Below are 57,671 nucleotides of genomic sequence, written 5' to 3'. Positions count from 1 at the left end.
CCGTATTTCTCACTATGATTTTTTGAGACGTCTCACATCATTCAGGGAAGGCCGGTTTATTGTGCAGGATGAAAGTTCCATGCTGGCGGGAAAGGCTGCAGATCCAAAAGAGGGACAGAAGATCCTCGATATGTGCAGCGCGCCGGGAGGCAAAGCTCTGTATGCGGCAGACAAACTCCACGGAACGGGGCAGGTCTTGGCGCGGGATCTGACGGAATACAAAGAGGAACTGTTAAAGGAAAACATTGAGCGTGTGGGATTTGAAAATATCCGTACTCAGATCTGGGATGCCAGAATTCCGGATGAACGCCTGGCAGAGTCTATGGATGTTGTACTGTGCGATGTTCCCTGTTCCGGACTTGGAATTATGGGAAAAAAGCAGGACATTAAGTACAATCTGGAAGAATCCGCTTTGGAAGACCTGGTGAAACTGCAGAGAGAAATACTAAAAACTGCCCTGACCTATGTGAAGCCGGGAGGAAGCCTGCTTTTTTCTACATGTACGATCAATCCGAAAGAAAATGAGGAAAATTTCAGGTGGCTTGCGGGACAGACCGGATTTGAGCCGGAAGACCTGACTCCGTTTCTTCCCGAAACTCTTGACATTAAAACGGTGAAAGAGGGATATATCCAGCTGCTGCCGGGAATACATCCGTGCGACGGATTTTTTATCGGAAAACTTAGGAGAACAAAATGAGAGATCTGAAATCAATGACACTGGAAGAACTGGAACTTGCGGTGGAAGAACTGGGAGAAAAGAAGTTCCGTGCAAAACAAATATTTGAGTGGTTCCATAAGAGGCTGGCATCCTCTCTTGATGAGATGAACAATCTTCCGAAAAACCTGAAAGAAAAACTTCAGGAAAAATATGAAGCTGCGGAACTGAAAGAAGTGGAAACCTATGTATCCAGGATTGACGGCACAAGAAAGTATTTATTTCAGCTGAATGATGGGAATACGATAGAAAGTGTCCTGATGAAATACAAGCACGGCAATTCGGTGTGCATTTCGTCACAGGCCGGGTGCAGGATGGGATGCAGATTCTGTGCATCTACCCTCGGAGGGCTGGACCGCAATCTTTTACCGTCAGAAATGCTTGGACAGATTTATTATATCCAGAAAGATACCGGGGAACGGGTGTCCAATGTGGTCGTTATGGGAACTGGGGAACCGTTGGATAATTATGAAAATCTTTTGAGATTTATCAGACTCTTGACCGATGAAAAGGGGCTGAATTTAAGTCAAAGAAACCTGACAGTGTCTACCTGCGGACTGGTGCCGAAAATACGGGAACTGGCAGATGAAAAGCTTCAGATGACTCTTGCGATCTCTCTTCACGCCTCCAACGACGAGATGAGGAAATCCCTGATGCCGGTGGCAAATCAGTATTCTATGGAAGATCTGCTTGCTGCCTGTAAATATTATTTTGACCGGACGGGCCGGAGGATCACATTTGAATACAGCCTTGTAGCAGAAGTGAATGACAGTCCCCAAAATGCAAAGGAACTTTGCCGCTTTTTAGGCGGGTTTCCATGCCATGTCAATCTGATTCCGGTCAATCCTATTAAGGAGAGAGACTTCCGCCAGTCTATGCCGGAGTTTGTAAACGACTTCAAAAACATACTTGAAAAAAATCGTGTAAATGTTACCATAAGAAGAGAAATGGGCAGAGATATCAACGCTGCCTGTGGACAATTAAGAAGAAAGAAGCTGAATTCTGTGGAAAAACAGGAAATCCGCACAAAAAAGGAGAACTAAGATGCAATCCGTTGGAACTTCTCACAGAGGAAAGGTACGGTCTGAAAATCAGGACACCATCTTTCACTCTGATGAACCCGTAGGACAATTAGATAATTTATATATCGTTGCGGACGGCATGGGAGGCCACAAGGCAGGAGGTTTTGCGTCCTCTTTTGCGGTCAGTCGGTTTGTGGAATTAATACGAGAGATAGAGAATTCAGATCCTATTGAGATTATGAAGGAAGCACTGCAGAAAGTGAGCAGTGAAATATTGCTGAAGTGCCAGGAAGAAGAGTACTCTGGCATGGGAACAACTATGGTAGCAGCCACTGTGACAGAAGAGAGTATTTTTGTGATGAACATCGGGGACAGCCGTCTGTATTTTGCAGATCAGGATCTTGTCCAGGTGACAACAGACCATTCTTTTGTGGAAGAATTGGTGAAGGCCGGAGAGATTGACCGCAGACAGATGAGGCAGCATCCAAAAAGAAATCTGATCACAAGAGCGATCGGTGCAGGGATTGAATCTGTACCCGATTTTTTTGAGCTGCCGAAGAAAAACGGATATTTATTGTTGTGCAGTGACGGACTGACGAGCATGGTTGCGGATGATGAAATCAAAGAACTCCTGTTGGATCACAGTCAATTAGAAAATAAGGCAGCCCAGTTGGTGAACAGGGCCAACGAATATGGCGGCAAGGACAATATATCCCTGGTGATCGTTGCGCTGGGGGAGCGAGGTGAGATCACATGTTAGAAACAGGAACCATTTTAGGAGGACGCTATGAAATCCTGAAAAAGATCGGTACCGGCGGGATGGCTGACGTATACATGGCAAAGTGCCATAAACTCAACCGGAATGTCGCCATCAAAGTGCTGAAAAATGAATATGTAGATAATGAGAAGTTTTTAAAAAAATTTCAGGTGGAAGCAGAGGCGGTCGCAAGACTGGCCCATCCCAATATTGTGAACGTATATGATGTAGGTCAGGAAGGCAGTGTCAATTACATTGTCATGGAATTGGCAGAAGGCATTACCCTGAAGGAATATATTAAGAAAAAGGGGCATCTTTCCGCGAAAGAGACTGTAGAATTATCTCTTCAGATAGCTTCAGCGATCAGTCATGCCCATGGGCACCACACGATCCACAGGGATATTAAGCCGCAGAATATTCTGGTCTCAGATTCCGGTCAGGTAAAAGTCACGGATTTTGGAATAGCAAAGGCGGCCAACTCCAATACAGTCACATCCACGGCCATAGGATCAGTCCATTATATTTCTCCGGAACAGGCCAAAGGAAAGTACTGTGATGAGAAGAGCGACATTTATTCCCTGGGCATCACGATGTATGAGATGGCCACGGGCCAGGTTCCTTTTGACCATGAAAATGGGGTTACCATTGCTCTGATGCATCTCCAGAATGAGATTACGCCTCCGGGGGAACTGATCGGAGATATCCCGGAAAGCCTGGAAAAGATCATTCTCAAATGTACCATGAAGAAGCCGGAAGACCGGTATCAGTCTGTGAATGAACTGATCGAGGATTTGAAGCTGGTTTTTGAAGACACGAAAGGAAGCTATGTAGGCATGGTGCCCTTTGTGGATGATTCACCGACGCAGCTGCTTCATACAAAAGAGTTTGTAAAACAGGAGGAGACAGAAGAAGAACCGGAAGAGGAATCTGGATTTGTGGATGACGACGATGAGGAAGAGCCGCGGGGCATGAATTCCAAGATCGAAAAACTGGTTGTCGTCCTGGCTGCTGTGGTGGGAGCCATTATTCTCATATCCATCATTGTGCTGGTCATTAACAGTTCAGGGCTGTTTCGCTCAGGGGACAATGCCGGCACAGAGAAACTTACGACTACCGAGGAAAGCACCACGGAAGAGCTTGAGAAGGTACCGGTTGAAAACTATGTGGGAATGACTTACGATGCTGCGCTGGCGTCCATCGATGAGGACCTGAAAGTGGAGCGCAAAACAGAGGCTTCCTCTTCTTATGAAGCGGGATATATCATCCGCCAGAGTCTGGAGTCTGACCAGGAAGTGGAAAAGGGTACGACCATTGTATTGACTGTCAGCACCGGCGAGAGCAAAGTTGAGGTGCCGGATGTCCGCGGATACAGCCAGAAGTCTGCCACGAAGATTCTTTCAGACCAGGGATTCAAAGTTTCTGTGTCTACCAAATTCAGCTCCAGTGTCAAGGAAGGTGATGTGATTTCTCAGTCTCCTGGAGCGGGGAACAAAATTTCCAGAGGTTCCAAGGTGACGATCACGGTCAGCAAGGGTGAGAACAAGGTCACAGTGCCGGAGATCGTATTTAAGACCGTAGAGGATGCGAGAGAAGAGTTAAGCATAGAAGGATTAAAGCTGATTGTCTCTTCCCAAAAGTACGACAGCAGGGTGCCGGAGGGATGCATCATCAGTCAGTCACCAAAAGCCGGGAAAAAGGTCACAAAAGGAACAGGAATTGGCGTGGTCGTAAGTCTTGGAAAGCAGCCGACAACAGAAGACACCACAGATAATACAGAGGAGTAAGATCAGTTCATGCAGGGAAGAATTATCAAAGGAATTGCAGGGTTTTATTATGTTGACACGGGCACCGGTTTATATGAGTGCAAAGCAAAAGGCATTTTCAGAAACCGGAAGATGAAGCCGCTCGTGGGAGACATGGCAGAGATCGAAGTCCTGGATGAAGAAAAAAAGCTGGGAAATCTGACAGAGTTACTCCCAAGGACGAACGAACTGATCCGTCCGGCTGTGTCAAATATTGATCAGGCGCTGGTTATTTTTGCAGCCAAGAATCCAAAACCAAATTATAATCTTCTGGACCGGTTTTTGCTCATGATGGAGAAGCAGGGAGTCCCTGCGGTGGTTTGTTTTAATAAGACGGATCTTGCAAAAGAAAAAGAACTGTCTGTTCTCATGGATGTATATAAAGACTGCGGCCACCGGGTGATCTTTACCAGTGTTTCCGGAGAGACGGGACTTTCGGAGATCAGGGAGGCTGTAGATCACAAGACAACTGTGCTTGCAGGCCCTTCCGGTGTAGGAAAATCTTCTATGATGAATCTTTTATATCCGGATGCAAATATGGAAACCGGAGCGGTAAGTGAAAAGATCCAGAGAGGAAAGCATACGACCAGACATTCGGAGCTGATCCGGGTGGGAGAAGACACCTTCGTCATGGATACGCCGGGCTTCAGCTCTCTGTTTGTGGATATGTTCGAGGAAGACGAGATTAAATACTATTTTAAAGAATTTGAACCCTATGAGGGACAATGCCGGTTCCAGGGATGCAGCCATACCCATGAACCTGGCTGTGGTGTCAAACAGGCGCTTGATGAAGGGAAGATCAGTAAGACACGCTATGACAACTATGTACTCATCTACAATGAATTAAAAGAAAAGAGAAAATGGTAATGCATATCTTGATTTTAACAGGCGGAGATTTGGACAGGGTCTTCGCCCGTTCTTATATTCAGACACAGAAATTTGATAAAGTCATCGCTGCGGACAAAGGACTGTTCTATGCAGAACAGATCGGGATTCGCCCTGATTTTATTTTGGGCGATTTCGACAGTTGTCCCAGAGAAACGGTAAAAAAGTTTGAAAAAGAAAACATTATGGTTCTGCCGAGAGAAAAAGACGACACGGATACAGGGATCGCCATGGAGCAGGCAGTCCGCATGGGAGCCGATAAAGTGACGGTACTTGGGAGTACGGGAACCAGGCTGGACCATGTACTCGGCAATATGGGACAGCTCGTCTATGCGTTAAAGCATGGAGTGGAGGCATATATGGTGGATTCACATAACCGTATCCGGGCAGTGGACCGCCCCCTTTGTATAGATAAAAATGAACAGTTTGGGAACTATATTTCCCTCATTCCGGTGGGCACGGTTACAGGAGTGACACTTCACGGATTTTATTACCCGCTGAATGACGATACGCTTCTGTTTCATGAGACATGGGGGATCAGCAATGAACTGACTGAGGAGACCGGAATCGTTGAAATGAAGACAGGGACCCTGCTTGTGGTAGAAAGCAAAGACTAGATGAGGCGGGGTGGACGAGTTTTTTACCACTATTTCCGTCACGCTTTAAAATGCGTTCCTCCAATAGTGCTAAAAAACTATCGTTAGATAGTGACTGCAGTTTAATGAGTCCTTATCCAGCAGACATTACGTCCATTTTCTACATGGTTGGAGTGAGGCATTCTAAGAGCCGAACGGAAATTATGTGGAAAATGTCTCTCGAGTTGGACGTGCTTCGCACGATAAGGTATACCCACAGGGCACACCGTATTTCATACCCTTCGGGTGGACGTGCTTCGCACGATAAGGTATACTTGTTTTAGTGTTGCTTATTTTTTATATTTGGAGAGGGTTGATATTATGAAAAAAGGTTTGATCATGGATATGGACGGAGTCGTCGTGGACAGTGAGCTTGTGTATGTAAAAAAATTCATGACATGGTTTAAAAAGCAGGGTATCGAGATGGGAATGAGTGATTTTGAGAAGATCATTGGCACACCGTATGCGGAGGCTATTGATTACTTTATGGAGTTTTGGGGAGACAGGACCAGCAGGGAAGAGTTTGCCGAGATGTTTGCTCAGCTGAAAGATCAGGTAAAATTTAACTATCGGGATATTCTCAATCCGGGAGTGAAGGAGCTGCTTACATACTGCAGAGAGAAAAAGATCAAGACAACCCTGGCTTCCGGAAATTCTATGGACTGTATCGAAAAAATGCTGGAGGAGTGCGGTCTCGAAAGTCATTTTGATTTTGTGATCAGCGGAGAAAAGCTGCGGAGAAATAAGCCCCATCCGGATGTCTATTTAAAAGCAATGGAATATATGGACCTGGAGCCGGAACAGTGTATTACTCTGGAGGATTCCAGGGCAGGCATCCGGGCGTCCAAAGGCGCCGGAATTTTTACGGTGGCAAAGGTGCCGGAAGAATATTGTCTGCCGCAGGAAGAGGCAGATACCAAAGTGAAGCGGGTAGTGGATGTGATTCCAATGCTGAAAAATGCGTAGATAATTTACAGAGGTGAAAAGATGAAATTATATAAAAAATTAGAAAAAGTACTGTGGCTTGTCCTGATCCTGATGTTTGCATTCAGTCTGGTGTTTGACTGGGTAAAAAATTTTGTGGGATCCAGTGTTGAGTTTACGGATGTGGCATTTATCCTGACAGTGATCAGCGGAGCTGCTCTGCTCCTAGAACGGTTCCTCGTGGGACCCGGTACGGGCAAAAATTATACGAAAACAGAGTCATTTGCACTTCTTTTAGTCTTTGTTTATATGTTTGTAATGATGTTTCAGGCCAGGGGAATTATGACGATTTCATTTTTGGGAAATGATCAGAGATCACTCTGGATCCTTGCACCGGCGCTGGCGCTTTTATGGTTTACAAAGACCATTGCCCCGGAGATCGAGCAGAAGGATAAAGAACGTATCGAAAAGAAAAAGAAAAAGTTTAAGAACCGGGCCAGATAGCAGGATATTCTTATCGGCTGGAGGAGATGGATATGAAATATGATAAATGTCCGATCTGCAATGAAAAATTAAAGAACGGCATCTGCCCTATGTGCGGTTATGACTTTAAAAGACTGGAGAGCGGGCAAAGATCCGGAAACAGGGGGAACCGTCCGGATTACAGAGCCAGGCCCAACGAAGAGCCAAAGCACTCTATGACAAAACAGCATAAACAGGCACACAGACAGTTCCGCACCGAGAAAAAAAGAGGTGCGGGGAAGCTTATAAAGTTTATTCTGAGTTTCGTGGTTATTTCCAGTATATTTTTGGATGCGGTAAGTGAGGTTGATATCGGGCAGCTGATGAAAAAGGTCCGGACTTTTATGAGTGAAGATGAAAAGAAACAGTGGACAAAAACGATGCCGGACCATACATATGAAGATACGGATTATGATCTGGAGAAGACCGGAAAGAGGTTTTCTGTGAACCTTACTTCCGGCAGATACATCGTAGGATTGGATCTTCCGGAAGGAAACTATACAATGACCGCAGGAGGGGAGGAACTGTATTTTTCAGCAAATAATGATGCACAGAATATCGGCATTTACGAACAGTTTACAGATGAAAAAATATTGGATGTAAAGCGGTACTGTAAAGTAAAAAACGTCCGTCTTTATCAGGGCTCTTTAATAGAAGTTACAGGCAGGGGGCATATTAACTGCGAGACATCGGATGCTAATATGAAGAAAATGGAAGAACCCAGGAAAAATCCTCTGAGTAAAGAAGTAGAAGTTGACGGGGTGATGACAGCAGGAAAAGATTTTCCGGCAGGCACTTATGATGTAGTTGCGGTCAGCGATGGTGGTGAATTCAAATTTACTTATGAACAAGATAAGGATGACGAATTTGGTGCAAATAGTATTTGGCTCTCAGAAGATTCAAAGGGGGAAGATCCAGAAAAATTTGTGAATTTAGAACTTATGAAAGGCACGGAAATCGAAATTCCACCGGAAGGATATTTTCAGGTCAGGCTGATTCCGAGCAAACATGTCAGACCTGAAAATATGCATGTCTATGATTCGTTAAATGGGCTTGATTCATAAAATTAACTGTGTTATGATTAAAAATCATAGTGGGAGAAAGGCAGTGAAAAAGACTCAAGGCAAAAGGAACCTTACAGGGAGGAAAGCCCGCAGACTGAAAGCTTTCCAGGGACACCTTGCGGCGGGAACACTTTGGAGCTGGGCGGCTGAAAGGCAGGATGCCTGTTAGGCGGTCACGTGGTACGCGTTAAGTACGGAAACGAGAGGAAGCCAGAATATGAATAGAGATTCTGGTTTTAAGACGGGTGGTACCGTGGGAAGATATTCCCGCCCCGAAGCAATTTTGCTTTGGAGCGGGATTTTTAAGTTCACCCACCCTTTATAAAAGGAGGAAATAAAATGGCAAATCACATCAGTGATGAAACGATCGAATACGTCGGCATTTTGGCAAAGCTTGAGCTGTCCGGCGAAGAAAAAGAACAGGCAAAGAAGGATATGGAAAGTATGCTGGACTATGTCGACAAGCTGAATGAACTGGATACGGACGGTGTGGAACCTATGTCTCACGTATTTCCGGTAAACAATGTATTCAGAGAAGATATCGTTACCAATGGAGATGACAGAGAAGAGATTCTTAAAAACGCACCGGAGAGAAAAGACGGCGCCTTTGTGGTGCCAAAGACCGTAGAATAGGAGGAAGCCATGGGAATTTTAGATTTGACAGCCCTGGAACTGGGCAGAAAAATAAAAGCAAAAGAGATCACCTCAGTAGAAGCAGTACAGGCTGTTCTGGAACAAATCAGGAAAACAGAGCCGGCGGTGCATGCCTATGTATCATATGATGAAGAGAGTGCATTAAAGAGAGCAGAAGAGGTGCAGAAACAGATCGATGACGGCACATTGACCGGGCCGCTGGCCGGTGTTCCGATGGCTGTGAAAGATAATATTTGTACAAAGGGATATAAAACTACGTGCAGTTCCAGAATTCTGGAAAATTTTGTTCCGACCTATGCCGCTCAGGCGGTGGAAAACCTGATCGCTGCCGGTGTGGTCATCATAGGAAAGACGAATATGGATGAGTTTGCCATGGGAAGCACGACTGAAACTTCAGCATTTGGGCCGACAAAAAATCCATGGAATCAGGAACATGTGCCGGGAGGATCTTCCGGCGGATCGGCAGCAGCAGTGGCGGCAGGAGAGTGTTTCATGGCACTCGGCTCAGATACCGGAGGATCCATCCGCCAGCCGGCATCTTTCTGCGGAATTACCGGAATGAAACCGACCTATGGTACAATTTCAAGATACGGACTGATCGCTTACGGTTCTTCCCTGGATCAGATCGGGCCGATGGCCAAAGATGTATCCGACTGTGCGGCTCTTCTGGAAACTGTGGCATCGTATGACAAAAAAGACTCCACATCCATTGAGCGGGATGAGTATGATTTTACATCGGCTTTAGTTGACGATGTGAAAGGAATGAAGATCGGAATCCCGAAAGACTATTTCGGGGAAGGACTGGACTCTGAAGTCAGGGAAGCTGTCATGAATGCTGCCCGTACATTGGAGGAAAAGGGAGCCGTCATTGAGGAGTTTGACCTGGGGCTCGTGGATTACGCCATCCCTGCATACTATGTTATTGCCGCGGCGGAAGCCAGTTCAAACCTTTCACGGTTTGACGGTATAAAATACGGATACCGCGCAAAGGGAGCAGAGGGACTCCATGCCATGTATAAAAAGACACGTTCCGAAGGATTCGGGCCGGAGGTCAAAAGAAGGATCATGCTTGGATCTTTTGTCTTAAGTTCCGGCTACTACGACGCGTACTATTTGAAGGCACTGAGGACAAAGGCACTGATCAAACAGGAATTTGACAAGGCATTTGCCTCTTATGACCTGATCCTCGGGCCGGCGGCACCTACCACCGCCCCGAAGCTTGGGGACAGTTTAAGTGATCCGATCAAAATGTATCTCGGAGATATTTACACGATTTCTGCAAACCTGGCAGGACTGCCGGGAATCAGTGTGCCGTGCGGAAAAGACAGCAAAGGACTGCCGATCGGTCTGCAGCTTTTGGGAGACTGCTTCCAGGAAAAGAAACTGATCCGGGCTGCCTATGCATTTGAGCAGACGAGAAGTTATGAAGCACCAGAAATTGCCAAAGGAGGTGTTCAGTAATGAGTAAACAATATGAGACCGTTATCGGACTGGAAGTCCATGTGGAACTGGCGACGAAAACGAAGATTTTCTGCGGATGCAGCACAGAATTCGGAGGAGCGCCGAATACACATACCTGTCCGGTGTGCACCGGAATGCCGGGTTCTCTTCCGGTATTAAATAAACAGGTAGTCGAATATGCCGTGGCTGTTGGGCTTGCGACCAACTGCAGCATTACACAGAACTGCAAGTTTGACAGGAAGAATTATTTTTATCCCGACAATCCGCAGAATTATCAGATTTCCCAGCTGTATCTTCCGATCTGCCGGGACGGACATGTGGAGATCGAAACGGACGGGGGGACAAAATCCGTTGGAATTCACGAGATCCATATGGAGGAAGATGCGGGTAAATTAATCCATGACGAATGGGAAGACTGTTCCCTTGTGGATTACAACCGTTCCGGAGTGCCGCTGATCGAGATTGTCTCAGAGCCGGATATGCGTTCCGCTGATGAAGTCGTGGCTTATCTGGAAAAACTCAGACTGATCATCCAGTATCTCGGCGCCTCCGACTGTAAGCTTCAGGAGGGTTCCATGAGAGCCGATGTCAACCTTTCTATAAGAGAGGCAGGAGCAGAAGAGTTCGGGACAAGGACAGAGATGAAAAATCTGAACTCTTTTAAGGCGATCAGACGTGCGATTGAAGGAGAGACGGACCGCCAGATCTCTCTGCTGGAAGAAGGCAAAGAAGTGACGCAGGAGACAAGACGCTGGGACGATACAAAAGAAAAATCTTATCAAATGCGTTCCAAAGAGGACGCACAGGATTACCGCTACTTCCCGGACCCTGATCTCGTGCCGGTCATCATCAGCGATGAGTGGATCAGCCAGATAAAAGAGGCACAGCCGGAACTGCGGGATGAAAAGAGAAACCGCTATAAAGAAGAATACGGCCTTCCGGATTATGATATTGACATTATCACGGGAAGCAAACATCTGGCAGATATTTTTGAGGCGACGATCACCCACGGAGCCGAGGCGAAGGAAGTATCCAACTGGCTCATGGGAGAGACAATGCGTCTGGTTAACGATTCGGAAATGGACCTTACAGATCTTTCTTTTTCACCGGAGCATCTGGCAGCCCTGATCAGCATGGTGAAAGAAAATGAGATCAACCGAAAGGTCGCAAAAGAAGTCTTTGAGAAGATTTTCAAAGAAGATGTGGACCCGAAAGCCTATGTTGAAGAGCACGGATTGAAATCAATGAATGACGAGGGGGCTCTGAAAGAAACCATCGGACAGATCGTCAAAGACAATCCAAAGTCAGTGGAGGACTATAAGGCAGGAAAGAAAAAAGCCATGGGATTCCTTGTGGGGCAGACTATGAAAGCAACTCAGGGGAAAGCAGATCCTGGAGTTGTCAATAAGATACTGAAAGAAATATTAGAAAGTTTATAAAAAGAACAGAAGCTTTGGTATGATTGTCATCCAAAGCTTCTGTTTTTGTATAAAAACACAAAATGTTAAGAAATTTTTCACAAATTGGTTGGGAATTCTGAAAGAGAAATCCGGTATGATAACAGTATCACATAAAATACAACGGAAAAACAAATCAGAAGGAGCGTTATCATGAAGGATTTTTACAGGTCGATGTTTCTGCTTTCCCTTGGAATAACCCTGATTTTGATCATGCAGGTGCTTATGATGTAGGATACCGCTTGAAATGGGAATTAAAAGAAAGTACAATAGTATTGGTTAAGTAAACGAGCACGATCAATAAGGAGAAGAGCCATACTATGAAGAAATATAAAGGAGCGGTATTTTTTGACTACGACGGAACATTAGTCGATGAAGTGGATCATATCAAGACGGTTACGCCGAAAACCCTGGAGGCCATCAGAAGGCTTCAGGATAACGGCTATGCAGCCCTGCTTTGTTCAGGGCGGACCAAGCGGTTTTTAGAGGCGGATATCGAGCATTTTGACGGGGCCGTCACCTGCAATGGAAGCTATGCGGAAGTGGACGGGGAAGTGCTCAGGGATATTTATATTGAGGAAGATCTGCTGCATGAAGTCATAGACAAATACTTTATAAGAGATACGATCATCCAGATGGATACCCAGGATGTAACCTATTATTTACATAACGACGAGGAATTTTTTAAGTATTTCTGCCGTCTGTTCAGCCTGCCGATGGGGTGGTACGCTCCATGGAAGTACTGGGAAAAGCAGCACATATCAAAGCTTACGATGAATTATAAAGCACCGGATGTTTTTGAGGATTTCAAAAAGGAATACGCAGATACCTTCGAGTGTGCGAAACATGTCCGTGAGAATTTCTTTGACATTACGCTCAAAGGTGTCACGAAAGGAGACGCGGTTGTCCAGGTAGCGGATGATCTTGGCATTTCCAAAGAGAATCTCTATGCATTCGGCGATTCAGACAACGACGTGGAGATGCTTAAAAATGTCGGGACCGGTATCGGAATGGGACGCTGCAGTGACGCGGTGAAGGAGACCGCGGATATGTTCACCCAGACGACAAAAGAAAACGGTATCTATCATGCGCTGAGAGAATTAGAATTAATATAAAGGTGGAAGCAGATGAAAAAAATTGTCGATGACGACCGTCTGATTTATAAATGCTGCAATTTATACTATATGAAAAATAAGACCCAGGTGGAGATCTGCAATACCCTGGGACTTTCCAGGGCCACCGTATCCAGGATGCTTGCTCTCGGAAGAGAACAGGGAATTGTAAAAATCGAGGTCATCAACCCGATCAGTTACGATTACGGGGAACTGGAGCAGAAGCTGGAACAGAGATTTGGACTGAAAGAGGCCATCATTGTGGAGAGCGAACCGCTGGATACGAAAGAGGAGCAGATGGACATGCTTTCAGAGGCGGCTTTTGACTATCTGAGCCATATTCTCAAAAATGATGACTATGTAGGAGTCACCATGGGGCGGACGCTTTACCACATTGCACACGTTGATAAAACTTATAACAAAGGCAATAAGCTTTTATTTGTGCCCCTGTACGGCGGGATATCCCAGAAACGGACGGAAAAAAGGGATGTACAGTCCAACCGGATCGCAGTGGAATTTGCGGAAAAATTCGGCGGCGATTATGTCCAGTTTTTGTCGCCCGGTATCTTTTCCAGCAAAGAGGTGAAAGACATCTTCCTTCAGGAGGAGACGGTGAACTACATTTATGAATATTTTTCAAAGCTCAGGGTGGTGGTCATGGGGATCGGAATCCCGGAGGCCGGAGGAACAGCTCTTGTGGCAGAAGGGTATTTAACGGAGAATGAATTAAAGAATTTTGTCGAGATGGGGGCGGTCGGAGATGCGTCTCTGTATTTTTACAACATCGAAGGAAATACCAAACCGTTTGATTCTTTTAATCAGCGTGTGGCAGGCATATCACAGGAACAGCTGAAGAAGATTGACATTAGGATCGGGGTTGCAGGAGGGATTGAAAAATCCAAATCTGTCGTCGGAGCCGTGCGTTCCAAAAATATTAATGTCCTGATCACAGACTCTGAATGTGCAAGACAGATGCTGAAAGAAGTTTGATATTTGAAACATCATCATAAGTTCATATAGGATAAAAGTAAGGACCTTCCGGAACCGCAGAATTCCGGAAGGTCTTTTGTTGTGCTGATATGTATTGAAATGTTGTATAAATATGGGACTGATATGAAATACTTATACAATATTTCAATAAAAAGTATAGACTATATAATAATAAAAGAGTTAAAATACATGTACAGAAAAAAAGATCAAAGAAAGGAGAGAAAATGTCAAATCATGTATTGATTCTTTTTGGAGTGTTTCTAGTGCTGTTTCTGCTTCAGTCTGCCGGAGGGATTTTTCAGATCAAAGATTATGAGAAAGCCGTGCGGAGAGTAAACCGGGACGGAGCAGTAGGGATCGGACAGAAAAGAGGACGTCTGTTATCCGGAGGCCATATTGTCATTCTTGCATGCGATGACGGCGGAAGGATCACCGGCGGAGAAGCTATGGACGGAATTTCATTTCTGGCCAGATTCCATCCGGTGTCTGAGGTTTATCATGTGCGGATACTGGGAAGGGATGTTCGGGAAGTCCTTTTGGAACTCCGCAGTATGACGAAGAAGAAACAGAAATACTATAAAGGATACATACAGGCACTGGAAGCATTGGAAATGAGAGCGTAAGGAGGAACATATGCAGGTTATATCTAATTTAGCGAATGGATTCATGAAGCTGTTTTCCACGGGAGGACAGACGTTTTTAAGCTGGGTGACTACGATTATTCCAACGGTAGTATGTCTGATGACTGCAGTCAATGCGATCATAAAACTGATCGGAGAAGACAGGGTAGAAAAATTTTGTATGAGGATCACCGGAAACAGGCTGTGCCGGTATTTATTTCTGCCTGTCATCGCAATGATCTGTGTCGGCAACCCGATGGCATATACGTTTGGAAGATTTGTAGAAGAAAAGTATAAGGTTCCTTTTTTTGACGCGGCCATCAGCTTCTGTCACCCGGTGCTGGGATTCTTTCCTAACGCCAACGCCGGCGAGCTGTTCGTATACATGGGGATCGCCGCAGGCATTCAAAAGCTGAATCTGCCTCTGGGTGATCTGGCGGTCCGCTATTTTCTTGTAGGACTTGTCGTCATTTTCATCCGCGGTATGGTGACAGAAAGAATTTATCTGATGCTCAGCAACAAATATCAGAAGATGGGAAAGAAGGAGGTAGCTGTCCATGAATAAGCCAGTAAAAATCGTCGCAGGTTCCGGAGGATACGGGGGACCGCTTGTAGTCCAGGCAACAGAAACATGCAATAAGATTCTTTGTATGACAGCGATAGGAGGCATTCATCCGCTGGGGGCAAAACTGGCGGAGATGACCGGAGGGGAAGCTGTCGACGGCCACAAGAATAACGTGCCGGATGAAGAAATCCTGGTGGCTATCGTAGACTGCGGAGGAACGCTGCGGTGCGGAATTTATCCGCAGAAAGGGATTTTCACCATCAATTTAAATCCTGTGGGGCAGTCAGGGCCTCTGGCAAAATATATTACTCCGGATATTTACGTGTCTGCTGTGAATGAAAATTGTCTGTCTTATGCTGATGGTGAAGCTGTCACGGAGAAGAAAGAGCCCGAAGAAGAAAGAGACGGCAGCCGGGAAATGAAACAGGAACAGACGGCTGAACGTCCGGGATTGATCACGAGACTCGGCATCGGAGTAGGGCAGGTTGTCGGAAAGTTTTTTGCGGCAGGACGTGAAACGATTGAAATGGTAGTAAAGAATATCCTTCCGTTCATGGCATTTACCAGCACTATCCTTGGAATCATCACAGCTACGGGACTTGGGAACGTCATTGCTAAGACAATTTCGCCGTTGTGTGCCACGCTTCCCGGAATGCTGATCATATCACTTATTTGTGCTATGCCGTTTTTGTCACCGGTGCTCGGTCCCGGAGCTGTTATCGCACAGGTCGTGGGAACTCTTCTGGGATCACAGATCGCTATGGGCAAGATACCGGCCCAATATGCACTGCCGGCACTTTTTGCGATCAATGCCCAGGTAGGATGTGATTTCATCCCGGTGGGGCTGAGCCTTGCGGAGTGTGAGTCAGAAACGATCGAATTGGGTGTTCCGTCTGTTTTGTATTCCCGTGTTATTACTGGGCCGCTGGCGGTTATTATTGCGTTCGCTGCAAGCTTTGGACTATATCATGGATAGAAAATAATATTTATACATAATTTCAATCTTTTATATAGACTTTGCTTAAATAAAAAGGTAAAATGAAGACATAAAATCAAAGGAGGCAGAAGTATATGAAGATTTCAATTGGATGTGACGAAGCAGCTTATGAGTTAAAAGAGGCCATCAAAAAGAGACTGGAGGAGACAGGGCATACATATGTGGACAATGGAGTAGAGGCCGGAGAAACCGCATTGTATCCGGATGTAGCAGTAAAAACCTGTGAAAGAGTGGCCAGCGGTGAGTGTGACAGGGGAATTCTCGTGTGCGGCACCGGCATCGGTATGGCTATGACGGCAAACAAGGTGCCGGGAATCAGGGCAGCGGTCTGTCACGATCCGTTTTCTACAGAGCGCTCCATTCTGAGCAATGACGGAAATGTGATGTGCATGGGAGCCAGGGTGATCGCACCTCAGCTGGCCTTATACCTTTTGGACATTTGGATGGGGCTTGAATTTAAAGACGGGCCGTCTACCGAAAAGGTCGAGAGGATTACTTATTACGAGAAACAATTCAGCAAATAGGCAGGAGGAGAGCATATGGATGAAGTTTTAAATTATTCAATGAATGAAATGGCAGGAGCAGATTTTGACTGCAGCTGCGGCAGACATCATACACTGGATATCAGGCATATCATCATGGGGCAGGGGGTTCTAAAGGAACTTCCGAAAGTACTGGAGCCGTTTTCCGGCAAAAAGGTTTACATGCTCAGTGATAATCACACATTTGAGGCAGCGGGAGACCGGGTGCTCTCGATTCTGGAAGCCGAGGATTATCTTGTGAAAAATGTAATGCTGGATTCCGGGGATGATATCCTGATCCCCAACGAACAGGCCGTGGGAACGATGTTCCTCAATCTGGAGCCGGATACGGCAGTGATCGTTGCCGTTGGCTCAGGGACCATCAATGATATGGCAAAATATATGTCTGCGAGAACAAAGATTCCATATGTGATCGTCTGTACGGCTCCCTCCATGGACGGATATGTGGCCGACGGGGCACCGCTGATTCTGGAGGGAAGGAAAATATCCTTTGTCGCCACACTTCCTTACGGCGTCATCGGGGACACGGATATCATGAAGCAGGCGCCGATGCATATGATCCACGCCGGATTCGGCGATGTGCTGGGCAAACTGACCGCCCTTGCCGACTGGTATCTGGCAAAAGAAAATGTGGATGAGTACTGCTGTGAGACCTGTGTGACCCTTGTGCAGAGAGCACTGGACAAAGTCACAGGCAGCGCAGAAGCCCTGGCAAAGAGGGACGATGACGCGGTCCTTTACCTGATTGAAGCGCTGACCCTCACAGGGGTGGCTATGGGTCTGATCGGTGTATCCCGCCCGGCTTCAGGGGCAGAACATATGCTCAGCCACTACTGGGAGATGGACTTTATCGCCAAGGGAAAATTCCCGGAACTGCACGGCATCAAGGTCGGCATCGCGACGCCAGTGATTGCGGAAATATTTGAACTGATGAAGGACGAGGTGCCAGAAGAAGCCATGAAACTGGCGCCTTCCAGAGAATATGTGGAAGGCCTCTTAAAGACAGTGGGAGCGCCGGTATATCCGACGAATATCGGAATTGACAGAGAACTGTTTTATAACAGCATTTTGGAGGGATACAAGGTAAGAAACCGGTACAGTATTCTGGAACTGGCCCTGAAAACAGGAAAACTAGAAGAAATTGCAGAAAAAATAACCAACCGTATTTATCAGTAAGGGAGAGATGAAATGAAATATTTTACAAGAATCCAAAAGCTGGGGAAAGACTCGCTGACGTTTTTAGGAGATCCTGAGTCAAACTTTATCATTCTGTTTAATGATAATGCGCCGCCTGCATTTGAGGATCTCTGTGTGCTGCATACGATTGAAGAGCTGAGAGCCAATATTGAGCCCGGAGATATGATGCTGATTAATGAAAAAGGATTTGAAGTGACGGCAGTGGGTACAGAAGCAAACGAGACTCTCCGGGGACTTGGACATTGTACGGTAAGCTTTAAGGGCGGCCCGGAAGCAGAGCGCCCGGGATGTATTATGGTGGAGGCGGTAAAAGGTGAGGAGCCTTTGACATCTGCAGATTTTGCACCGGGAAATACGATTGAATTCATATGACATTTTGACCAGTTTTCCGGCTTGCTGTCTCAGAGATGTAAGATTTTCTAACTTTCATCAAAGTCTCTGCGGCGGCCCGTTCGGAACTCGCTGACACTGGCCTAGAGTACTTAGGGAAGGCAAACGAAGTGCGGACTGAGCTTAGTACGAAGGCCGTTCGAAGGAACTTAATGAGCAGGAGCCGTAGGCGAAGTGCGAATTTAGTGAATTGAACCTCATTGTCTCCGAGCCTTTGCTGAAAGAAGAAAAACTAACATCTCTTCGAATGCAAGGCCTCCAAACTGGTCAAAATGGACGTAATGTCTGCTGGAGCAGGTTGCAAAGAGTCAAACTCATAGATATTTATACAAATGTATGTATAAATTCAATTTTAAAAGTATTTATACAAATGTTCAAAATAAGGTATGGATTTTATCATAGAATGGAAGTAAAATGAAGTTATATTACCAGTGGTATTATTTTTGTTGCAGGTGGTAACTATATTTGAAAGTAAGATTCGGGAGGAAGCGAAATGGATGAGATCTTAAACTATTCTATGAATGAAATGGCAAAGGCAAGTTTTGACTGCAGCTGCGGAAGGCATCATACTCTGGATATCGACAAGCTGGTGATGGGCCAGGGAGTGATCAAAGAACTGCCGGAAATGGTGAAGGGCCTTGGCGCAAAGAAAGTCTACATGCTGAGCGACAACAATACATACAAAGCAGCGGGAGAAACTGCGGAAACACTGTTGAAGGATGCAGGATTTCAGGTGAAAAGTGTGGTACTGGATTCAGGGGAAGATATTCTGATCCCGGATGAGCAGGCTGTGGGAACCATGTTCTTAAACCTGGAGCCGGAGACGGATGTTTTAATCGCGGCAGGTTCCGGAACTTTGAATGATATGGTAAAATATATGTCAGCCAGGACAAAGATCCCATATATCGTTGTCTGCACCGCACCTTCCATGGACGGCTATGCATCAGACGGAGCTCCTCTGATCCTAGGAGGAAAGAAGATTTCCTTTATTGCAACCCTTCCTTACGGTATCCTAGGAGATACAGACATCATGAAGCAGGCGCCGATGCATATGATCCGCGCCGGATTCGGGGATGTGATCGGAAAACTTACCGCTCTCGCAGACTGGTATTTGTCCAGGGAGATGACCGGGGAATACTGCTGTGAGACATGTGTGACTCTCGTGCAGAAAGCCCTCGATAAAGTAACCGGAAGTGCAGAGGCACTTGCAGACAGGGACGAAGAAGCAGTTCTCTATCTGATCGAGGCGCTGACGCTCACCGGAGTAGCCATGGGACTGATCGGCGTATCCCGTCCGGCATCCGGAGCAGAGCATATGCTCAGTCATTACTGGGAGATGGAATTCATCGCAAGGAAAAAGTATCCGGAGCTCCACGGAATCAAAGTGGGCATCGCTACACCGATCATTGCGGAAATTTTCGAGATCATGGGTGACGAAATACCGGAGGCGGCAAAGAAGCTGGCGCCTTCCAGGGAATATGTGGAAGGACTTTTAAAAACCGTAGGTGCGCCGGTTTCCCCAAAAGAAATCGGAATCGACAGGGATCTGTTTTATCAGAGTCTGCTTGACGGATACAAAGTCAGAGACCGGTACAGCGTCTTAGACCTGGCAGTGGAAAAAGGAAAGATGCAGGAGATCGCGGAGAAGATCACACATCGCTTTTATGATGAAGATTAAGGAGAAAGACAGATGAAGCAAAATATTCAGGCAGTGAAAGATATCAAATGTTTTGTCCTCGACATGGACGGGACCATCTATCTTGGAAATGACTTGTTTCCGTTTACACAGGACTTTTTAAAGAAAGTGGAAGACACAGGGAGGGAGTATTATTTCTTTACGAATAATTCTTCCAAGAGCCAGCAGGCCTACATAGATAAACTTTCGGGAATGGGAATATCCATTACACCGGAGCAAATGATGATTTCCAGTCATGTAATGATTCAGTATTTAAAAAAGAATCATCCGGGGGAAACCCTCTATGTGGTAGGAACCCCTTCGCTGTTAAAAGAGTTTGAAGCCTTTGACATGCCGCTTGTGGACGAAAACCCGGATATCGTGATCCTTGGATTTGATACTACACTTACTTATGAGAAGATTTCGAAAGCCTGTCATTATGTGAGAAACGGCTGTACCTATTACGGCATCAATCCGGACTGGAACTGTCCGATGGAAGGCGGAAACTTCATACCGGACTGCGGTTCCATGGCGAAGCTGGTGGAGGCATCCACGGGACGCTTTCCTGAATTCTTTGGGAAACCTTCCAAGCATACGCTGAATTATTTTGTGGAGCAGTCAGGGTACCGCCCGGAAGAGATCGCTATCGTAGGCGACCGGCTGTACACGGATATTGCAGTGGCGGACGGAAGTCCCGTGACTTCCATCCTGGTACTTTCCGGGGAGAGTACTTTGGAGGATGTGGAGAAAAGTGATGTGAAGCCGGATGTGATTGTGGATTCATTGGAGGATATCACAGAGGTACTTTAGCTTTCATTGATTTCAGCCATGCCGGATGTTATAATGGAGACAATCAAAGGAGGAACTCATTATGACAAAAAAAGAAGCATTTTTCTTCGGCGGATTCTGGCTCTGGATGGGTGTGGTCATCGGTTTTTTGATCGCTCCGATTAAAAAAGGAGTGGAGATCGGCAATAACAATATGTGTGACAACAACACTTATGAAGGCAGAAAAAAGAAACCTGAGCCGGACAAAAAGCACCATAAATAATGAATACCCTTTTGGAGCCATGGTTGAGGTTCCGAAAGGGTATTTTTACGTCCTATTAAAATTTCTCAGATGAAACTTTTTCCCTGACGGCTGCCCGTCTCTTTCATGCGCCGGGAAATCTCATTCAATACTTTTCTTTTGTTGAGCGTCCAGCGGGGAGCGATCAGCAGATCTTTGGGTCCGTCCCCTGTCAGGCGGTGGATGACGATATCTTCCCGTAGTTCTTCCATACAGCGGATGACGAGATCAACATAGTCATCGAGGTCATATACCGGAAATGGGTTTTCTTCGTACAGCATGCCGAGATCAGTGTGTTTCAGCACATGAAGGAGGGAAAACTTCACTCCGTTTACCGGCAGCTGGTTTAAATACCGGACGGACTGAAGCATCATCTCTTCCGTTTCACCCGGCAGTCCGAGGATCAGGTGGACGACAACATTGATCCCCAGATCGTGCAGTGCTTTTACTGCCTGTTCAAAACAGGAAAGAGGATAGCCTCTTCGGATGAATTGTGCAGTTTTCTCATGGATGGTCTGGAGTCCAAGTTCCACGAAGACGGGTTTTATCTGATTCAGTTCATCGAGCAGTTTAAGCACGTCCGGGGGAAGACAGTCCGGACGGGTCCCCACAGCCAGTCCCACAATTTCTTTCCTTAAAATCGCATCATAAAAAAGAGAATGAAGCTTTTCATATGGGGCATAGGTATTGGTAAACGCCTGAAAGTAGGCGATATATTTTGATGCATCTGTCTTTTGCCTGATCATGCGGATGCCTTCTTCAATCTGTTCACCAATGGGGAGAACAGCGTCGGGTGCAAAATCTCCGGAGCCTCCTTCGCTGCAGAAAATACAGCCTCTGGTTCCAAGGGTGCCGTCCCGGTTTGGGCAGGTGAAGCCACCGTTTAAAGATATTTTGTATACTTTTTCTCCGAAGGTCTGCTTTAAATAAGAATTAAAAGAGTAATAACGTTTTCCATCCCAATTCATAAGATGCGGTTCCTTTCTGCTGTGTGGTATAGTTCCATAGTTTCTTCACATATTGATCATAAGCCTTTCAAATTCTTCCTATATGATAAAAACATCTATAAAAGAAGGATAGGGAGGCTTATATTCATGAAGAAAAAATGGAAGGATATCATGGTTATGATACCGGGAAAAATGAAAAAACACAAGAAGCTGACGGCCGCTTTGTTGGTTTTATTTGTGTTGGCCGGTGTATTTGCAGGAAGATTGGCCTTGACCAGGAAGGCAAAAGGCGGGAATCAGATCCAGACTCAGAAGGCCACAAAGGGAACGATCAAAAAGACGGTGGAGGGAAGCGGTTCGGTGGCATCTGCTGCCACCCAGACCATCTCTTTTTCCAGTGATGTGAGCGTACAGTCGATTAAAAAGAAAGACGGTTCCTCAGTGAAGAAAGGGGATACCATAGCAGTGCTCACAAGTTCTTCGCTGGAGGATTCGATCAGCAGTCTGGAAAATCAGATCTCCTCTCTGGAGAGCACCCTTTCACAGGGAGCGGAGAGCGCGTCAAGTACGATCAGTTCTAAAGTTTCCGGAAGGGTAAAACGCATTTATGCAAAAGATGGTACAGCAGTGGCGAAGACCATGGACAGCAAAGGCGCTCTGATGGAAATCTCGGCGGACGGAAAGCTCAAGATAGAGTTTAAGCCCTCACAAACCGTAAAGACAGGAGACAGTGTCACCGTAAAATTTGGAGAATATTCGGTGTCCGGGAAGATTTCCGGTGTCAGTTCCGGGAAAGCCACAGCAGTGATCTCCGACAGTTACTATTATGATGTAGATACAAAGGCTTCTGTATATAACAGCAGCAATAAAAAGCTGGGTTCAGGAAAGCTGAAGTCCAACAGCCCGATCACAGTGACGGGAGACAAGGGAACGGTGAGTTCCATTGAAGTGTCCAAAAATCAGAAGGTGTATTCGGGAACGACACTGATCACATTGAGCGGAGCGGGATATTCAAAAACATACGAGAGCAATCTGGCAAAACATGAGGCTTTGGTTGACCAGCTGGAAGAATTAAAAAAGGAAAAGAAGAATCTGACGGTGACGGCAAAGTATGACGGAGTGGTGGATGAACTTTCAGCCTCCGCAGGAACCACGGTATCTAAGGGGAAAACCTTCTGTAAAGTGGTGAGTACAACAGCTTATAAGGTAAACATTGATGTGGATGAGCTGGATATCAAAGAGATTAAGACCGGACAGAGCGTATCAGTGACAGCGGATGCGATAGAGGATAAAACATTTAAAGGAACGGTGACCAAAGTTTCCAAGATCGGGACCAATACGGACGGGGTAGCCACCTATCCTGTGACTATAGAACTCAGTGATGCGGAGGATCTCTATCCTGCTATGAGTGCTACTGCCACAATTACGACTCAAGAGGCATCAGATGCGGTTCTTGTACCTGTATCTGCTGTACAGTCAAAGAATGGGAAAAACTATGTGGCAGTCGTCAGCGATAAAAGCGAAGAAGGTACATTAAAAGAGGTAGAAGTGGGAATTATGAATGATTCTAATGCCCAAATCACTTCCGGTATCAGCGAAGGTGATCAGGTTCAGGTGATTACCAAAAACACTTCTAATAAAAGTGAAGGCGACAAGATGATGGGACCGGACGGCCTGGGCGGCGGAAACGGAAAAGGCGGCGGAAGCGGGGCACCCGGCGGCGGATCCGGTATGCCGGGCGGGTCCAGATAGGAGGAGACATATGATTGAGGTAAAAGATTTAAGAAAGACGTATATTCTCGGCGGAGAAGAGGTTCATGCTTTGGACGGGGTCTCGCTGACCATCAAAGATCAAGAGTTTGTGGCGATTGAAGGTGCTTCCGGAAGCGGAAAATCGACTCTGATGAATATGCTGGGCTGCCTGGATGTGCCGGATTCCGGGGAAGTGATGCTGGACGGCCGTCCGGTAAAGTCACTGAAGGAAAATGAACTGGCAGCCATCAGGAATGAGAAGGTCGGCTTTATCTTTCAGCAGTTCCATCTCCTCGCCAAACTGACGGCGCTGGAAAATGTAGAACTGCCTCTGATCTATCAGGGCATCGGGATGGAAGAACGAAGAAAGACAGCAATGGAAAAACTCATGAAGGTGGGACTCGAAAAAAGAATGGACCATAAGCCGGGGCAGCTGTCCGGCGGCCAGCAGCAGAGGGTCGCCATTGCCAGGGCACTGGCGGCGGGACCGTCTCTGATCCTGGCGGATGAACCTACCGGCAATCTGGATTCAAGATCAGGAAAAGAGATCATGGAACTGTTAAAAGAACTGCACGGACAGGGCAATACCATTATTTTGATCACCCACGATCCAGAGGTGGCAAAAGAAGCGGAAAGACAGATCCGCATCATGGACGGGAAGATTATATCTGATACAGGCGGGAGGGATGCGGCATGAAATTTACTCAGGCAGTGAAAATGGCACTATCCTCTATTCTTTCTACCAAGCTTCGCTCATTCCTCACGATGCTGGGCATTATCATCGGAGTCCTCAGTGTGACTCTGCTGGTGTCTATTGCGCAGAGCACAGCCGGTTCGGTCAATGATACACTCTCGGGACTGGGAGGAAATGTGATCAGCGCGACGATCAACAGCCGGAGAAGTACGGGAATCAAGAGTTCAGATTTGGAGTCGCTGACGGACAATCCGGCGGTGCAGACTGTTTCCCCTACGGTAACAGGGAGCGGGACTGCCAAAGCCGGCGGTAATTCCTCCGATGTCTCTTTGAAAGGAATCACACCGGAATATTTGGAGATCGAGGGTACGGAGATCACGTCCGGAAGACAGATTCTTACCGTAGACAATGAAAACAGGCTCCAGGTATGTCTGATCGGAGCCGGAGCGGCAAAGGATCTGTTTGGGAGTACAGACTGTGTCGATGAAACAATCCGTGTCAAGGGTAAGAATTTTAAGATTGTCGGCGTGCTGAAAGAAGACGGGGAATCCCAGAGGGATTCCAATGATACGATCGTTTATCTTCCATTTAAAACGGCTCAGAGGCTTTTACAGCAGGCTGCGATACAGAGTTTTACCGTGTCTGCGTCGGGAGAAGATACTTTGACGATGGCTGAGAATGCGGTGGACCGGTTTTTGTTAAACAAGACAGGAGACGAAGACTCCTATACGATCGTCAACCAGGCCGAAATTGCGGAGAGCGTCAGTAATGTATCATCTTCCTTATCGCTGATGCTTGGAGGCATCGCCGGTATCTCTCTGTTAGTGGGAGGAATCGGGATCATGAATATTATGCTGGTGTCGGTAACGGAACGGACAAGGGAGATCGGCATCAGAAAGGCCATCGGAGCAAAGAAACAGGATATTCTGGCCCAGTTTATGACCGAGGCTGTTGTACTGTCATTTATGGGAGGAATTACGGGAATTATTCTGAGTTTTTTGATACTTGCTGTAGGAAACGCATTTGTAGATACATCCTTAAGCATATCTCCGGTCATCTGCGTGATATCACTTATATTTTCGGCCGCAGTGGGGATTATTTTCGGTTTATACCCTGCAAATAAGGCTGCAAATTTAAAACCGGTGGAAGCCCTTCATTATGAATAAAATCTTTCGTGTTCTGTCTTTTTTTCTCATAAAATGTCGGTTATAATCATCCTATATATTAAAAAGGGAGAAAAAATATGGATGCGGTTTTATTTGATGTGGACGATACTTTGTATGACCAGCGGGAGCCCTTTGCAAGAGCTTTCCGTCAGTTATTTGGTGAAACATATGAGATTGATATGGAGCGGCTGTTTGCGCTGAGCAGAAAGTACAGTGACGAGGCTTTTGAACATTCCCAGAGCAGGCAGATGACAATGGATGAGATGTATATTTACAGGATCAGTAAGGCGCTCAAAGAGTTTGATATACAAATATCAGATGAAGACGCACTTAAATTTCAAGAATTCTATGCGGGATATCAAAAACAAATCAGTGTCTCTGACGTTATAAAAGAAATGCTGACATTCTGCCGGGACAGGGTTCCCATAGGCGTGATCACCAACGGACCATCCGGACACCAGTGGGAGAAAATAGAAACATTGGGTCTTGGGGAGTGGTTTTTGGACGAGAGAATCTTCGTATCCGGAGATGTGGGGACCGCAAAGCCTGACGAAAAGATTTTTTGGTATGCATGTGATAAGATGAAGCTTCAGGATGCTGAGGTCTGGTATGTGGGAGATTCCTACCGAAATGATGTAGAGGGGGCCAAAAGTGCAGGTCTTCATTCCATCTGGATAAACCGGAGGAATTATCCGTATCCGGTGTCCGAGGTGCGGCCGGATTATTGTGTCGGTTCCGAAGAAGAACTGTACCGGCTGCTGCAAAGGCTTCTGTAATAAAAGACGGGTCTAAAACTTTTCAAAACGTATGGAAATGTTTTAGACCTGTCTATTTTTTTGCAAAAATGTCCGAAATCCTTTTGACTGTTTTTTGAAAGGGGACGATGATATAGTAAAGATACAGCAACGGAGGGATAAAAATGAACAAGAGATCGAGGGAGATTCTGCTGGGACTCATGGATTTGGAGAAGACATTCCGTATCAGTGAACTGGCAGAGAAATTCCAGGTGTCGGAGCGCACCATAAGAAATGACATCAATGATGTCAATGACTTCTTGGAACAGCATGAGCTTTCTTTAGTAAAACTGGGAAGCAACGGGACACTCCTTGTGGAGGATGACATCGAACTGGCAGCAGGCCTGTTTAATCAGAACGATTTTTACACATACCGGCTTTCCAAAGGAGAGAGAAAGCCGCTGATTGCGGCGATCCTGATCGAAGCTTCGGGCTACACGACCTTATCAAATATGGCAGAACTTTTGTATGTGAGCAGGGCTACAGTCATCAACGATTTAGAGAGCGTTAAGCAGATGCTTTTAAAGGAACATCTCACTGTGGAATCCCATTCCAACAAAGGGCTCGTCCTTCACGGAAAGGAGAGTGATAAGCGGGCATGTCTTCTAAAACTTCTGAACCAGGACGGATCTTTTCAGGCCGCAGGCTCTGTGGTCCAGAGCTTTATCAGAGGACTGAATATCAGTCACAGGCTGAAAAAAGAAGACAAACAGAACCTGCAGAAAATCATCAATGAACAGGAGCACGCACACGGAAGATTTTTAACCGACGCATCGTTCAACTACCTGCTCTCGTATCTGACCATACTGATCCAGAGAGTGAAAAAGGGGCATCAAATTACCGAGTCTCTGGAGGTAAAGAAGAGCAAGTACGAGATGGCAGAGGATATTTTGAGGTATGTGTGCCAGTACTGGGAACTTCCTGAGAGCCAGGGGGAAAAGGAACTGTTAAGCGATATTCTGGACAGCTTAAGCTACATAAAAAAAGACAGCAGGAACCAGAGGATCATAGGCCTGCAGCTGGTCACAAGGAAATTCATTGAGCAAATATCCAATGAGCTTCATGTGGATCTTAACCGGGACTTTGTGTTTTATGAAAATCTTGTCAATCATCTGGAATCCATTTTTACAAAAGAGTTTAATATCACTCAGAGAGACGATTTTCTCAGACAGATCGTAGAACAAAATCAGGAAACTCTGTATGCGGTTAAGAACAACATTGAGATGCTGGAACGGTTTGTGGGAAGAAAGATCCAGGCGATTGAGGCCGACTACATCGTGATTCACATCAGTGCCGCTCTGGAGAGGAGAAAGAAAAAGGAAATTGAGTTCCGTGTTGTCATTGTCTGTAATGGCGGAGTGGGGACATCGCAGCTCCTTCTTGCAAAAATGAGAAACCGCTTTGACTTTCACATTGTCGATGTTGTCTCTGCTCATGATTTAAGAAAAAGTCATTATGAAGACATTGATATGATCGTGTCCACGATTCCCTTAAAGGATTATGAGGGAGAATATGTGCTTGTGACACCGATGTTTTCCGACGAAGATTACCTGAGAGTGAATAAAAAGATCGAGCTTCTGCAGAAAAAGAACAGGGGAAGCAAAAAGAAGCTGCCCGAAAAAGACAGAAATCCAGAGGAACTTTCTGCGATTCTTCGGCCTATGATCAGAGATCCGGAGCTGTTTCGGGAAGTCTCCATGAAGATCTATGAGTATTTTGGAGAGTCCTTTGATGAGGAGCGGGAGCCGTTTCTGTGGGAATTATTGAGAGAAAAGAATATCCAGCTCAATATTGAGTGCAGAGACTGGAAGGATGCTATCAGAAAGTCGGCCGAACCGCTGCTTTTCAAAGGATATATCGAAGAGCGGTATGTAGACGCCATGATAGAAAACGTACTGGAAAACGGCAGTTATATTGTCATTTCCAAAGGGTTTGCACTGCCCCACGAGGGCTTTGAGCTGGGCAGCAAAAAAGTTGGAATGAATATGATCCGGCTTAAGGAACCGGTGGTCATCGAGGATGAGGACGGCGACCGGGAAGAAGTGAGATTTTTCTGCTGCCTGAGCACCGTGGACCACAAAAAGCACATCAAAGCGTTTTTTCATTTAGTCAATATGCTGACGAACCAGAGATTTAAGGAAGAACTGTGGAATGCCGAAAGTCCGCGGGAGACGGCGGCGATTATTAAAACTTATGAACAGAGAATAAAGGAGTGACAACATGGTTTGGGAACGTTTAAGCAAGGAATTGATTCTGCCTCAGATTGAAGCCAGAGACAGCGCGGATATTTTTGAGCAGGCGGGGGGAAAATTAGTCTCTCTGGGCTACTGTAAGGACAGCTATGTAGAGGCATTAAAGATTAGGGAGAAAGACTTTCCCACAGGCGTCGACATGGGGGGAGTGGGAGTTGCCATTCCCCATACGGATGTGAGCCATGTTCTGAAAAAGGGCATCGCCATCGCCACCACGAAAAAGCCGGTCACCTTCGTACAGATGGGAACGGATGATGAGACCGTGGAGGTACGGGTTATCTTCATGCTGGCTGTGGATGAGAAAGGGCATCTGGAATTATTACAGGCAATCTTAGGGATTCTGCAGGACCCTCATGTAGTAGAAAAACTCAGCAATGCGCAGAACCCGGAAGAAATTATAAATATCATCAAAGAAAAGGAGAATTCATTATGAAAAAGAAAGTCATCGTAGCATGCGGAGGAGCAGTGGCAACATCCACAGTAGCGGCAAACGCAGTGGTGGATCTGGCAAAGGAAAATGGGATTGATGTGGAGATCGCACAGGTGAGAATCTCGGAGATTGAATCCAATCTTCCAGCAGATCTGATCGTGACGACTTCAAAAGTAAAACGTGATTACGGTGTGCCGCTGATCACAGGAATGCCGTTTATCTCAGGGATTGGAGCAGATAAAACCAAAGCAAAGATTTTAGAAGTACTGAAATAACAGACATGCAGGAAACATCATGGAGGTAAAGGAGAAAAACTATGGGTATTTTTGGAGACGCGATTAATTACATCATTGGCCTGGGTGCATCGGTTATGCTGCCTCTCGTCATAGCAGTACTGAGTATTATTGTAGGAGTGAAAGTAGGAAAGGCAATCCGTGCCGGACTGATGGTAGGAGTCGGATTTGTAGGACTGGGACTCATTGTAGACATGATGAATGCCAACCTGGGGCCTGCGGCAAAGGCCATGTCAGAGACGTTTGGGCTTCACATGAGCGTTGTAGACGTGGGGTGGCCGGGGATGTCACCGATCACATGGGCATCCGGCATCGCAACCGTTGCGATCCCGGTAGCGATTCTTGTAAATGTGGTGATGCTTGTACTCAAGCTTACCAAAACTGTAAACATTGATATTTGGAACATCTGGCACATGACATTTACCGGGGCGATCGCCTATGCGGTGACAGGAAACTTTGCCATCGGTATTGCAGGAGTAGTGGTCCACGCAATCTTTACATACAAATTCGGTGACCTGTATGCGCCGCTGATGGAAGACTATTTTGAACTGGAAGGGCTCACCGTTCCCCACGGAACATCCGCCTACCTGGCACCGTTTGCCTGCACGATTGATGCCATTATCGAAAAGATACCGGGACTGAACAAGATCAGTATTACTGCCGATAAACTGCAGGAAAAAGTAGGTGTGCTCGGAGAACCGATCGTTATCGGAGGACTCCTCGGAACTTTAGTAGGTGCGCTGGCAGGCTATAATTTTCAGGCTGCGCTCCAGCTGGGCATCAAGATGTCCGCAGTCATGGTACTGATGCCGAAAATCACAAAATGTATCATGGAAGGCCTGATGCCGATCTCAGAGAGAATGAAGGAAATACTCACCAAACGTTCCGGGGACGGAGAGTTCTATATCGGACTCGATCCGGCGATTCTTTTAGGGGATTCCCAGGTAGTAACCGCAGGGCTGATCTTTATCCCACTGACCATTTTGATCGCAGTGATTGTGCCTGGAAATGTCATTCTTCCATTTGGTGATCTGGCAACCATCGGATTCTTTATCGCCATTGCCGTTGCAGTGCACAAGGGAAATCTGTTCCGCACACTGATCTCAGGCTCTGTGATCATGTATGTGACCATCTGGATCGCAAACCAGGCAATTCCGTGGACGACGGCACTTGCTAAGTCTGTGAACCTGACAAACGGAGCATCCAGGATTGCAGCGCTTGACCAGGGAGGGTCACCGATCACCTATATGTTCACACAGATCTTTACGAGAGAAAATCTTGCAGGGCTGGCTGTCATCGCCGTAATCTACGCAGTCTGTCTCGTATTCACTGTAAGGACATCCAAGGCCAGAGCGGCCGCATTAAAAGAAGAACAGTAAAACATCAGAAAACCGGGCGGGCTTTTGCCCGCCCGGACTGATAACCGAAGATCAGGAGGAAAAAGATGCCATTAATGACAACAACACAGATGCTCCTTGATGCCCAGAAAAACGGGTATGCAGTGGGCGCTTTTAATGTAGAGAATATGGAGATGGTCATGGCGGTCATGGAGGCAGCCGAGGAGCTTCGTTCCCCGGTCATCATGCAGACTACGCCGTCCACGGTAAACTACGCGGGACTGGATTATTTTTTGGCAAATGTACGGACCGCAGCGGAGCGTGCCAGTGTGCCTATTGCCATGCATCTGGATCACGGAAACAGCTTTGAACTGGCCATGCAGGCCTTGAGGACCGGCTATACATCCATTATGATCGATGGTTCCCATGAATCCTTTGAGGAGAATATACGGCTTACCAAGTCCGTAGTCGATGCATGTGCTCCTTCCAAAGTGCCTGTGGAAGCGGAGCTGGGAAAAGTCGGGGGAAAGGAAGATGACCTGGACGGAGGGGCCGGAGGCTACACAGAACCTTCCGAAGCATTAGAATTTGTAAATAAAACGGGCATCACCTCCCTGGCTGTGGCTATCGGCACAGCCCACGGAGTTTACAAGGGAGAACCGAAACTGGACCTTCTGCGCCTGTCAGAAATTCGGGAAGTGGTTTCTGTACCATTGGTGCTTCACGGAACAAGCGGTGTGCCGGACCAGACAGTGGCGGAATGTGTCAAACGGGGAATCTGTAAGGTGAATTACGCCACAGATTTACGGATTGCCTTTTCAAAAGGGGTTACCGGTGTGCTCAGAGAAAAACCGGATACGATCGATCCTAAAAAATATAATGCTGCGGGAAAACAAATGGTAAAGGAATATGTCAAATCAAAAATGAAGGTTGTAAAGAGTGAAGGAAAGGCTTAGGTGAATGGAATGAAAGCAGGAGTGGTCCATGCAAAAAATGATATCCGGTTCGAGGAAATCAAGACCCCGGTGCCGGAAAAAGGGCAGGTGCTGGTCAAAGTCAAATATACAGGGATCTGCGGATCTGATGTGCCGAGAGTCAACGGGGATGCGTGTCATTTCTTCCCAAATGTGCTGGGACATGAATTTTCCGGTGTGGTAGAAACCGTAGGAGAAGGAGTATCCTCCTTAAAGCCGGGTGACCGGGTGGCCGGTGTGCCGCTGGTTCCGTGCATGGAATGTGAGGACTGCCGGAAGGGGAATTATTCCCTCTGTAAACATTACAGTTTTATCGGCTCCAGGGAATTCGGAAGTTTCGCCGAGTATGTGGCGGTGCCGGAGAAAAATGCGGTAAAATTTGAGGATTCTGTATCTTTTGAGCAGGGGGCTTTCTTTGAGCCTGCCACAGTGGCTCTCCACGGACTTTTAAGGACCGGCTACCAGGGCGGAGAAGATGTGGCAGTCCTGGGCGGCGGCACCATCGGACTGTTCACGGCCCAGTGGGCAAAGATTTTCGGCGCTAAAAGGGTCACGGTTTTTGACATCAGTGACGAGAGACTTAAGCTTGCGAAGAAACTTAGCATCGATAATGGCATTAATACTCTGGAGGAAGACTTCATGGATCAGGCTATGGCACTCACCGGGGGCAAAGGGTTCGGCTATGTATATGAGACTGCAGGAGTTACCACGACCATGAAATATGCGTTCCGTCTGGCAGCCAACAAAGCGGGAGTCTGTTTTATCGGAACACCGACGAAAGAATTATCTTTCAGTGTGGAAGAATGGGAAAATATGAACCGGAAAGAATTTACCCTGACCGGGTCCTGGATGTCCTACAGCGCACCGTTTCCGGGGAAAGAGTGGGAGCTCACAGCCCATTATTTTAAGACCGGCCAGCTGAAATTTGATGATTCACTGATCTTTAAGAAACTGCCCTTATCTGAGATAGCGGATGCCTTTGAACTTTACAAGGAAAAAGGCGCTGTAAAAGGCAAGATTTTGATTGACAGTGAGGGATGATTTATGATTTTAACAGTGACACTGAATGTATCTGTGGATAAAGCATACAAAATAAAAGGAGCTGTGTGTCCCGGTACCGTCTCCAGGGTGGATGAGTGCAGGAACACCGCAGGAGGAAAAGGGCTCAATGTGGCAAGGATCGCAGACCTGTGCGGAGAAGATGTTTTAGCGGCCGGTTTTGCCGGAGGATTTAACGGTGATTATGTCAAAGCAATGCTCTGTGAAGACGGAATTCAAAGCAGATTTACAAAAGTAAAGGGCGAGTCCAGAAGCTGTATTAATATATTGGCCGGGGACGGTACATCCACGGAATTTCTGGAACCGGGTGCACCGGTGGAGGAAGAGGAGTGGCATCGGTTCCTAAAGGATTTTGAAGAGTTGGTAAGGGAAAGCCATGTGGTCACGATCTCAGGAAGTGCTCCAAGGGGGCTTGGGACAGACTGCTACCAAGAGCTGATCGAAATAGTGAAACGGCAAGGGAAACAGGTTATTTTAGATACCAGCGGTGAGTATTTGAGAGAAGGGCTCAAAGCGAAACCTACGATGATAAAACCTAATCAAGAAGAGTTGGAAGACCTGCTTGGAGTGGAGATTAAAAACCGGGAAGACCTGATTTTGGCGGGCAAAAAGCTTGTAAGCCAGGGCATCCCATATGTAGTCATATCCCTTGGGGCCAAAGGAGCTTTGATGATATGTGAAGATAGAATTTATCATGGAAAGCCTCCTGAACTGGACGCGGTGAATCCGGTGGGATGCGGAGATTCCATGGTGGGAGCCTTTGCAGCGGCATTCTGCCAGGGAAAATCAGACAAAGAAGCACTGGCTTATGCAGTGGCAGTGTCTGCGGCCAACGCGATGAATCCGGGGACAGGAAGATTCCGGGTTAAAGATATGGAAGAAATTCATTCAAAGGCAGAAGTTGAAGAAATTACTTATTAACAGCAGAGAAGCAAGACACTATGCAGGATGGAGTGTCTTGCTTTTTAAAGTTTTCGAGAACTAAATACTGAGGTGCCGGGAGATGAAGTGGGTCTGCCGCTTTGTTTAGACAGGGATATATGTAACAGAATTCCCGTGGTGGCGGATGACCTGTTCCAAATCGGCACAACTGATCCACACCGTGGCAGTGTTATCGTTTGGATGGACTCCGATGCAGGAGCTGTCTTTTAACTCTTCATCTATGAAAACTTCTACAGCCAGGTGTTCATCGTTTAAGATTCCCATGGGAGAGACAGAGCCTTTCGTTACCTTCAGATGCTTCATGAGCCGTTCCTCCGATGCGAAACTTAATCTGGATGAACCGATGGTCTGCCGGAGTGTTTTCAGATCCACAGGCTTGTCTCCGGCAGCAAGAACAAGAAAATGCCGCTTGCCGCTGCCGTCTCTTAAAAAGAGATTTTTTGCGATGGATTCATTGGGTCTGGTCAGATGCAGAGCCTCGATCTCCTCCATGGTATATGCAGCAGGGTGATCTTCGCACTCATATGGGATGTGGAGGCGGTCAAGCGTCTCTAATACCTTTTGTTTCATGTTTAAGTCCTTCTTTCTATTGGATCACTGACAGAAGTTCGTCCGGTTTTTCCAGCACAACAGCATATTCTTTTTTTAATGCCTCAGAAGCTCCCCATCCTGCCAGGGCAAAATCACATCCGGCAGCTCTGGCACAGTCTATATCATAGCTGGTATCCCCGATAAAGAGCATTTGGCTTATCGGTATTTCAGACTGTTCTGCCAAATATAACAGAGGTTCCGGATCCGGTTTGGCATGGGAAACCTCGTCCAGGCAGATGGAGTGCTCCATGAAACGTTTCAGCCCATGGCGCTCCATCGTTTCTTCATATTCAATTCGGAGTTTATTTGTGGCAACGCCCAGGATAAGCCCTTTTTGACTCAGGGCAGACAACGTATCTAAAATTCCGTCAAACGGATGGATCGTATGTGCATAGCAGTCAATATATTTTAACCACCCGTGAATACTTCCTTCAGGAAAGCCCATAGAGTCCAGCAGGGCCAGGCTGTCGCCGCCGAGAACAAACTCAAGCTCATTAAGCGGCCTGCATTCATTCCATATCTCTTCGTACAGGTCTCTGAAGCCTGCGAGAATGGAATATTTGGTGTCCAGCAGAGTACCGTCCAGATCAAAACAGATCATTTTATAATCAGGTGATAAGCGATTCATAGGTCTTCCTCATTTTATAAAACAGAGATCGTATAGGCAAGTGTCTCTGACTGTCCTGGGGCCAGCATACGGACTCCGCGTTTGTGTTCAAAAATATCGTCTTCATCAGAGCAGGTAGAAGTGCCTGACCAGGGTTCAATTGCCACAAATGGACCGTCATTGGCGCTGGACCAGATGCCGAGGTAATCAAAGTCTTCAAAATCCACACGGATTCCTTTTCCTGTCTCTTTATGCATCAGGGAAGCGGATCTGGATGCAAGCGTATCAAAAATCAATGCGTCATCGTAGAAAAGTTCGTGTTTGACGCCAAAAGAAGATTCATTTTCAAGGAAAGTCTTTCTATTTGATGTATTCACAAGACCGTCCTCTGTCAAAACCGGGCATCCGGCCGTCTCCGGCTTTTCAAATTCTATGATATAATCCTCAAAAGCTTCTCCGTCATTCAGAGGACAGTGAAACGCAGGATGTCCTCCGACAAAATACGGCATTACTTCAGAATCATGATTTGTCACTGTGTGTTCTACAATGACAGTTTTATCTTTGATTCGGTATGTCATTTCAAGTTCAAAGTCATAGGGGAAAGATTTCATGGTTTCTGCGTCAGCACGCAGAAACAAAGAAATGCTGTCTATATCCAAGTGCCTTAGGGTAAATTCACATCTTCTGGCGATTCCGTGTCTGCCCATAGAACAGAATTTATTATCTCCGATCTTCGCCTTCTCATTCCTTAAACTTCCGCAGATGGGAAACAGGATCGGAGCCTGTCCGCTCCAGTAATCAGGATTGCCCTGCCATAGATATTCCAGACCTGTCTTATCTTTAATAGAAGTAAGGCCTGCCCCGGATGTGTCAACAGAAACTGAAAGAACATCGTTTTTTACTTGATATGAACTCATATTACGCTCCTTTTGCTGAACAAAAATAAACAAGTAACCTTTCAGAATATTATACTTTATCGTGCGAAGCACGTCCACCCGAAGGGTATAAAATACCAAGGCAGCCGCATAAAAAATATCTATCCAGGGAGTTCATTCCCCAGATGGATATTTTTTATGCGGCTGCCCTGTATGAAACACGGTGTGCCCTGCGAGTATATCGCCTTGCATTCGAAACGTGTCTGAATGAGAAAGAAGTGAGAAACATTTAATAAATAGCTTACAAATTAAATTGTATTTTTATGTAATAATAAAACGAAATATGGTAAACTATGTTTATGAAGTATATTAAAAAGCAGAAAGGGGAGAAAATGCTATGAAGAATTTAAGAAATGAAGCTAGAGTGCTTAAAGATGACAAAAGATTTTGGGAGGCAGTGGATATTTATAAAAACATTTGATCAAAAAATAATGTTGACAAATGGTTAGGATGGGAATATGCATACTGTTTAAAAAAAATAAATGATATAACAAAGGCTATTGTTGTTTGTAAGCACACATATAAATTAGATCCCCAATTTGTAATGAATAATGATTTGATGGCATGGTGTGTTTATGAAAAATATTTTCGTTTTAGAAAGGAAGAATACACAGAACATGATTTGAAGAATCTAGAAATAGTAGCACAAACAATTATTAGTTTAATTGAGCAAAAAGATGGAAGTGCTTTTGAATTTATCGTTTTTGCAATCGTAAATATTTATAAAAAGAAAAGAGATATAGATAGTTATAAAAAAATCATTGATTGGTTAGATAGGTTAAATATAGAATTGTTAGATAAAGAAGTTAAATCATTTCAAAATAATAGTGGACGTTTTATTGAAATACAATCAAGAAAAGAAGAATATTATTCTATAAAAACCAAAAGTTTATTAAGTTTAGAGAAATATGCAGAATGTATAAACTGTTGTGAGTTAGCAGAGAAGGATATAGATAAATTTCACTATGATAATGATATTTGGATTGGGGGAAGAAAATATTATTCTTACGGGAAATTAGGAGATACTGATATAGCACTGGCAGGATTAAAAGAATTAGTTGGAAAGAAAAATCATTGGTCTTTGCTATTTGAAATAGCTCAAATTTATAGTATAAAGAAGCAAAGGGAAGATGCATTGGATTATGCCTATAGAGCATTACTGACAAGAGATCAGGATAAAATGAAAATAAAGGTTTTGTATTTTGTTGCTGAAAACTTAGAAAGGTTGGAAGAAAAAAATCTTGCTAAAGCACACTATTGTTACTATAAAAAAATACGAGAAGAAAATGGCTGGGGGATACCAACTAGACTTTTAGAATATATGAAAAAAATATGTAATTATGAGATAGAGGCAAGTGAATTGCAAAACATTTGGCTCAAGAAAGTTAAAGATAGATCAAATGTATATGAAGGAAAAGTAAGCTATATAATGCCTAATAAGAAAAATGGATTTATACATTATCAGAACGGATCAATTTTCTTTCGTGTTAATGAAGTGTTTGCAAAATGTAAAATCAAGGAAGGTACAAATGTTTCTTTCATCATTGGAAATTCTTTTGACATTAAGAAAAATAAGAAGACAAAAATAGCAGAGTATGTTGAGGTCATTTGAAGAATATGCTTGATTAAAAAGGATTGCATTTAATTAGCAAAACTGTTATAATAAAAAATTCATTTTAAGAAGGGGGTAAAGATTTATGGCTGGAAAGAAGTTTTATGTAGTTAGAAAAGGGAAAAATCCAGGTATTTATAGTACATGGGATGAGTGTAAAAAGCAGGTAGATGGATTTTCAGGAGCAGAATATAAGAGTTTTGGAACTTTAATAGAGGCAGAAACATTTCTATATAATACAGAAGAACAAACTAAATCTATCAGGATTAATGCAGATAAAGAGGTAGACAATGAGATTATTGCCTATGTTGATGGCAGCTACAATGATATTACAAAAGAAGTTTCTTATGGTATGGTCACTATACATAACGGAAAAGAGACATATTTCTCTGGAAAGGTAGAAGAAAAGGATTTAGCAGAAATGCATAATGTGGCTGGAGAAATTAAAGGCGCAGAGGCTGCTATGCGTTACGCAATAAAGAACGATTATGAAAAATTGGTGATATATCATGATTATGAAGGGATTTCTAAATGGTGTACCGGTGAGTGGAAAGCTAAAAAAAAGGGAACTCAGGATTACAAGGAACTGTTTGAAAATGTGAGTAAAAAGTTGAAGGTCGAATTTGTAAAAGTGCAGGGTCATTCTGGTGATAAATATAATGATATAGCAGATATGTTAGCAAAAAAAGTTATATTTGGAGAGGAAGCAAAAGATCAAAGAGAAGAAAGCTGTGGTGAGCTAAAGCGTAATGTGTATATAAATAGAAATTTAGATGAATTGTATGGAATGTTATTGAATAAAGGTACAATTTTGTGGGAATCCTTTAAAGGAGGGAATATAAAAAGTATTGGAAATCAAAAGCGATTTGAATTTTTTGTTGATGGCAAAAAGGCTTTTTTAGATATACATCAAAGACGTGATGGAACTACTACATTTAATCCAACAGGAACAAATATAGAATATTCGACCTTGTTAAAAGAGGCAATTGAGAAGTGTGGAGTGAGAAATACCTCTGAAAATAAAAACTACACTATTTATCTTGGTGAAGAGTGGTGCCGAAATGTATTGGAATATTTAAAACAACTTCCAGATGTAAAAGTTAAAGATATCAGTGATAAAAATAAAAAAGCATATCAGTTCGTGAGTAAAATTGGTGATAGATTGACATTAAGTTTATATGACTATAAAGTTATGGTTCAAGGGAAACCGCTATACTTGTATCATGAGTTTTTATCATTCATTTCTCATGCTCCACAGGTTACCGTTAATGATGTTGTAGATTTAACCAATACTTTTAATGATACAATAGGGGAAGCAAGTGATACAAAAGCGAAAATGGGTGAGTTATTGCCTACTGCGTATAATGATGGTAAGATAGAAGAGACTATATGGAAACTGTTTTCTCCTTCCATTATTTTGATTGAGGATGAGAAAAAACTGGATGATTACAGTGCTTGTGTTTTTCCTGCATTAAGAGCTTTAGAAGGATATCTAAAGTTACTTTTAAATGTAAAAGGTATTGTTGTTGATAAAAATCATACATTTGGGTCTGTATTCAAACCAGAAAGAAAAGGTGATGAAACAAGTAATCATATTCTGATACAAAAGTATAAAACTTTAATAAATAACAGTACATTTGAGCAGGTTTTAGAAGAAATATATAATTATTTTAGGAAGAATCGTCATACTATATTTCATGTAGACCAAGTAATAATTGCAACAAGGTTAATTGAAGAAAAGCAAGAGGCAAAAGATATCTTCGCTCAGATAGTCTACTTGATTGAAAATACATATAGAAGAGTAGAAAGTGAATTATAGAGAGAAATAGAAAGGTGGTGGCTATAATGAAGAACTTTGCTGTAAAAAAAATACACAATAATATTTATCTGATTATTGCGACTTCATATGATAGCCCTATCAACAATTTAGATGAGGTAGAATCAGAAATAAGTGGTTATACCGGAATAGTTATCTTTGACTTAACATTAATAAATGGGACAAATAGTAATAGGTATCTAGAAGCAGAGGTATTGGACGGAAAAATAGATTTAAAATCATTTAAGATCAAAAAAGAGCTTGATGATACAGTGAATGAAGTAAGTAAAAGGTTCTTTCAAAATAATGAAGAGATTTTAGAACGATCTACAATTACAAATAGTTTGAAGTTTTTGCTGAAGACAGGGAAATGTATTTGAGACTAAATAGAATATTTAAATTACAAACCGAGGGTGATTTTTTTACTCTCGGTTTGTAATTTCATGTATTATACAAAGGTAAAAGGGGATATTTATGACAAGCAGCCGTTTATTTGAGATCATTTATATTTTGCTGGAGAAAAAGAAAGTGACAGCACCGGAGCTCGCCGAGAGGTTTGAGGTTTCGGTGAGAACGATCTACCGGGACATCGATGCACTCAGCAGTGCGGGCATACCGGTATACTGCACTCAGGGAAAGGGAGGGGGCATTGGCCTGCTGGAAGACTTCGTCATGGACAAGTCTGCCCTTACGGAAGAGGAACAAAGTCAGATTCTTCTCTCACTTCAATGCATGGCAGTCACGAATCACATGGATGCCAAAAAACTCTTATCCAGATTGTCCAGCCTGTTCCAGAAGGACGATGAGAACTGGGTCTATGTGGACTTTTCACGGTGGAACCCAAGAGGAGAAAAGGAACTGTTTGAAACACTGAAAGAAGCGATCCTTAACAGGGAAGTGGTCATATTTGATTACTATAATGCAAAGGGCGAATATTCCAGAAGGGAAGCAGAGCCCATGCAGCTGTATTTCCGCGGCATGGACTGGTATCTCACGGCATTCTGCAAAAAGAGCGGGGAGATACGGATCTTTAAGCTCAAGAGGCTTAAAAATTTGGTAAAAACAGAAGAACGCTTTTTGAGAAAAGACATTCGGGATATGAAAACAATGCCGTCTCTGGAAGAAAAAAAGGATATGGAAGTATCCGTCAGGGCAGAGAAAAGTCTTGGATTCCGCGTCTATGATGAATTCGATCCGGACTGGATCAGAGAGGAGAAGGAGGCTTTTTATATCACATTTCCTTGTGCAGATGAAGAATGGCTGTATGGATGGCTTCTATCCTTCGGCCCGGGGCTTGTGGTGCTGGGGCCAAAAGAAGTCCGCAGCGAAATGAAACGCCGTCTCCGCCTTATGGCGGGACAATATGAAGAAAACATTTAAAACCTGACAGACAGCTGTCAGGTTCTCTGTTGTACAATAAAGAAAAAACAATGGAGGAACAATTATGAACTATGAAGTGGTAGAATTAGAAGAAAAGATGGTTGCAGGGATCAGCGCGAGGACATCCAATGATGCACCGGATGCCGGAATGGTGATCGGGTCCTTGTGGGGGCGGTTTTTTGAAGAAGGAATTTTTTTTAATATCTCAAACAAAGTAAACGAAAAGAGTATCGGTCTGTATTCTGATTACAATGATGAGAATATGCAGGAATATCAGATTACGGTAGGATGTGAGGTCAGCAGCACTGAGCGGAATCAGGAAGGGCTCACCTTTACTGTAATTCCAAAAGGAAAATATGCAAAGTTTATTGTCCGGGGACATATGCAGAAAGCGGTGAGCGAGTTTTGGATCAAGCTGTGGAAGATGGATTTAAACCGCAGCTTTACTGGAGACTTTGAAGAGTATCAGCCGGGAGGCACGCTGGAAGACTCAGAAATCCATATGTATATTGCACTGAAGGAGTGATTCATAAGAATGGATTATGTAAAAGCAAAACATATCATCACCAAAGGACCGGGAGACTCCTGGTTCGGCGGAGATTATAACATGAATATATACCGTGGCTGCTGCCACGGCTGTATTTATTGTGACAGCCGGAGTGACTGTTATCATATTGAGAATTTTGATCAGGTGAAAGCGAAAGAACATGCCCTGGAAATCATCCGGGATGATCTGAGAAGGAAAACAAAAAAGGGAGTTGTGGCAACCGGAGCCATGAGTGATCCGTACAATCCTTTTGAAAAAGAGCTGATGCTGACCAGGCATGCTCAGGAGCTTCTGAACGCATTTGGATTCGGCAGCGCCATCGCTACGAAAAGCGCCATGATCACAAGAGATATTGACATACTCGAAGAAATAAAAGAACACTCCCCGGTGATCTGCAAGCTGACCATTACAACCTGTGATGATTCCATGTGTAAAAAGATAGAGCCGGGAGTATCCCTGTCATCTGAACGTTTTGAGGCTCTTGCAAAACTCAAAGACGCGGGGATTTTTGCAGGAATTTTAATGATGCCGGTGCTTCCGTGGATCGAGGATACAGAAGAAAATATTCTTGGTATCGTAAAGAAGGCGAAAGAATGCGGAGCAGATTTTATCTATCCTGCCTTTGGAGTGACATTGAGGCAGAATCAGAGAGAATGGTATTTTGAGAAACTGGACAGACTGTTTCCGGATGACAATTTGAGGGAAAAATATAAGAAGAGATATGGAGACCGGTATCAGTGTGCCAGTCCGCATGCAAAACAGCTGTGGAGCCGGTTTGCGGCCGCCTGCAATGATGCGGGCATCCTGTTTAATATGCGTCATATCATTACGGCATACCGGCGTCCGTATGAAGCCAGACAAATGAGTTTTTTTGACCAGTTTTAAGAACGTATCACAAGGGGCACTGTACAGCAGATGTACAGTGCCCCTTTGTGCCTGAGTGGAAAAAGTTTTTTAAATATGGTAAACTAGAAAATACAGTGCTGACAATTCTATAATAGACAAATGAAATTTGTTTTATAGAAAACAGAATAAAAGGATCTGGAGAGATACAGATCCTTTTGACTGTTTATACAAAAGGAGTGAATTGAATGATAGAGTTTCAACATGTAACTAAGAGTTTTAAAGATAATAAAGTCCTGTCGGATATCTCTCTGACGATTGAAGATGGGGAACTGGTGGCGATCATCGGTTCCAGCGGCTGCGGAAAGACCACGACGCTGAAGATGATCAACCGGCTGATCCGGCCGACGAAAGGCAAGATTTTCATCGACGGAAAAGACATTGAAGATATGAATAAAGTCGAGATGCGGCGCAGTATCGGATATGTGATACAGCAGGCCGGGCTGTTTCCCCACATGACGGTCAGAGAGAACATCGAACTGATTCAAAGATTAGAAAAAAAGGACGAAGAACAGATCAGCAAGAATACGGAATATCTTATGGATATGGTCGGCCTTAACGGAGATGAATTTCTGGACCGGTATCCCAATGATCTGAGCGGCGGGCAGCAGCAGCGTGTCGGCGTTGCCAGGGCACTCGCCAACAATCCTAAGATTATGCTGATGGACGAGCCTTTTTCGGCACTGGACCCAATGACAAGGGTCAGCCTTCAGGACGAGCTGATTGCTCTCCATGAGAAAGTGGACAAAACCATCGTATTTGTCACCCACGATATGGATGAGGCGATCAAGATCGCAGACAAAATCTGCATCATGAAAGACGGCCATATTCTCCAATATGATACACCGGAAGAAATCCTGAAAAATCCCGCAAACGAGTTCGTGGAAAACTTCGTAGGGAAGAACCGTATCTGGGGGTCGCCGGAGTACATAAAGGTGGAGGATATTATGATTGAAAATCCCGTCACCTGTACCGGTGACCTCTCCAGGACCCGATGTGTCAAAAGGATGAAAGAACGGCATGTAGATACGCTGTTAGTAGTGGACGAAAACAGGAAACTTCAGGGAATGATCAACAGAAAAGCCCTGTACCGTGCCAAGAATCCGCTGGCTGCAGCGGAGACCATGATGAAGACAGATGTTTTGACTGCAAGTCCGGATGACAATATCCTGCAGCTTTTAAAACTGATTGACGAATATGATGTAGGAAATATTCCTGTAGTTGATGAAAATGAAAAGGTACTTGGACTGATCACAAACAGCAATCTGATCTCTACGCTGAGCCAGCAGTATCTAACAGAAGATGAGGAAGACACAGAGGACTGGACGTCAGATGAAGGCCAACAAGACATGACAGAGAAGGAGGTGTAACCGATGGAATTTATTCAGTATATGATACAAAATAAAGAACAGATTTTATCTCTGGTGACAGAACATATCGAACTCACCGCCATCGCAGTGGGCTGCTCCATTCTCGTCGGTGTCCCTCTCGGTATCCTGATCAGCTATGTAAAGAACCTGAATAAACCAGTTCTTGGAGTCGCAAATGTAGTACAGGCGATCCCGAGCATGGCGCTTTTGGGACTGTCCATTCCTCTGTTGGGAATCGGTACCCTGCCGGCTGTTGTGATGGTCATTATTTATTCCCTGCTTCCGATCATAAAGAATACATTTACCGGTATTAACAGTATCAGTCCGGAAATGGTGGAAGCGGCCAAAGGAATCGGATTAACAAAAGCACAGGTGCTGTTTAAAATAAAAATTCCTCTGGCCCTGCCGATCATCATGGCAGGTGTGAGGATTTCTGCGGTAACCGCGGTGGGGCTTATGACTATGGCCGCATTTATTGGTGCCGGAGGACTCGGATATCTGGTGTTTTCAGGAATCCGTACAGTGAATAACGCCCAGATCCTGGCAGGGGCTATCCCGTCCTGTATCCTGGCACTTCTGGTAGATTATCTCACAGGACTGATTGAAAAACTTGTGACGCCGATCAGCCTGCAGCAGGGATATGAGGGTTCAAAAGAACAGTTAAAAAGAAAGAGAAGACGCCAGAAAGGTGTGCTTGTACTGGTAGGAATTCTGGTGGCTGCCATCATGGGCAATTCTATAATTGGAAGCTTCAAGGGAGATGATAAGAGGATTGCCATCGGAAGTAAGGATTTCACGGAACAGCTGGTCCTCTGCAACCTCTACGCCGATGTGATCGAGGATAAAACGGACATCAAAGTGGACCGCCGTGAGAACCTGGGAGGCAGTGAAGTCTGCTATGAGGCACAGGACAAAGGGGAGATTGACATGTATGTGGAATACACAGGAACCGCATATATGAATATTCTGAAAGAAGAATCCACCAATGACATGGATAAAGTCTACAATACTCTGAAGAAATATTTTAAGGAAAAGAATAATTTTGAAGTCCTGGATCAGACGAAGTTTAACAATACCTATACACTGGCTGTGACCAAAGAGACCGCAAAAAAATATAATCTGAACAAAATCAGCGATTTACGGGGAGTCGGCTCACAGCTGAGCATCGGATCCACTCTGGAATTTTTAAACCGTGCCGACGGTATCCCAGGATTATGTGAAACTTATGGTTTTAAGTTTAAGAATGAGACGGGAATTGACGGCTCACCGAGATATACAGCCTTGGAAAATAAAAAAGTTGACGTAGTGGATGCGTTTGCCACAGACGGCCTGCTAAAGAAGTTTAAGCTGAAAGTGCTGGAAGATGACAAAAAATATTTTCCGCCATATTATGCAGTGCCGGTTATCAGGGAGGATACGCTTAAAAAGTATCCGGAACTCGAAAAGGTTATTAACGAATTGAGTGCTGTCTTGACGAATGATGCCATGATGGAAATGAATTATGAGGTCGATGAACTTGGAAAGGAACCGAGAGAAGCGGCACATGATTACCTTGTAGAACAGGGAATTATTGAAAAATAGAAGATCTAAGAGAAGCGTCTGCAGATTTCCTGCAGGCGTTTCATTTTTTTATTTCATAGGAAAGTTCTACGACCTTCCCTATCAAATAAAAAACGCTCCGCGGGATGTACACAGATGCGTAAGGAAATTATTTGACTACGTCAAATCGCATCTGGCACACAAAGTTATCAAGCCCCTCAAAGATTGAGGGGTTGGGGAGTTGAAGTGGCTTGCCACTTTGTTCTAGTCATGCTTATATAAAAGCTGCCATTGATATAAATATGGGTGGAATTTTGTCTGCCGTTATGCTAATATGACTAGGTATGTTATCAAATAAATAGAATGAGATAGCGGATAAATTTAAGAAATAAGGAAAGAGGAAGATAGAATGGCAGGCAGCATAGAAAAGGAAATCGGACGGAGGAGGACTTTTGCGATCATCTCTCACCCGGATGCAGGTAAGACAACGCTTACAGAAAAGTTTTTGTTATATGGGGGAGCGATCAACACGGCAGGTTCGGTAAAAGGAAAGGCCAACGCAAAACATGCAGTCTCAGACTGGATGGAAATTGAAAAGGAGAGGGGAATCTCTGTGACTTCCTCTGTTCTTCAGTTTGAATACGATGACTACTGCATCAATATTCTGGACACTCCGGGACATGAGGACTTTTCCGAGGATACCTACCGGACTCTGATGGCTGCAGACTGTGCGGTGATGGTCATTGACGCGTCCAAAGGTGTGGAGGCACAGACGATCAAATTATTTAAAGTGTGTGTCATGAGGCACATTCCTATTTTTACTTTTATCAATAAAATGGACCGGGAGGCAAAAGATACATTTGAACTCCTGGATAATATTGAAAAGGTGCTCGGGATTGACACCTGTCCGGTTAACTGGCCGATCGGATGCGGAAAAGAGTTTAAGGGAGTCTATGAGAGAAACAGCAGAGAGATTCTGGGATTTGAGTCGGTATCTACAGGCGGTTCCAAGGAGGCGAAAGAGACCATCATTTCCATTGATGACGGACAGGCTGAGCAGATGATAGGAGAGGATTTCTACGAAAATCTTATGGAAGAAATTGAACTCCTGGACGGTGCATCCCAGCCTCTCGACATGGAAAAAGTGCATAAGGGAGAACTTTCCCCGGTATTTTTTGGATCTGCGCTGACGAACTTTGGTGTGCAGCCATTCTTGGAGCACTTCCTTCAAATGACCACAGCGCCGCTTCCGAGAGTATCGAAAGGAACAGAGATTGCTCCTGCGGAACATGATTTTTCTGCTTTTGTCTTCAAGATCCAGGCAAATATGAATAAAAACCACAGGGACAGAATCGCATTTATGAGAATATGTTCCGGTAAATTCGAAGCCAACATGGAAGTAAAGCATGTACAGAGCAAAAAGAAAATGCGCCTTTCCCAGCCGCAGCAGATCATGGCGCAGGAAAGGAAGATTGTAGACGAAGCCTACGCCGGAGACATCATCGGTGTGTTTGATCCGGGCATCTTTTCCATCGGGGACACGGTCTGCATGCCGAAAGACGACTTTGAGTATGAGGGGATCCCTACGTTTGCGCCGGAGCATTTTGCCAGGGTTATTCAGCTGGACTCCATGAAGAGAAAGCAGTTTGTCAAAGGGGTGGAACAGATCGCCCAGGAAGGCGCCATCCAGATTTTCCAGGAGCATCAGGCAGGATTTGCGGAAATTATTGTAGGAGTGGTCGGGACACTCCAGTTTGACGTGCTGAAATACCGCCTGGAGAACGAATACAACTGTGAGATCCGTCTGGAGCCGCTTCCGTACCAGGCGATCCGCTGGATTAAGGATGTCCAGACAGACATGAATAAGTTAAAAGGCGTTGCAGAGGTAAAGAAAGTCCGGGATATGAGAGGAAATCCGCTTCTTTTATTTAAAAACGAATGGGGCATCCAATTTGTTCTGGACCGCAACGAAGGGCTGGAACTGGTAGAATTCAGCAAAGAGTAACGAAAAGTGGTTGACAGAATCAGTTTTTAACTGTATGATAATAAGAGTTGCGAGAAGCAGCAGGAACAAGAAAGAAGAGTATCCACTCTCACCTTAGCACCAGAGTGACTTGGGTTAATATTTAAGAAATTGATTCTATAATCATGCTTGAATGTAAAGTGGATAGTCTGACTATCCACTTATTTTTTATGGAGGTGTAACGTTATTAGCGATTTAATGATCAATGGACAAATCAGAGACAAAGAAGTACGGCTGATCGGAGAAGATGGGTCACAGTTAGGGATTATGTCCGCAAGGGAAGCTCAGAAAAAGGCTGATGAGGCTGAACTGGATTTGGTGAAGATTTCTCCGAAAGCGAAACCGCCTGTGTGCAAGATCATCAATTACGGAAAGTATAAGTATGAACTGGCCCGCAAGGAGAAGGAAGCGAAGAAAAAGCAGAAGACCGTTGAGGTAAAAGAGGTTCGGATGTCTCCGAACATTGATACAAATGATCTGAATACAAAGATCAGCCATGCCAGAAAGTTTTTGTCTAAGGGTGCCCGTGTTAAAGTAACGCTTCGTTTCAGAGGAAGAGAACTTGCTCATGTAAATTCCAGCAAGGGAATCCTTGATGAGTTTGCAAAAGCTTTAGATGACGTAGCGACCGTTGATAAACGTCCTAAATTTGAAGGCAGAAGTATGATTATGTTTTTAGCACCTAAGAACTAGTGCCAGGAAGAAAGAAGAAAGTACAAGGAGGAAATTATCATGCCAAAAGTAAAGACATGTAGAGCAGCAGCAAAAAGATTTAAAAAGACAGGAACAGGAAAATTAAAAAGAAATAAGGCATATAAGAGCCATATCTTAACAAAAAAATCTCCTAAGAGAAAGAGAAATCTTAGAAAATCTGCAGTGACAGATTCTACAAACGCAAAAGTAATGAAGAAGATTTTACCGTATTTATAAGATAGAATATTGAAGGAGGTACTATAAGAAATGGCAAGAATCAAAGGCGGAATGAACGCAAGAAAGAAACATAATAAAGTATTAAAGCTGGCAAAGGGTTACAGAGGTGCCAGATCAAAACAGTATAGAGTTGCAAAACAGTCTGTTATGAGAGCTCTCACATCTTCTTACGCAGGAAGAAAACAGAGAAAACGCCAGTTCAGACAGTTATGGATCGCACGTATCAACGCAGCTGCAAGAATGAACGGTTTATCTTACAGCAAATTTATGCACGGATTAAAGTTAGCTGAAGTTGATATCAACAGAAAGATGCTTTCTGAGATGGCAATCAGCAATCCGGAAGCATTTACAGCATTAGTTGATGTTGCAAAGGGAAAACTGGCTTAAGATATTTTTGGGAGTGTCCCAAAGCTTATATAAACCTCCAAACTGATGTAAGTAAAATTACACAGTTTGGAGGTTTTATTATGAGAAAGTTTGTTTATTCTAAGTTTCTCTCAAAGAAATCAAGAAATTCTTCTTTTGTTTTCAAGAATCTGGAATCGTTTAAGTTAGCACCGCTATATAAAAGTTCATTAATCAGACGAAATAACATTGTACGCTCTTCTAATCGAAAAGCAGCCAAAATGATAATACGTGTTTTATGAGAATTGATTTTGATGCGATGTTCTAATGTTGCTATAGAAAGTACGGTTTTTGAACTTGCTTTCATTGAATAAGCTATTGTTACACTAGGCTGTAATGAGAAAGACAAAATAGATTCTCTCTGCAGAACGTCCGCTAAATAGTTGTCTGATACATATCTATTTTCTGAAAAATCGGAGAATAAAAGTTCAATTATGTATTTCCAATCTTGAGTGTCAATTCTCTCGTGCCAACATCCATTTTCCAATAAGTCTAAAGAGCTGGGGAGTGAATCATCATAAAATTGATGAATTTGTTGGTTGATAATATGAGTATTAACGTTGTTCTGATCTTCAATCGTAAAAAAGGGTGAAATAGAAATACAATGACAGTCTGTGTCATTCGTAATTTCTTTTCCGGAAGTATTTAAAATCAAGTCTGTATCTGAAAAATCAAAGGTATCTTTCATATGAATTGGCAATAATTCAGTAATCTCTAAATAATCTTTAAACTTATCTAATATTCGATACTTTAAATCCCAGATGGAAGGCAAATTTAAATGGCACATGACAACAGTTTTTTGTTTTGGAACTGTATAATTATAATAGCGTAAAGCTCCGGCAATGCAAAATGCCAGATATAATATTTCAGTTTCATTTAAATAGCGCTGATAATAACTGTGTGCTAATTCCTGAACACTGTAAGCAATTTCTAATTCAATTAAAATGTTGGATCGTACTGCATTTACCTGTAAAGAAATCTCATTAAAATAATGCAGCGGCAAACTTAAATAGCGAAAATGCTGTAAAATTGTAATATAAAAATCCTCGTTTGCAGAAAAATCAATATGGAAATTCTGTTGGATTTGTTGAATATAAGCATCAGTAAGTTTAAGAATGGATGGGTCAAAATACTGGCCAACAGTTTTGAATGTCAATTTTTTCGCATCTAATAATCGTGCACAGGAGATTATTAGATAAATGTCTTTTCGATCTTCTGTCCCAAAAGAACAATTCAGCTTTTTTTCAAGGGAGTTTAATAAACAATTGGCAGGATGAAGAATCTCTGAGTCAACATAGGTAAGTTCCATTTCTTCTGTCACAGGGTGATTTGAAATAATGCGATAGTACATAATTGCAATAGCTAAATTAAGTTTAATCATGTTGATATCTTCTACAATAATATGGTATTTTGCCAAATAATAATTCGTTTCCTGGATGATGAGACGAAGTATTTTTGCATCAAGATAAAAATTTTCGGAGTACATTGTTCCTGTTGAGCTGTAATTCCAGTGATCGGATAATAAGTGATTCAGAATATAACGTTTTTTTCGTTCATTTTCTTCAAAAGAAATAAACGTCTTATTTCTGATTAACTTAATATATGGATCTTTTTGTGTGAAAGATGCACGTAATTCTTTTAAATCATGTTCTAAAGTTGTCCTGCTGACAAACATTTCTTCTTCAAAATCATATAAATTTAAGTTGCTTTCTGCTAAGCACAGACGAAAAGCAAGATGGCGGACACGTTCCTCTTTTGATAAAAAAGAAGTGGTCATATGTAGAAGCTGCTTCAATTCCTTTTCGCAGTCTGCTTTCAATAAATATCCCCATCGGCGTTTTGACAAAATACAGATAGATGTATTTTTTAATGAATCATTGATTTCGATAATATCATGTCGAATTGTTCTTGAAGATACGTGCAAGTGTTCCGCCAATTCTTCTCCGGTTGTGTAAGTTGTGCGAAGCTGTAAAAAATGGATGAGCTGCCGCTGCCGGAGAGAAAGAGATAATGTATCCATAGTAACCTCCCAATTAGAAAATTTGTTATTTCTATTGTATCAAATATAAGAAATATTACAAAAAAATTTCCTTAATAAAACGGAAAAAGCGTGTTTGAGGCAAAGAAAAGATTAGCATACAATGAAATTACAAAATAAAGGAGGAAACAAAAATGAAATATGAAAAAATAAGGAAACAGGTATTAGAAGCGATTTTACAGGCAGTAGAACAAGGATTGATTAATGGTACATCAGGAAACATCGCATTAAGAGATGATGAAGATGATGTTGTGGCAATCACACCAAGCGGAGTTGCATATGGAACAATGAAACCAGAGGACATTGCCATTGTTGACCTAAACGGAAAATGGATGGATGGTCCATACAAACCATCATCAGAAGTACCAATGCATACAGCGGTTCTTAGAGCGAGGCCGGATGTAAAAGCGACAGTTCATACACATGCAATGTTTGCAACTATTATGGCAATGGGTGATGAATCATTAAGACCAATTACACCGCCTCAATGTGAGTTTACACCGATTCATGTTGTTCCATTTACCATGCCGGGCAGTGATGATGCAGCGAATAAAGTTGCAGAAGCACTGGGAGAGGATGGAAGATCAGTTTTAATTAAAAATCACGGAATGTTTTGTTGTGGAAAAGACATGAAGTCAGCCATGGATGCCACAATTTATACAGAAGAAATGGCAGTAACAACATACTATGCAAAAGTTCTTGGAAATTACGAGCCAATGCCGGAAGCAGGGGAAAAGAAGATGAAAGAATTAATTGCAGCGGATAAAGCAGTGTAAAAATAGTGATGGAGGCATTTAGATGGCGGAAAAATTTTATGTAAGCAGTGATATTGTATTTGGAAAAGATGCGGCAAAAGAGTTGCCGGGAATATTGAAAGAGTACGAAGCTAAGAGTGTAATGGTTGTATACGACAGCGGAGTAAAGGCCGCAGGGATTGCAGAAAAGATTTTAGAGCAAATTGAAAAAGCAGATGTAAAAGTAACGGTTTTTGACGGAGTGATTCCAAACCCCACCAATGAAGCAGTGGAAGAGGCAGCTATGCTTGCAAGAGAAAATGAAATTGATGTTTTTGTTGCTGTTGGAGGCGGAAGCAGTATTGACTTAACAAAGGCAGTTAATATTCTTATGACAAACCCAGGAGAAATCGGACAATATGGTGGAATGGGATTGGTAAAGAATCAGGTTTTACCATTGATTGCAATTCCAACAACAGCTGGAACTTCAAGTGAAATTACGAATGTTGTTGCGCTGACAGATACAAAAGCGGTTTGTAAATACGTTATCATTGATAACAAAATAGCAGCAAATAAAGTAATTGCAGATCCGGAGTTTACAAAAACAATGCCGCCTTCTGTAACGGCAGCAACAGGAATGGATGCGATTACTCATGCAGTAGAAAGCTATATTTCCAATGAAGCAACAGCATTAACAGAATATCATTCACTAAAAGGACTTCAAATTTTCCACGAAAATCTGCCAAAAGTATATGCAAATGGAGAAGATATGGAGGCTAGAGAACAAATGATGTTAGGATGCGTGATTGCGGGATTTGGGTTCTCTAATGCGAATTTAGGTTTGGTGCATGGGATTGCCCATACATTAAGTGCTCATTTTCATTTAGCTCATGGAATGGCAAATGCAGCTGTTTTACCATATGTAATGGAATACAATGCAGACAGTTGTCCGGAAAAAATGGTAAAAATGGCAGAAGCCATTGGATTATCTCTTTCAGGGAATTTACAAAAAGATCAATATTTGTTATCAGAAGAGCTGCTGAAATTGACAAAACAGTTAGGGATTAAGACTTTGTCAGAACAGGGGATTGAGAACAAAGACTTTGATATGCTGGCGGAGGATGTATTAAAAGAACCTGTTCTTGGATTCAATCCAAAACAAAACATAACAAAGCAAGATATTCTAAATATTCTGAAGAAGGCTTTTTAAAAAAGAGGAGAAAATATGAAACGAAAATGTGAAGGGAAAAAGCAATATCCACATTTGTTTTCTCCATTGCGCATTGGCAATATTAAAATGAAAAATCGAATTATCTGTGCACCGACAAGTCCCAGCATGATTGATTTGAATGGACATTTTACACCAGAAATGATTGCTTATTTAGAAGAAAAAGCAATGGGTGGTGCCGGCGTTGTTACATATGGAGAAGCAATTATACACTCTAAAACAGGGAAATCCCATAATAAGCAATTACAATTAGATGCATTTGGGGTCAGACAGGGGATGAATGAGGCGGCAAGGGCAATTCACAATGCAGGTGCATATGCCAATATTCAGTTATCACATGGCGGAAAATATGGCGGATTAGCCAGTGTTGGAGGGAATGTTGCAACTTGCGAAACTGCGTATGGTCCAAGTTATGAAATGACACCAATGGGAGAAGTCCATGAAATGCCGAGAACGTTGATTTATGAAATTATTAAATCTTATGGAGAAGCGGCCAGATTATGTAAAGAAACAGGATTTGATATGGTGCAGGTGCATGCGGCGCATGGGTGGCTGTTTTCACAATTTTTATCTCCGGTTATGAACCAAAGAAAAGATGAATTTGGCGGTTCCTTAGAGAACCGTGCAAGATTTTTCCTAATGGCAGTAGATGCCGTAAGAAAAGCGGTAGGACCACATTTTCCGATTGAAGCAAGAATTTCAGGTGATGATTTTACGGACAATGGATTGGGATTAGAAGATTGTGTTAAAGTGGCTCAAATGATTGATGATAAGGTTGATCTAATTAATGTTTCATGCGGAAATCATGAAGATCCGGATATGTTTTGCCGTACTCATCCCTCTGCTTTCTATCCACGCGGAGTCAATGTCTATTTGGCAGCACAAATAAAAAAACATGTAAATACGCCGGTGGCATGTGTAGGATCACTGAATGACCCTGCCCAAATGGAAGATATAATTGCAGCCGGACAGGCGGATGCGGTTGAGTTAGGCCGTGCAAGTCTGGCAGATCCTTATTTGCCAAAGAAAGCATATGAAGGAAGAGCAGAAGACATTACACCGTGTTTAAGATGCTATGAATGTTTTGGGGCAACAGGCGAATTAGAAATGGTCAAATGTGCAGTTAATCCAATTATGGGAGAACAGTTGGCAGCAAAGCTTCATAAATCAACTGCGGATATTATGAAAAGTGTTCTGGTTGTTGGCGGCGGCCCGGCAGGAATGGAAGCTGCGATAACATTAGCCAATAGAGGGCATCAGGTTACACTTGCTGAAAAATCAGAGAAGCTGGGAGGAAATTTACATCCGGCAGGAGCAGCTTATTTTAAAGAAGATATTTTAAAATTAATTAAAGTATTAGAACGCCGTGTGAAAGAAGCTGATATAGAGGTTATTTTAAATACTGAAGTAACGCCTGAATATGTGAAAGAACGAAATCCGGATGTATTAATGATTGCCATTGGTGCCAAAGAAAGCCGGCCGCCAATCAAAGGAATTGATGGAGAAAATGTCATTATGGCAATTGATGCGGAACTTCATCCGGAAAAATTAGGATCAAAAATCGTCATTATGGGAGGAGGCCTTGTAGGTGCAGAAGGTGCTGTTGGATTTCACCATGAAGGAAAAGAAGTCAGTATTATAGAGATGAAATCGGAAATAGCAGAGGAAGTGAATTCGTTTTATCGAGGAGGATTGATGCCTGAGGTTGAAAAATCAGCAGCTTGTTATACTGATACAATGGTGAAAGAAATTACATCATCAGGAGTAAAATGTGAAAAAGACGGAAATGAAATTTTTATTGAAGCAGATAGTATCGTCTGTGCACTTGGATTTATATCTCCATATGATGAAGTTGATCAATTTGATGGAGTCGTAGAAGAAACATATGTAATCGGAGACTGCAGAAAAGTAGGAAAGATATATGATGCAGTTAACATGGGTTATTATACAGCACTGCGTGTATAAATGAGGACAGAAAGGAAATGAAGATGAAAAAGAAATTAGTATTATGTACACAATTACCAGAGAAACGATTAGAAGAAATTGAGCAATATTGTGATGTAACCGTTGCAGGAGAACTGAGACACGGAAAAGGAAATGTCACAGAAGAGATGACACGTGAAGAATGTGACGGATACGAAATTGTTGTTTTAGGAGATGAGAATGCCGGAACAGATACCCTTAATCAGTGGATTAGTTCCGGGATGAAGTTTATTGGAGTTGCAAAAGGAACGCCAGTCACTGTTGACAACGAAGTATTAAAAGCAGCAAATATTCCACTATCTTATACACCAGGAAGAAATCGTGTAGCTGTTGCAGAATATAATATCGGACTGATGTTAGCGGCGGCAAGAAAACTGACATTAAGTGCAGCAGGACTTCAAAAAGGAGAACATCTTGGAGAGAAAATGTCAGATATTTATGATGTTCCAGATGTAAAAAATGTAATTTGGGGACCATTAGATGAAAATCATCCTTACACAGACTATGGAATTGGCTTTGAATTATATGGAAAGAAATTAGGAGTTGCCGGTTACGGAGCAATTGGACGGGAAGTAGCTGTAAGGGCAAAAGCCTTTGGTATGGAGATTTTAGCATATGATCCATATTTATCAGCTGATAAAATTGAAGCAGACGGATGTAAAGCTGTAGATCTAGATACAATGTTAAAAGAAAGTGATATGATTAGTATTCATCTGCCGGTTGTGGATTCAACAAAAGGAATCGTAAATAAAGATTGGTTCTCAAAAATGAAACCAACAGCAATTGTTGTTAATACTGCAAGAGCTGCTGTTATTGATCAAAAGGATTTTGTAGAGGCACTGGAAACAGGTATAATCGGCGGAGCTGCGATTGATGTCTATTGGAAAGAACCTGTTCCGTCAAATCATCCTTTACTTTCTATGAGAAATGTTGTTTGCACACCGCATATGGCAGGTCTCACAACCGATGTTGATCATTGGTCTGGAGAAATGATGTCACAGGAAGTTTTGGCATATTTAAAAGATGAAGACAGGAAATATATTTGGAAACGCTGAGAAAGGATAAAAATATGGGAAATAATAAAAATAAAACATTAATAGCTGCCGGATTATTGGTAATGTCATTAACAATGGCCTGTAATAGTGCATTGGCACCAATCCTTGCAGAAATCGGAAAGTTCTTTCCGAACGCTAGTGACACATCAATACAAATCGTATTACAGATTATTAATTTAATCTGTTTACCGGGAATGTTGCTGGAACCATATTTAGAGCCGCACATTACGAAGAAAAATATTGGTATTATTGGTACAATCCTTATGTTAGCTGGAGCATTGCTGCCACAGGTATTGAATACAGAACTATGGATGTTATATGCTGCCAGCGGAATTATCGGATTGGGATTATCCTTTGTGGTAGTTGTTAGTTCATCTTTAATTTCAGATTATTTTACGGGGCTTGACAAATCAAGAGTTATGGGATTCCAATCCATTTTTGTCAGTATCGGTGGAGCATTGATTGCCAAAGGTTCTGGAATGTTTACAGCAATGGCAGGATGGAGAAGAGGATATCTGGTATTTTTAATCTGTATTCCGATTGTTCTGATTGTTTTAGCAACTGTGCCAAAAGGTGAGGTTACAAAACAAGAGGAGAAGAAGGAAAAAGCAGGAATCTCAAAAGAAATGGTCTATTTTGGACTTTTATGTTTGGTAACAGGCATCTTTGTAGCAACTTTTAACTCAAATATTTCAATGTACATAGATCGAAAAGGAATCGGAGATGCAAGCACAGCAGGAACAGTTGCTTCTATTATGCAGATTGTAGGGATTGCAGGAGGATTAGTCTTAGGATCTGTTGTAAAGCGTTTAAGACGATTTACTATTGGCGGAGCAATTCTTATGATGGCGTTGGGAACAGCGATGGTTGGATTCTCAACAAGTTTACCAGTTGTGTGTGCCGGAGCTTTAATTACGGGTCTTGGTTTTGCAATTCGGAATCCGGGAGCTGTTACATTTGCCGCAAATATGGTACCGGCAGTTCAGGCATCTTTGGCGATTGCAATCGTATCAGCTTCATATAATGTTGGAAACTTTGTATCAGCATATGTAGTAAATCCTGCAGCCAATATGTTAGGCAGTGATATTTCAAATCGATTTTTATTGTCAGCTGCGGCACTGGCTGTTATTGGAATTATAGCATGTATAAAAGCACCAACTACAGATGCACAGGCGTTAGATTCACAAGAATAGAAAACTCTGTACGTCGGATGGGATGGAGGAAATGCAGTGATAAAAGTAGAGAATTACCTATTGGGAATGGATTGTGGAACAACGAATATAAAAGCAATTATCATAGGTGAAGACGGAAAAATAATTGCAGAAGCAAGCCGGCCAAGTAAATTTATGATTCCAAAACCTAATATGCAGGAACAAGATGCCAATGAATGGTGGGAAAATACAAAAGAAATCTTTCACTCGCTTGCAGAACAGGCGGGGGAAGAAATAACAAATAAAATACGTGGAATCTCTATCAGTTCACATACGGTCAGTATGCTGCCAATTGATGCAGATGGAAATCCGGTGCGAAATGCGATGACATATCAGGATAATCGTTCATCAAAAGAGTTAGATACAATTTTACAGAAGATTGGAGAAGAAGAATTTATTCAAATTGTGGGCGGACAGCCGTCAGTATCATTTTTACCAAGCAAAATTCTTTGGTTTAAAAACAATGAGCCGGACCTTTTTGCTCAAACACAATGTTTCTTACAGGCCAGTTCCTTCATTAATTTTAAATTAACAAGAAAATTGACGATGGATGTGGATCAGGCATCAAGAACACAGTGTTTAGACATCAACACCATGAAATGGTCAGATAAAGTTGGCGATGTGTTAGGAATTAATTTGAATGAATATCTTCCGCAGCCGGTACCAGTTGACGATATTATCGGATTTGTTACGGACGATGCGGCAAGAGAAACGGGATTAGTTCCAGGAATTCCGGTTGTAGCCGGATGCAGTGATGCAATGGCATCCATGTATGCGTTAGGATTGAGCCGTTTAGGAGATGCGGGAGAATCATCCGGAACGAGTTCTCTGGTTTTTGTTGGAAGTGCAAATCAAAGTAAACCGGATGTACCAGTTGTTACAAAACCATGTGCAGTTGATGGAATGCCCTGGATTTTTGACGCCCCAATTACAACGACAGGAGCAGCGATTAAATGGTTTATTGATACAATGGCAGCAGAAGAAAGGTTATATTGTCAACAACATAATTTAAATATTTATAACTATTTAAATGAATTAGCATTAGAATCAAAACCTGGTTCAAACGGAT

At 43.5% G+C, this 57,671-nt stretch carries 58 protein-coding genes (2 of these 58 only partly in view); 53 read left to right on the top strand and 5 right to left on the bottom strand.

Annotated elements, in window-relative coordinates; genetic code table 11:
• The 24 genes from rsmB to ANCC_RS12225 all read left to right on the top strand — a co-directional run.
• Positions 1 to 697, top strand: the 3' portion of a protein-coding gene (gene rsmB / locus ANCC_RS12330) for a 16S rRNA (cytosine(967)-C(5))-methyltransferase RsmB (RefSeq protein ID WP_006568038.1). 650 nt of this gene lie to the left of the window's left edge; only the last 697 of its 1,347 coding nucleotides appear in the window; its start codon lies beyond the left edge, outside the window; it ends in the stop codon at positions 695 to 697.
• Positions 694 to 1,758 carry a dual-specificity RNA methyltransferase RlmN gene (gene rlmN / locus ANCC_RS12325; RefSeq protein WP_006568037.1) on the top strand — a complete coding sequence of 355 codons (1,065 nt, stop codon included), beginning with the start codon at positions 694 to 696 and terminating at the stop codon, positions 1,756 to 1,758. Before rsmB ends, rlmN begins: the two co-directional genes overlap by 4 nt.
• A gap of 1 nt (position 1,759) precedes the next feature.
• A complete protein-coding gene (locus ANCC_RS12320; protein WP_006568036.1) occupies positions 1,760 to 2,497 on the top strand; it encodes a Stp1/IreP family PP2C-type Ser/Thr phosphatase in 738 nt (245 codons plus the stop codon).
• The gene (pknB, locus tag ANCC_RS12315) at positions 2,491 to 4,278 is read left to right on the top strand and encodes a Stk1 family PASTA domain-containing Ser/Thr kinase (RefSeq protein ID WP_006568035.1); all 1,788 of its coding nucleotides are present in this window, start codon (positions 2,491 to 2,493) and stop codon (positions 4,276 to 4,278) included. The genes ANCC_RS12320 and pknB overlap by 7 nt, the downstream gene beginning before the upstream one ends.
• A 9-nt stretch (positions 4,279 to 4,287) precedes the next feature.
• Complete coding sequence (gene rsgA, locus ANCC_RS12310; RefSeq protein ID WP_006568034.1) at positions 4,288 to 5,163, top strand: ribosome small subunit-dependent GTPase A; 876 nt, start codon at positions 4,288 to 4,290, stop codon at positions 5,161 to 5,163.
• On the top strand, positions 5,163 to 5,798 hold the full coding sequence (locus ANCC_RS12305) for a thiamine diphosphokinase (RefSeq protein WP_233458296.1): 636 nt from the start codon (positions 5,163 to 5,165) through the stop codon (positions 5,796 to 5,798). The genes rsgA and ANCC_RS12305 overlap by 1 nt, the downstream gene beginning before the upstream one ends.
• A gap of 339 nt (positions 5,799 to 6,137) precedes the next feature.
• Positions 6,138 to 6,782 carry an HAD family hydrolase gene (locus tag ANCC_RS12300; protein WP_006568032.1) on the top strand — a complete coding sequence of 215 codons (645 nt, stop codon included), beginning with the start codon at positions 6,138 to 6,140 and terminating at the stop codon, positions 6,780 to 6,782.
• A 21-nt stretch (positions 6,783 to 6,803) separates the two neighbouring features.
• Positions 6,804 to 7,244 (top strand): hypothetical protein, encoded by a 441-nt coding sequence (locus ANCC_RS12295; protein ID WP_006568031.1) that lies wholly within the window; start codon positions 6,804 to 6,806, stop codon positions 7,242 to 7,244.
• A 32-nt stretch (positions 7,245 to 7,276) separates the two neighbouring features.
• Positions 7,277 to 8,326: a hypothetical protein gene (locus ANCC_RS12290; RefSeq protein WP_233458297.1), complete on the top strand. Its 1,050-nt coding sequence runs from the start codon at positions 7,277 to 7,279 to the stop codon at positions 8,324 to 8,326.
• Between the two features lie 43 nt (positions 8,327 to 8,369).
• Positions 8,370 to 8,495, top strand: a complete 126-nt coding sequence (locus ANCC_RS17840; protein ID WP_259818726.1) for a hypothetical protein — start codon at positions 8,370 to 8,372, stop codon at positions 8,493 to 8,495.
• Between the two features lie 170 nt (positions 8,496 to 8,665).
• Positions 8,666 to 8,959 carry an Asp-tRNA(Asn)/Glu-tRNA(Gln) amidotransferase subunit GatC gene (gatC, locus tag ANCC_RS12285; protein ID WP_006568028.1) on the top strand — a complete coding sequence of 98 codons (294 nt, stop codon included), beginning with the start codon at positions 8,666 to 8,668 and terminating at the stop codon, positions 8,957 to 8,959.
• 9 nt (positions 8,960 to 8,968) lie between these two features.
• A complete protein-coding gene (gene gatA / locus ANCC_RS12280; protein ID WP_006568027.1) occupies positions 8,969 to 10,441 on the top strand; it encodes an Asp-tRNA(Asn)/Glu-tRNA(Gln) amidotransferase subunit GatA in 1,473 nt (490 codons plus the stop codon).
• On the top strand, positions 10,441 to 11,880 hold the full coding sequence (gene gatB, locus ANCC_RS12275; protein WP_006568026.1) for an Asp-tRNA(Asn)/Glu-tRNA(Gln) amidotransferase subunit GatB: 1,440 nt from the start codon (positions 10,441 to 10,443) through the stop codon (positions 11,878 to 11,880). The genes gatA and gatB (ANCC_RS12275) overlap by 1 nt, the downstream gene beginning before the upstream one ends.
• Before the next feature lie 338 nt (positions 11,881 to 12,218).
• Positions 12,219 to 13,013, top strand: coding sequence for a Cof-type HAD-IIB family hydrolase (locus tag ANCC_RS12270; protein ID WP_006568024.1), 795 nt, complete (start codon positions 12,219 to 12,221; stop codon positions 13,011 to 13,013).
• Between the two features lie 12 nt (positions 13,014 to 13,025).
• Positions 13,026 to 14,000, top strand: a complete 975-nt coding sequence (locus ANCC_RS12265; protein ID WP_006568023.1) for a sugar-binding transcriptional regulator — start codon at positions 13,026 to 13,028, stop codon at positions 13,998 to 14,000.
• Between the two features lie 224 nt (positions 14,001 to 14,224).
• A complete protein-coding gene (locus ANCC_RS12260) occupies positions 14,225 to 14,623 on the top strand; it encodes a transcriptional regulator GutM (RefSeq protein ID WP_006568020.1) in 399 nt (132 codons plus the stop codon).
• 10 nt (positions 14,624 to 14,633) lie between these two features.
• Positions 14,634 to 15,185 (top strand): PTS glucitol/sorbitol transporter subunit IIC, encoded by a 552-nt coding sequence (srlA, locus tag ANCC_RS12255; RefSeq protein ID WP_006568019.1) that lies wholly within the window; start codon positions 14,634 to 14,636, stop codon positions 15,183 to 15,185.
• Positions 15,178 to 16,161 carry a PTS glucitol/sorbitol transporter subunit IIB gene (gene srlE / locus ANCC_RS12250; RefSeq protein WP_006568018.1) on the top strand — a complete coding sequence of 328 codons (984 nt, stop codon included), beginning with the start codon at positions 15,178 to 15,180 and terminating at the stop codon, positions 16,159 to 16,161. Before srlA ends, srlE begins: the two co-directional genes overlap by 8 nt.
• 95 nt (positions 16,162 to 16,256) lie before the next feature.
• Positions 16,257 to 16,706 carry a ribose 5-phosphate isomerase B gene (gene rpiB, locus ANCC_RS12245; protein ID WP_006568017.1) on the top strand — a complete coding sequence of 150 codons (450 nt, stop codon included), beginning with the start codon at positions 16,257 to 16,259 and terminating at the stop codon, positions 16,704 to 16,706.
• Between the two features lie 15 nt (positions 16,707 to 16,721).
• Positions 16,722 to 17,900 carry a sn-glycerol-1-phosphate dehydrogenase gene (locus tag ANCC_RS12240; protein WP_006568016.1) on the top strand — a complete coding sequence of 393 codons (1,179 nt, stop codon included), beginning with the start codon at positions 16,722 to 16,724 and terminating at the stop codon, positions 17,898 to 17,900.
• A 12-nt stretch (positions 17,901 to 17,912) separates the two neighbouring features.
• Positions 17,913 to 18,293 carry a PTS glucitol/sorbitol transporter subunit IIA gene (locus tag ANCC_RS12235; RefSeq protein WP_156340288.1) on the top strand — a complete coding sequence of 127 codons (381 nt, stop codon included), beginning with the start codon at positions 17,913 to 17,915 and terminating at the stop codon, positions 18,291 to 18,293.
• 511 nt (positions 18,294 to 18,804) lie between these two features.
• Positions 18,805 to 19,989: a sn-glycerol-1-phosphate dehydrogenase gene (locus tag ANCC_RS17705; RefSeq protein WP_006569092.1), complete on the top strand. Its 1,185-nt coding sequence runs from the start codon at positions 18,805 to 18,807 to the stop codon at positions 19,987 to 19,989.
• 12 nt (positions 19,990 to 20,001) lie between these two features.
• Positions 20,002 to 20,796 carry an HAD-IIA family hydrolase gene (locus ANCC_RS17700; RefSeq protein WP_006569091.1) on the top strand — a complete coding sequence of 265 codons (795 nt, stop codon included), beginning with the start codon at positions 20,002 to 20,004 and terminating at the stop codon, positions 20,794 to 20,796.
• Between the two features lie 61 nt (positions 20,797 to 20,857).
• Complete coding sequence (locus ANCC_RS12225; protein ID WP_006569090.1) at positions 20,858 to 21,037, top strand: hypothetical protein; 180 nt, start codon at positions 20,858 to 20,860, stop codon at positions 21,035 to 21,037.
• 65 nt (positions 21,038 to 21,102) lie between these two features.
• Here the strand turns inward: ANCC_RS12225 and mnmL are convergent, their stop codons facing one another.
• The gene (gene mnmL / locus ANCC_RS12220) at positions 21,103 to 22,023 is read right to left on the bottom strand and encodes a tRNA modification radical SAM protein MnmL/YtqA (RefSeq protein ID WP_006569089.1); all 921 of its coding nucleotides are present in this window, start codon (positions 22,021 to 22,023) and stop codon (positions 21,103 to 21,105) included.
• Positions 22,024 to 22,149: 126 nt separating this feature from the next.
• Between mnmL and ANCC_RS12210 the strand changes: the two genes are divergently transcribed.
• The 11 genes from ANCC_RS12210 to pfkB all read left to right on the top strand — a co-directional run bounded on the left by ANCC_RS12210 (position 22,150) and on the right by pfkB (position 33,674).
• Entirely contained in the window at positions 22,150 to 23,754 is a 1,605-nt protein-coding gene (locus tag ANCC_RS12210; RefSeq protein WP_039947134.1) for an efflux RND transporter periplasmic adaptor subunit, read from the top strand.
• A 10-nt stretch (positions 23,755 to 23,764) separates the two neighbouring features.
• Complete coding sequence (locus ANCC_RS12205; RefSeq protein ID WP_006569087.1) at positions 23,765 to 24,451, top strand: ABC transporter ATP-binding protein; 687 nt, start codon at positions 23,765 to 23,767, stop codon at positions 24,449 to 24,451.
• Positions 24,448 to 25,614, top strand: a complete 1,167-nt coding sequence (locus tag ANCC_RS12200; protein WP_006569086.1) for an ABC transporter permease — start codon at positions 24,448 to 24,450, stop codon at positions 25,612 to 25,614. Before ANCC_RS12205 ends, ANCC_RS12200 begins: the two co-directional genes overlap by 4 nt.
• A gap of 77 nt (positions 25,615 to 25,691) precedes the next feature.
• Positions 25,692 to 26,390, top strand: coding sequence for an HAD family hydrolase (locus tag ANCC_RS12195; RefSeq protein ID WP_006569085.1), 699 nt, complete (start codon positions 25,692 to 25,694; stop codon positions 26,388 to 26,390).
• Positions 26,391 to 26,533: 143 nt separating this feature from the next.
• Entirely contained in the window at positions 26,534 to 28,624 is a 2,091-nt protein-coding gene (locus ANCC_RS12190; protein ID WP_006569084.1) for a BglG family transcription antiterminator, read from the top strand.
• A 4-nt stretch (positions 28,625 to 28,628) separates the two neighbouring features.
• Positions 28,629 to 29,093, top strand: coding sequence for a PTS sugar transporter subunit IIA (locus ANCC_RS12185; protein ID WP_006569083.1), 465 nt, complete (start codon positions 28,629 to 28,631; stop codon positions 29,091 to 29,093).
• Positions 29,090 to 29,365 carry a PTS galactitol transporter subunit IIB gene (gene gatB / locus ANCC_RS12180; protein WP_006569082.1) on the top strand — a complete coding sequence of 92 codons (276 nt, stop codon included), beginning with the start codon at positions 29,090 to 29,092 and terminating at the stop codon, positions 29,363 to 29,365. The genes ANCC_RS12185 and gatB (ANCC_RS12180) overlap by 4 nt, the downstream gene beginning before the upstream one ends.
• Before the next feature lie 41 nt (positions 29,366 to 29,406).
• Entirely contained in the window at positions 29,407 to 30,762 is a 1,356-nt protein-coding gene (locus ANCC_RS12175) for a PTS galactitol transporter subunit IIC (RefSeq protein ID WP_006569081.1), read from the top strand.
• A gap of 65 nt (positions 30,763 to 30,827) precedes the next feature.
• A complete protein-coding gene (gatY, locus tag ANCC_RS12170) occupies positions 30,828 to 31,676 on the top strand; it encodes a tagatose-bisphosphate aldolase subunit GatY (protein ID WP_006569080.1) in 849 nt (282 codons plus the stop codon).
• A 9-nt stretch (positions 31,677 to 31,685) separates the two neighbouring features.
• On the top strand, positions 31,686 to 32,735 hold the full coding sequence (locus tag ANCC_RS12165; RefSeq protein ID WP_039947153.1) for a galactitol-1-phosphate 5-dehydrogenase: 1,050 nt from the start codon (positions 31,686 to 31,688) through the stop codon (positions 32,733 to 32,735).
• Between the two features lie 3 nt (positions 32,736 to 32,738).
• Entirely contained in the window at positions 32,739 to 33,674 is a 936-nt protein-coding gene (gene pfkB, locus ANCC_RS12160; protein ID WP_006569078.1) for a 1-phosphofructokinase, read from the top strand.
• 105 nt (positions 33,675 to 33,779) lie between these two features.
• On the opposite strand, the gene ANCC_RS12155 is transcribed toward pfkB, so the two are convergent.
• From ANCC_RS12155 to ANCC_RS12145, 3 genes are read right to left on the bottom strand one after another with little or no spacing between them, the layout of a single operon-like run.
• A complete protein-coding gene (locus tag ANCC_RS12155) occupies positions 33,780 to 34,265 on the bottom strand; it encodes a prolyl-tRNA synthetase associated domain-containing protein (protein ID WP_006569077.1) in 486 nt (161 codons plus the stop codon).
• 16 nt (positions 34,266 to 34,281) lie between these two features.
• Positions 34,282 to 34,914 carry an HAD family hydrolase gene (locus ANCC_RS12150; protein WP_039947133.1) on the bottom strand — a complete coding sequence of 211 codons (633 nt, stop codon included), beginning with the start codon at positions 34,912 to 34,914 and terminating at the stop codon, positions 34,282 to 34,284.
• Between the two features lie 14 nt (positions 34,915 to 34,928).
• Positions 34,929 to 35,810: an aldose 1-epimerase family protein gene (locus tag ANCC_RS12145; RefSeq protein ID WP_039947132.1), complete on the bottom strand. Its 882-nt coding sequence runs from the start codon at positions 35,808 to 35,810 to the stop codon at positions 34,929 to 34,931.
• Between the two features lie 577 nt (positions 35,811 to 36,387).
• Between ANCC_RS12145 and ANCC_RS12140 the strand changes: the two genes are divergently transcribed.
• The 12 genes from ANCC_RS12140 (at position 36,388) to rplT (ending at position 48,335) form a co-directional block, all read left to right on the top strand.
• Positions 36,388 to 37,440 carry a tetratricopeptide repeat protein gene (locus ANCC_RS12140; RefSeq protein WP_039947130.1) on the top strand — a complete coding sequence of 351 codons (1,053 nt, stop codon included), beginning with the start codon at positions 36,388 to 36,390 and terminating at the stop codon, positions 37,438 to 37,440.
• 85 nt (positions 37,441 to 37,525) lie between these two features.
• Positions 37,526 to 39,259: a ribonuclease H1 domain-containing protein gene (locus ANCC_RS17905; RefSeq protein WP_006569073.1), complete on the top strand. Its 1,734-nt coding sequence runs from the start codon at positions 37,526 to 37,528 to the stop codon at positions 39,257 to 39,259.
• Positions 39,260 to 39,285: 26 nt separating this feature from the next.
• Positions 39,286 to 39,636: a type II toxin-antitoxin system RnlB family antitoxin gene (locus tag ANCC_RS12130; protein ID WP_006569072.1), complete on the top strand. Its 351-nt coding sequence runs from the start codon at positions 39,286 to 39,288 to the stop codon at positions 39,634 to 39,636.
• Positions 39,637 to 39,730: 94 nt separating this feature from the next.
• Positions 39,731 to 40,636, top strand: a complete 906-nt coding sequence (locus ANCC_RS12125) for a helix-turn-helix transcriptional regulator (protein WP_006569071.1) — start codon at positions 39,731 to 39,733, stop codon at positions 40,634 to 40,636.
• A gap of 64 nt (positions 40,637 to 40,700) precedes the next feature.
• Positions 40,701 to 41,162 carry a GyrI-like domain-containing protein gene (locus ANCC_RS12120; protein ID WP_006569070.1) on the top strand — a complete coding sequence of 154 codons (462 nt, stop codon included), beginning with the start codon at positions 40,701 to 40,703 and terminating at the stop codon, positions 41,160 to 41,162.
• Positions 41,163 to 41,171: 9 nt separating this feature from the next.
• A complete protein-coding gene (locus ANCC_RS12115) occupies positions 41,172 to 42,068 on the top strand; it encodes an SPL family radical SAM protein (protein ID WP_006569069.1) in 897 nt (298 codons plus the stop codon).
• Between the two features lie 206 nt (positions 42,069 to 42,274).
• Complete coding sequence (locus ANCC_RS12110) at positions 42,275 to 43,456, top strand: betaine/proline/choline family ABC transporter ATP-binding protein (protein WP_006569068.1); 1,182 nt, start codon at positions 42,275 to 42,277, stop codon at positions 43,454 to 43,456.
• Between the two features lie 3 nt (positions 43,457 to 43,459).
• Positions 43,460 to 45,037 (top strand): ABC transporter permease/substrate-binding protein, encoded by a 1,578-nt coding sequence (locus tag ANCC_RS12105; protein ID WP_006569067.1) that lies wholly within the window; start codon positions 43,460 to 43,462, stop codon positions 45,035 to 45,037.
• Positions 45,038 to 45,404: 367 nt separating this feature from the next.
• Positions 45,405 to 47,000 carry a peptide chain release factor 3 gene (locus ANCC_RS12100; RefSeq protein WP_006569066.1) on the top strand — a complete coding sequence of 532 codons (1,596 nt, stop codon included), beginning with the start codon at positions 45,405 to 45,407 and terminating at the stop codon, positions 46,998 to 47,000.
• 216 nt (positions 47,001 to 47,216) lie between these two features.
• The gene (gene infC, locus ANCC_RS12095; protein ID WP_006569065.1) at positions 47,217 to 47,711 is read left to right on the top strand and encodes a translation initiation factor IF-3; all 495 of its coding nucleotides are present in this window, start codon (positions 47,217 to 47,219) and stop codon (positions 47,709 to 47,711) included.
• A gap of 39 nt (positions 47,712 to 47,750) precedes the next feature.
• On the top strand, positions 47,751 to 47,948 hold the full coding sequence (gene rpmI / locus ANCC_RS12090; protein ID WP_006569064.1) for a 50S ribosomal protein L35: 198 nt from the start codon (positions 47,751 to 47,753) through the stop codon (positions 47,946 to 47,948).
• A 30-nt stretch (positions 47,949 to 47,978) separates the two neighbouring features.
• Positions 47,979 to 48,335 carry a 50S ribosomal protein L20 gene (gene rplT / locus ANCC_RS12085; protein ID WP_006569063.1) on the top strand — a complete coding sequence of 119 codons (357 nt, stop codon included), beginning with the start codon at positions 47,979 to 47,981 and terminating at the stop codon, positions 48,333 to 48,335.
• Positions 48,336 to 48,429: 94 nt separating this feature from the next.
• On the opposite strand, the gene ANCC_RS12080 is transcribed toward rplT, so the two are convergent.
• On the bottom strand, positions 48,430 to 50,373 hold the full coding sequence (locus ANCC_RS12080; RefSeq protein WP_006569062.1) for a BglG family transcription antiterminator: 1,944 nt from the start codon (positions 50,371 to 50,373) through the stop codon (positions 48,430 to 48,432).
• A gap of 152 nt (positions 50,374 to 50,525) precedes the next feature.
• On the opposite strand from ANCC_RS12080, the gene ANCC_RS12075 reads away from it, so the two are divergent.
• The 6 genes in view from ANCC_RS12075 to ANCC_RS12050 are tightly spaced (at most 36 nt apart) and all read left to right on the top strand, a layout consistent with a single transcriptional unit that may run on beyond the window.
• Positions 50,526 to 51,167: a class II aldolase/adducin family protein gene (locus ANCC_RS12075; protein WP_006569061.1), complete on the top strand. Its 642-nt coding sequence runs from the start codon at positions 50,526 to 50,528 to the stop codon at positions 51,165 to 51,167.
• Positions 51,168 to 51,189: 22 nt separating this feature from the next.
• Positions 51,190 to 52,335, top strand: coding sequence for an iron-containing alcohol dehydrogenase (locus ANCC_RS12070; RefSeq protein WP_006569060.1), 1,146 nt, complete (start codon positions 51,190 to 51,192; stop codon positions 52,333 to 52,335).
• 15 nt (positions 52,336 to 52,350) lie between these two features.
• Positions 52,351 to 54,318 carry an oxidoreductase gene (locus ANCC_RS12065; protein WP_006569059.1) on the top strand — a complete coding sequence of 656 codons (1,968 nt, stop codon included), beginning with the start codon at positions 52,351 to 52,353 and terminating at the stop codon, positions 54,316 to 54,318.
• A 23-nt stretch (positions 54,319 to 54,341) separates the two neighbouring features.
• Positions 54,342 to 55,391 carry a 2-hydroxyacid dehydrogenase gene (locus ANCC_RS12060; protein ID WP_182483073.1) on the top strand — a complete coding sequence of 350 codons (1,050 nt, stop codon included), beginning with the start codon at positions 54,342 to 54,344 and terminating at the stop codon, positions 55,389 to 55,391.
• On the top strand, positions 55,379 to 56,584 hold the full coding sequence (locus ANCC_RS12055; protein WP_006569057.1) for an MFS transporter: 1,206 nt from the start codon (positions 55,379 to 55,381) through the stop codon (positions 56,582 to 56,584). The genes ANCC_RS12060 and ANCC_RS12055 overlap by 13 nt, the downstream gene beginning before the upstream one ends.
• Positions 56,585 to 56,620: 36 nt before the next feature.
• Positions 56,621 to 57,671: the 5' portion of a xylulokinase gene (locus ANCC_RS12050; RefSeq protein ID WP_006569056.1), read on the top strand. 509 nt of this gene lie beyond the right edge of the window; only the first 1,051 of its 1,560 coding nucleotides appear in the window; the start codon lies at positions 56,621 to 56,623; its stop codon lies off the right edge, out of view.

Source organism: Anaerostipes caccae L1-92 (genome assembly GCF_014467075.1).
In the GTDB taxonomy this organism is placed as follows: Bacteria; Bacillota; Clostridia; order Lachnospirales; family Lachnospiraceae; genus Anaerostipes; species Anaerostipes caccae.
The sequence above is the reverse complement of the archived record's forward strand: the minus strand, read 5'-3'. Positions and strand labels throughout refer to the sequence as shown.

Excerpts from the sequence above, each read along its gene's own strand:
- rlmN (WP_006568037.1), top strand. The coding sequence starts at position 694 with ATGAGAGATCTGAAATCAATGACACTGGAAGAACTGGAACTTGCGGTG.
- ANCC_RS12320 (WP_006568036.1), top strand. The coding sequence starts at position 1,760 with ATGCAATCCGTTGGAACTTCTCACAGAGGAAAGGTACGGTCTGAAAAT.
- pknB (WP_006568035.1), top strand. The coding sequence starts at position 2,491 with ATGTTAGAAACAGGAACCATTTTAGGAGGACGCTATGAAATCCTGAAA.
- rsgA (WP_006568034.1), top strand. The coding sequence starts at position 4,288 with ATGCAGGGAAGAATTATCAAAGGAATTGCAGGGTTTTATTATGTTGAC.
- ANCC_RS12305 (WP_233458296.1), top strand. The coding sequence starts at position 5,163 with ATGCATATCTTGATTTTAACAGGCGGAGATTTGGACAGGGTCTTCGCC.
- ANCC_RS12300 (WP_006568032.1), top strand. The coding sequence starts at position 6,138 with ATGAAAAAAGGTTTGATCATGGATATGGACGGAGTCGTCGTGGACAGT.
- ANCC_RS12295 (WP_006568031.1), top strand. The coding sequence starts at position 6,804 with ATGAAATTATATAAAAAATTAGAAAAAGTACTGTGGCTTGTCCTGATC.
- ANCC_RS12290 (WP_233458297.1), top strand. The coding sequence starts at position 7,277 with ATGAAATATGATAAATGTCCGATCTGCAATGAAAAATTAAAGAACGGC.
- gatC (WP_006568028.1), top strand. The coding sequence starts at position 8,666 with ATGGCAAATCACATCAGTGATGAAACGATCGAATACGTCGGCATTTTG.
- gatA (WP_006568027.1), top strand. The coding sequence starts at position 8,969 with ATGGGAATTTTAGATTTGACAGCCCTGGAACTGGGCAGAAAAATAAAA.
- gatB (WP_006568026.1), top strand. The coding sequence starts at position 10,441 with ATGAGTAAACAATATGAGACCGTTATCGGACTGGAAGTCCATGTGGAA.
- ANCC_RS12270 (WP_006568024.1), top strand. The coding sequence starts at position 12,219 with ATGAAGAAATATAAAGGAGCGGTATTTTTTGACTACGACGGAACATTA.
- ANCC_RS12265 (WP_006568023.1), top strand. The coding sequence starts at position 13,026 with ATGAAAAAAATTGTCGATGACGACCGTCTGATTTATAAATGCTGCAAT.
- ANCC_RS12260 (WP_006568020.1), top strand. The coding sequence starts at position 14,225 with ATGTCAAATCATGTATTGATTCTTTTTGGAGTGTTTCTAGTGCTGTTT.
- srlA (WP_006568019.1), top strand. The coding sequence starts at position 14,634 with ATGCAGGTTATATCTAATTTAGCGAATGGATTCATGAAGCTGTTTTCC.
- srlE (WP_006568018.1), top strand. The coding sequence starts at position 15,178 with ATGAATAAGCCAGTAAAAATCGTCGCAGGTTCCGGAGGATACGGGGGA.
- rpiB (WP_006568017.1), top strand. The coding sequence starts at position 16,257 with ATGAAGATTTCAATTGGATGTGACGAAGCAGCTTATGAGTTAAAAGAG.
- ANCC_RS12240 (WP_006568016.1), top strand. The coding sequence starts at position 16,722 with ATGGATGAAGTTTTAAATTATTCAATGAATGAAATGGCAGGAGCAGAT.
- ANCC_RS12235 (WP_156340288.1), top strand. The coding sequence starts at position 17,913 with ATGAAATATTTTACAAGAATCCAAAAGCTGGGGAAAGACTCGCTGACG.
- ANCC_RS17705 (WP_006569092.1), top strand. The coding sequence starts at position 18,805 with ATGGATGAGATCTTAAACTATTCTATGAATGAAATGGCAAAGGCAAGT.
- ANCC_RS17700 (WP_006569091.1), top strand. The coding sequence starts at position 20,002 with ATGAAGCAAAATATTCAGGCAGTGAAAGATATCAAATGTTTTGTCCTC.
- ANCC_RS12225 (WP_006569090.1), top strand. The coding sequence starts at position 20,858 with ATGACAAAAAAAGAAGCATTTTTCTTCGGCGGATTCTGGCTCTGGATG.
- mnmL (WP_006569089.1), bottom strand. The coding sequence starts at position 22,023 with ATGAATTGGGATGGAAAACGTTATTACTCTTTTAATTCTTATTTAAAG.
- ANCC_RS12210 (WP_039947134.1), top strand. The coding sequence starts at position 22,150 with ATGAAGAAAAAATGGAAGGATATCATGGTTATGATACCGGGAAAAATG.
- ANCC_RS12205 (WP_006569087.1), top strand. The coding sequence starts at position 23,765 with ATGATTGAGGTAAAAGATTTAAGAAAGACGTATATTCTCGGCGGAGAA.
- ANCC_RS12200 (WP_006569086.1), top strand. The coding sequence starts at position 24,448 with ATGAAATTTACTCAGGCAGTGAAAATGGCACTATCCTCTATTCTTTCT.
- ANCC_RS12195 (WP_006569085.1), top strand. The coding sequence starts at position 25,692 with ATGGATGCGGTTTTATTTGATGTGGACGATACTTTGTATGACCAGCGG.
- ANCC_RS12190 (WP_006569084.1), top strand. The coding sequence starts at position 26,534 with ATGAACAAGAGATCGAGGGAGATTCTGCTGGGACTCATGGATTTGGAG.
- ANCC_RS12185 (WP_006569083.1), top strand. The coding sequence starts at position 28,629 with ATGGTTTGGGAACGTTTAAGCAAGGAATTGATTCTGCCTCAGATTGAA.
- gatB (WP_006569082.1), top strand. The coding sequence starts at position 29,090 with ATGAAAAAGAAAGTCATCGTAGCATGCGGAGGAGCAGTGGCAACATCC.
- ANCC_RS12175 (WP_006569081.1), top strand. The coding sequence starts at position 29,407 with ATGGGTATTTTTGGAGACGCGATTAATTACATCATTGGCCTGGGTGCA.
- gatY (WP_006569080.1), top strand. The coding sequence starts at position 30,828 with ATGCCATTAATGACAACAACACAGATGCTCCTTGATGCCCAGAAAAAC.
- ANCC_RS12165 (WP_039947153.1), top strand. The coding sequence starts at position 31,686 with ATGAAAGCAGGAGTGGTCCATGCAAAAAATGATATCCGGTTCGAGGAA.
- pfkB (WP_006569078.1), top strand. The coding sequence starts at position 32,739 with ATGATTTTAACAGTGACACTGAATGTATCTGTGGATAAAGCATACAAA.
- ANCC_RS12155 (WP_006569077.1), bottom strand. The coding sequence starts at position 34,265 with ATGAAACAAAAGGTATTAGAGACGCTTGACCGCCTCCACATCCCATAT.
- ANCC_RS12150 (WP_039947133.1), bottom strand. The coding sequence starts at position 34,914 with ATGAATCGCTTATCACCTGATTATAAAATGATCTGTTTTGATCTGGAC.
- ANCC_RS12145 (WP_039947132.1), bottom strand. The coding sequence starts at position 35,810 with ATGAGTTCATATCAAGTAAAAAACGATGTTCTTTCAGTTTCTGTTGAC.
- ANCC_RS12140 (WP_039947130.1), top strand. The coding sequence starts at position 36,388 with ATGGCATGGTGTGTTTATGAAAAATATTTTCGTTTTAGAAAGGAAGAA.
- ANCC_RS17905 (WP_006569073.1), top strand. The coding sequence starts at position 37,526 with ATGGCTGGAAAGAAGTTTTATGTAGTTAGAAAAGGGAAAAATCCAGGT.
- ANCC_RS12130 (WP_006569072.1), top strand. The coding sequence starts at position 39,286 with ATGAAGAACTTTGCTGTAAAAAAAATACACAATAATATTTATCTGATT.
- ANCC_RS12125 (WP_006569071.1), top strand. The coding sequence starts at position 39,731 with ATGACAAGCAGCCGTTTATTTGAGATCATTTATATTTTGCTGGAGAAA.
- ANCC_RS12120 (WP_006569070.1), top strand. The coding sequence starts at position 40,701 with ATGAACTATGAAGTGGTAGAATTAGAAGAAAAGATGGTTGCAGGGATC.
- ANCC_RS12115 (WP_006569069.1), top strand. The coding sequence starts at position 41,172 with ATGGATTATGTAAAAGCAAAACATATCATCACCAAAGGACCGGGAGAC.
- ANCC_RS12110 (WP_006569068.1), top strand. The coding sequence starts at position 42,275 with ATGATAGAGTTTCAACATGTAACTAAGAGTTTTAAAGATAATAAAGTC.
- ANCC_RS12105 (WP_006569067.1), top strand. The coding sequence starts at position 43,460 with ATGGAATTTATTCAGTATATGATACAAAATAAAGAACAGATTTTATCT.
- ANCC_RS12100 (WP_006569066.1), top strand. The coding sequence starts at position 45,405 with ATGGCAGGCAGCATAGAAAAGGAAATCGGACGGAGGAGGACTTTTGCG.
- infC (WP_006569065.1), top strand. The coding sequence starts at position 47,217 with ATGATCAATGGACAAATCAGAGACAAAGAAGTACGGCTGATCGGAGAA.
- rpmI (WP_006569064.1), top strand. The coding sequence starts at position 47,751 with ATGCCAAAAGTAAAGACATGTAGAGCAGCAGCAAAAAGATTTAAAAAG.
- rplT (WP_006569063.1), top strand. The coding sequence starts at position 47,979 with ATGGCAAGAATCAAAGGCGGAATGAACGCAAGAAAGAAACATAATAAA.
- ANCC_RS12080 (WP_006569062.1), bottom strand. The coding sequence starts at position 50,373 with ATGGATACATTATCTCTTTCTCTCCGGCAGCGGCAGCTCATCCATTTT.
- ANCC_RS12075 (WP_006569061.1), top strand. The coding sequence starts at position 50,526 with ATGAAATATGAAAAAATAAGGAAACAGGTATTAGAAGCGATTTTACAG.
- ANCC_RS12070 (WP_006569060.1), top strand. The coding sequence starts at position 51,190 with ATGGCGGAAAAATTTTATGTAAGCAGTGATATTGTATTTGGAAAAGAT.
- ANCC_RS12065 (WP_006569059.1), top strand. The coding sequence starts at position 52,351 with ATGAAACGAAAATGTGAAGGGAAAAAGCAATATCCACATTTGTTTTCT.
- ANCC_RS12060 (WP_182483073.1), top strand. The coding sequence starts at position 54,342 with ATGAAAAAGAAATTAGTATTATGTACACAATTACCAGAGAAACGATTA.